The following is a 52,810-nucleotide window of genomic DNA, read 5'->3' on the forward strand; positions in this document are numbered from 1 at the left end:
TTTCGGGCGTCGTACAGGCCGGAGTTGGCTTTCAACGACTCGGCGCTGACGTCGGCGCCACTATCGGTGAGCACCGCGTTGTCGATGTCACTGACATTCGACGTGGCCGCGATCAGCTCCTGCTTGATCTCCTCGCGTGCCTCGGTGTCCTTGCGGTGCTTACGATTTCGGTGCACGGCGAACCAAAGCAGGCCGGCCATGGCCGCGGCGATGCCGGAAATGACCAGCATCACCTTCAGCCAGGCCCACTCGTCGTGCTTTTCGTGCGCGACGGGAGAGGTGGTCGGCGGTCCGACCGGGGCCGCGTTGGCGCTCGCCAGCTTGCCGACGAAGGCACTCGTGGCGCCGTACGGGTCGTTGCGGTGATCCTTTGCCGACTGATTCATGAATCGATCGACGCTGTCCGCAATGGCCTTGGGCACGTTGTAGGCACGCACGTGGTAGCCGCGCGAGTCGATGACCAGTATGACGCCGCTGAATGCGGCGTTGCGGCTCAGCATGGCGCTGTGTACGGCATCGGCCGTGGTCACACCGCTCTGGGCGGGCGACACCGCCGCCACCCAGACAGGTGGTCCTGCGCTCCACGTCCACGAGCTGGTGAGAATCTGCTGATTGAGCTTGTCGGGGTTCTGCAGCGGCGGTCTGGCCCCGGGATCAACCACCACATGCGTCTGGGCGTCGAACCTGTTCACCAGCTGGTCTGTGTAGGTGTCGGCCGAGACGGACGGCGCGAGCAGCATGGCCAGCGCCACGGTCAACGGAGCCAGGACAAGGCTACGGAAGCGTAAAGTCACATCTCTCCTGCCACGAGTCGTTATGCCGATCCTTGCGGCGGACCGCGAGAACGTCCAATTGCGCCCTCAGCGTGAGCGCCCACCCTAGCCCGTTTCGGGCGGATCCGCTGTAGGGGCAGGTGGCGTTGGGCGACGACGGCGGCTGGCTTGCCGCCGGCTCAGTGCCGGATTACCCGGCGCTAGATCTTGACCGTCAGCGGCCAGACGTTCCAGATCTCGTCGCAGTACTCGGTGATGGCGCGATCCGACGAGAATTTCCCGCTGCGTGCGGTATTGAGGATCGACATCTTCGTCCACGATTCCCTGTCCTGCCACGCGGCGCTGACCCGCTCCTGGCAGTCCAGGTAGGACGCATAATCGGCGCATACCAGGAACGGGTCGTCATAGCGCAGGTTGTCCACCACGGGCCGGAATACCTCGGTGTCCCCACGCGAGAACGTCCCGCCGGCAATCAAATCCAGCACCGCGCGCAGTTCGTCGTTGCCGTCGATGTAGTCGGCCGGCCGGTACCCGGTGGCCTTCACCGCCCCGACCTGCTGCTCCGTCAGACCGAACACGAAGAAGTTCTCCGGCCCCACCTCGTCGCGCATCTCGACGTTCGCCCCGTCCAGGGTGCCGATGGTCAGCGCGCCGTTGATCATGAACTTCATGTTCCCGGTGCCCGACGCCTCCTTGCCCGCAGTGGAGATCTGTTCGGACAAATCGGCGGCCGGGTAGATGAGGTGGGCGTTCTGCACGTTGAAGTTCGGCACGAATGCCACCTTCAGGAACCGGTTCACGTCCGGGTCGGCGTTCACGGTTTCTGCGACCGCGTTGATCAGCTTGATGATCCGCTTGGCCAGGAAGTATCCGGGTGCGGCCTTACCGCCGAAGATGAAGGCGCGCTGCGGAATCGACAGGCCGGGATTCTGCTTGAGTCGGTGATACAGCGCGACGACGTGCAGGACGTTGAGGTGCTGGCGCTTGTATTCGTGGATGCGCTTGACCTGAACGTCGAACATCCAATCCGGGTTCAGCTCGACGCCGGTCACCGAGTGGATGTATTTGGCCAGGCGTGACTTGTTGTTCCGCTTGATGTCGCGCCACTCGCGCCGGAAGGCGTCGTCGTCGACGAACGGCTCGAGCCCGCGCAGGCGGCCCAGATCGGTCAACCAGCCGTCACCAACGGTGCGGTCCAGCAGCTCACGGAGCCCGGGGTTGGCCAACGCAAGGAAGCGGCGCGGTGTCACGCCATTCGTCTTGTTGCTGAACCGCTCCGGCCACATCTCGTAAAAGTCCTTGAGCACACTGCCTTTCAACAGCTCAGAGTGCAGCGCGGCGACACCGTTGACGGCGTGGCTGCCGACGGTGGCCAGGTGCGCCATCCGCACGCTCTTGCCGCCGTTCTCACCGATCAACGACATCCGGGCGACCCGGTCCTCGTCGCCGGGGAACCGGGCGCGCACCTCGTCGAGGAACCGGTGGTTGATCTCGTAGATGATCTCGAGGTGGCGCGGCAGCGACTCGGCGAACATCTCCAGCGGCCATCTCTCGAGCGCCTCGGGCAGCAGGGTGTGGTTGGTGTATCCGAACGTCGCGACGGTGATGTCCCACGCTTCGTCCCAGTCCAGCTCGCGTTCGTCGACCAGCAGCCGCATCAGCTCGGCGACCCCGATCGAGGGATGAGTGTCGTTGAGCTGCAACGCGAACCGCTGGGGAAGTTCTTTGACGGACACGTCGGCGAGATCGTCCATGATGTGCAGCACGTGCTGCAGCGAGCAGGACACGAAGAAATACTGCTGTAGCAGGCGCAGCCGCTTGCCGGCCTCGGGTTCGTCATTGGGATACAGCACCTTGGTGACCGTCTCGGACGTGACCTCGTCTTCGACCGCCTTGTAGTAGTCGCCGGTGTTGAAGGCCTCCAGCGCAAACGACTTGACGGCACGCGCGCTCCACAATGTCAGCACGTTGCAGGTGTTGACTCCGTAGCCCTGGATCGGCGTGTCGTAGGCGGTGCCTTTCAGCATCCGGCCCGGCACCCACCGAACCCGGTCGTGGCCGGCGTCATCGGTATAGTGCTCGGCGTAGCCGCCCCACTTGACCAGGAAGCTGACGTCGGGTTTGGCGATCTCCCAAGGGTTTCCGTTGTCCAGCCAGTTGTCGGTCTGCTCGACCTGCCAGCCGTCGTGGATTTCCTGGTCGAAGATGCCGAATTCGTAGCGGATGCCGTAGCCGATCGCCGGGCGCTCCAGCGTGGCCAGCGAGTCCAGGTAGCAGGCGGCGAGCCTGCCGAGGCCGCCGTTGCCCAGCCCGGGTTCCTCCTCGCAGGCCAGCACCGTGTCGAGGTTCTGGCCCATCGCCGCCAGCGCTTCGCGTGCTGCCCGCTCCATCTGAAGGTTCAGCAGATTGTTGCCCAGTTGCGGGCCCATCAGGAATTCGGCCGACAGATAGCAGGTCACCTTGCGTCCGAGGTCGAGCGAGGTCTGCGTCGAGGCCACCCTGCGGTCTTGCATGCGGTCCCGCACCGCCAGAGCGAGCGCTCGGTAGTAATGCTCGGGGCGCCGGGCCGCGGCCGGACGCCCGATCGAGTAGCGCAGGTGGTCGTTGATCGCCCGCTGTAGCGCGGCCGCGCTCATCCCGGTGCGAGAGTGTTCGACCAAGTCGGCCCGGGTGGGGTTGCCCGGGGAGAGTCCGTCGGAGGGCGTCTGATCGACATCGGTCATGTGGGTCCTACTCGCTAGGGGTTGGCGGGCAGCACCGCCCCGGGGCGCTGCGATGCCCGGTGGCGACAGACCGTCAGTCTTGCAGCGATGTTTGCACATCAGCACCGCAATGGCGGTCGGAAACGTGAACGCGAGCCCACGGGACGGCGACGAAACGGCGGTGAGGCGTTGCGGTCAGTGCGCGCCGGTCAAATTCAGCGTGACCACCCCGGCGATGATCAGCCCGACGCCGACGACCTTCGTCACCGATATCGGCGAACCCAGGAACAGCACCGCGATCAGCACGATCAGGGCCGTACCGATCGCCGACCACAACGCGTAGGCGACGTCGGTCTGCATACCGCGCGAAATCGACACCGCCAGCAGCGCGAAGGAGACGGCATAACCGATCAGGCACACCACGGTCGGCCACAGTCGGGTGAAACCTTCGGTGCTCCTGAGCAGGCTGGTCGCTATCACCTCTGCGAAAATGGCGCCGAGGAGAAAGAGATAGGTCAAAACGCCTCCTTGCATACCGAGGTACACGTACGTATTTACCTGACACGGAGCCGATCGACGTCGTCTCACACACCGGCGAAGGGTTGCGCCCTATGACACTTGCCGCGCATCCATTGAACTTCGATGTCAGCGAGGTGGTCGGGGAGCCGGCGTCGCTGGCGGCGACGTATTACCCCGCGCGCGGTGGCGCAGAGACGGGCGCGTTATTGGTGTGTCTGCCCGGCGGTACCTACAGCCGCGAATACTGGGACCTCAACATCCCCGGGCATCACGGGTACAGCTTCGCGGACTTCGCCACCCAGAACGGCTTCGCCGTCGTAACGATCGATCCCTTGGGCACCGGCGAAAGCTCGCAGCCCGCATGCGATTTCGACTTCAGCGACATCGCCGCCGCGCTGGCGCGTGCCGTCCGCGCGCTGCCGGACACGATCGGCATCCACGCGCCACCGGTCGCGGTCGCGCATTCGCTGGGCGGGTACCTGGCCATCACTCAGCAAGCCCTCTTTCCCAGTTACGCCGGATTGGCCGTGCTGGGCTGCACCAATCAACACGTCGCGCCGCTGAACCTGGATGCGGCGTTCATGGCACGGTGCGCCACGCCGGAAGGCCGCGCCGAGCTTGCCTGCGAAATCCTGTCTGCTCTTGGGCAGCCGTATTTCGAGGGGCCACGCGAGCACCTGCAGAGCTGGTTTCACCTCGCCGACGTCCCCGCCGATGTCGTCGCCGCCGACTGCAGCACCGCCAAGTCGGTCGTACCCCGCGTGTTCGGCACGGCGATGATCCCGGGCATCGTCGCCGAGCAAGCGGCGCGGATAGAGGTCCCGGTACTCGTCGGCTACGGCGAGGTCGACGTCTCCCCGGATCCTCGCGCCGAGGCAGCCCTGTACCGGAGCTGTCCGGACATCACCACCGTGGTTGTGGCCGACAGCGCCCACTGCCACAACATGGCATCGAGCCGGCATCGGCTGTGGCGGCGCCTGCTCGCCTGGGCGGCGACCGTAACGTGTCCATCGTGATGAAAGGTCTCGACGCACGCCTGGCCCGTCACGCCCCCGCCGTGCTGAGCTTGTTTCGCCTCGTCTACGGTCTGCTCTTTGCCGCGTACGGTTCGAGAAGCCTTTTCAATTGGCCCGTGCGCTCGCCGGTTGTCGTCGAGGTCGGATCCTGGCCCGGTTGGTACGCCGGGTTGATCGAGATCGTCGCGGGCCTGCTCGTCGCCGCCGGGTTCTTCACCCGCGCCGCCGCGTTCGTCGCATCGGGGGAGATGGCGGTCGCCTACTTCTCGGTCCACCAACCGCAGGCGCTCTGGCCGGTCGCCGATCCGCCGGCCGGCAACGGCGGCGCCCTGGCGGTCCTGTTCTGCTTTGCGTTTTTCCTGCTGGTCTTCACCGGCGGCGGTGCGTACTCCCTGGACGCGCGACGCCGAACGGCAGGCCTTCGCCCACTTCGGCGGTGACGGGCGACTCGAGAAGCGCGACCGGAGGCTTCCCCTCGACCGGCGATAATGGCATTCTCTGATACGGAGAAGCCATTTCCGTATGGCCGGGCAGGCCGGGGAGGTCGACGATGAGCGCGCAGCGGTGCGACGGGATGGTGGCTCTCGTCACCGGAAGCAGCCGAGGCCTGGGCAGGGCGATCGCCACGCGGCTGGCCGAACGCGGAGCCACGGTGGCATTGACGGCCCGCACGATGGATCCCGATCCCAAGTACCAGGGGTCGCTGAGCCAGACCCGCGACGAGATAGTGGCCGCGGGTGGGAAAGCCATTGCGGTCCAGGCGGATCTGTCCCAATCCGAAGACCGGGAACGGCTTTTCGCCGAGGTGGTCAGCGCCGTGGGCGCGCCCGACATCCTGGTCAACAACGCCGCGGTGACGTTCCTGCGGCCCCTCGACGGGTTTCCCGAGCGGCGCGCCCGACTGATGATGGAGATGCACGTCCTCGGACCCCTGCATCTGTGTCAACTGGCGATACCCGCAATGCGCGAGCGCGGACGCGGCTGGATCTTGAACCTGACCTCGGTGGGCGGCGACCTGCCGCCCGGTCCGCCGTTCTCGGAGTTCGACCGGACCGCGGGCTTCGGCCTCTACGGCACGGCCAAAGCCGCGCTCAACCGGTTGACGAAAAGCCTTGCGGCCGAACTCTATGACGACGGAATCGCGGTCAACGCCGCCGCGCCGTCCAACCCCGTGGCCACACCCGGCGCCGGCACCCTCGATCTGGCCAAGACCGACACCGAGGACATCGCGCTGATCACCGAGACGGCGCTCCGATTGTGCACGGGCGATCCGAAGACGCTGACCGGACGCCTCGCGCACACCCAGCCGTTCCTCGCCGAGGTCGGCTGGACCGCGCCGGCGGGCTGAATGGCCGAGCTCGATCCCACCGAGCTGCGCCGGCGACTCGACGGCGTGGGCGTCGCCGATGTCGCTCCGCTGTCCGGGGGAGCCTCCAGTCTCACCTTCGCGGGCACCAGGGATGGTCAACGAGTGGTGATCAAGGTGGCTCCACCCGGCGTCGAACCGGTCGCGCATCGCGACGTGCTGCGCCAGGCCCGCATGTTGAAAGCCCTTGCGGGGAGCGGCGTTCCGGTGCCCGCAGTGCTGTGGGAGGACATAGGGGATCCGCCACACACTCCGCCGTTGTTTGTGATGGCGCATGTCGAAGGCGATTGTGTGGAACCGCTATTCGACGATTGCCCGCCGACCGGTGGCCTATCGCAGCGGTATCGGAATGCCTGCCGCGCCATGGCCGCGCTGCACAGACTCGCGCCAACGGACCTGGGGCTGGGCGATGAGCCCGTGGTCGATCCGGTCGCCGAAGTCCACCGGTGGTCCGACACGCTGCGGACCGTCGACCCGGCGCTGGCGCCCGGCTGGCCGAAAGTGCGCGACGCGCTGCTGGATTGCGCACCGAGTGCGATGAGGCCCGGCGTGGTGCACGGTGATTTCCGGCTGGGCAACCTGCTGGCGGCCGGATCGGTAGTCAACGCGATCATCGATTGGGAGATCTGGTCGATAGGCGATCCGCGCATCGATGCGGGCTGGTTCCTGATCAACTGCGACCCGGACACTTACCGGCGGGTTGCCGCGCCGGCCGGTGCGGTGCCGCCGATTGACGAGCTCGCCGAGCTGTACGAGTCTGAGTTAGGTTGCGAGGTCACCGATTTGGCGTGGTTCACGGCGCTGGCGTGCTACAAGTCGGCAGCGACGTGGTCGCTGATCGTCAAGCACAATCGCCGGCGAGCCTCGCCGCGAGCGGAATTGGAAGCCATGACGGCAATTTTGCCGGGACTGCTCGACCGTGCCCGGTCAATGCTGGCCTAGCCAGCGGGCGGACCATTCTTACTGGCAGCGGACCAACAGATTTTCGCAGATCATTCCGACGTCACCCGTGTCGTTCACGGGCTGGCCCTCATTGGACGGGTTCGTCCAGGTGGTCGGGAACGGGCTCCATACGTCGTCCATTCCCGGCGGCTGGGGGCGGGGATCGACGTTCGGGTCCGCGTAGGCAACGCCGGTGGAGCTCAGCAGGGCGATGACGGTGGACGCACAAACCAGCAATCCGCGAACGCGTATGCGAAGCGTCATCGCCGCCTCCTCGGTTTCTGGCCGGATTGTTGGCTTTGGAATTGAATTCTACAATTGTCTCGGATTTCACAACAGTTACAAAAACACAACAACTTCGGCCGGGCGCCCAGCAAATTTCTCTACTCGAATTGCGGGGTGCGTACGGTTTCGCCCGTGAGGCCCATAGCCGTGGTCGTTCGTCGCGCGATGGTGGCTGCCGCCTGCCTGGTGATTTCGTTGCCCACGGCGGCCACGACCGGTGCAGATCCCGAGGTCGCCCCTGCCGCTGCGGAAGCGGCGCCGGAGGCCGAGGGAGCAATGCCCTCGAATCCTCCGGTGATTCTCAAGACTCCCGACGGCTGGACCCTGGGCGTGGGCGCGCGGGACGAGCAGCAGGTTCCGGTGGCGCCGCTGACCACCGCGGTGTCGTCCCGCGAATATCTGGCCAGCGGGATATTCGTCGGCTCGCTGATAGGACCGGGGCAGCCCCAGGGCGTCCTCGAGGTGGGGTTCGAGATCGGTTGCGGAATCGACATGAGCACATCCGACGGCGTCACGATCGGGGGTACCGCCGGCGTCACCCCGGGCGTGACGGGCCCGGTGACCGGTGTGCCGTTCGACCTGCTGCCGTTGGTTCTTTTTCCCACCGCGGGTGTGCTCAACGTAGGCCTCAAGCCCGGCCTCGTGGTTGTGGTGCCGGTGGTCAAGAAGCAGTTCAGGGGACCAAATCCCTGGGTGATGGTCAGCAACTTCCACGTCAAGATCGACGGCTGCGTGGGCGAGTCGTTCATCCGTTCCTATGCGGTGCTGAATCGAGTGACCGACGAATCCGATGTGGTGCTGTCCTACGTCGGTGTCACCAAAAAGGTCTGATGGGCTCGCTGCTCAGCCGCGGGGGATGCCCGCCAGCTTGTCAGCAAACTTCGCCTCCGCGGCGGCGCGCAACCGCAGCAGGTGTTCGGAGGGAAACAGGTCGGGCGCGGGCGCACGGTCTTTCAGCAACAGCCGCGCCAGGGTGACCTTGTGTACTTCGGTCGGACCGTCGGCCAGCCCGAGCACGAACGACTCGACCAGGTACTGCACGAACGGCATCTCGTGGGTGGTGCCCAGCGACCCGTGCAGCTGAAGTGCCCGCGCCGACACGTCGTGCAGGACCTTCTGCATCATCGCCTTCACCGCCGAGATGTCGGCCCGAACGGCCTTGTAGTCGTTGAATTGGTCGATCTTCCAAGCCGTTTGGAGGGTCAGCAGGCGGAACGCCTCTATCTCCATCCACGAGTCGGCGACCATCTCCTGCACGAGTTGCTTGTTGGCCAGCACCTCACCCTGGGTGTAGCGCGACGCCGCCCGCTCGCAGATCATGTCGAAGATCCTGCGGACCAGGCCCACGGTGCGCATCGCGTGGTGAATCCGCCCGCCGCCCAACCGGGTTTGCGCGACGACGAAGGCCCCGCCGCGGGGGCCCAACATGTGATCGGCGGGCACGCGGACGTTTTCGTAGCGGACATAGCCCTCACGCCCGCCGCCGGTTGGCTGGTAGCCCAGCCCGACGTCGCGCAGCACATTGATGCCGGGGGTGTCGCCGGGAACGACGAACATCGAGTAACGCTCGTACGGCGGCGCCTCGGGATCGGTCATCGCCATCACGATGATGAACGAGGCTCTCGAGGCGAACGACGAAAACCACTTCTCCCCGTTGATGACCCAGTGATCACCGTCTTGCACGGCGGTGGTGCGGAATACCTTCGGGTCGGCCCCGCCCTGCGGCTCGGTCATCGAGAAACAGGAAATGATGCGGTTGTCCAGTAGTGGCTCGAGGTAGCGCTCCTTGAGTTCGGGTGTGCCGTAGTGGGCCAGGATTTCGCTGTTGCCGGAATCGGGAGCCTGTGAGCCGAAGACGATCGGCGCGCATTCCGAGCGACCAAGGATCTCGTTGAGCAGCGCCAACTTCACCTGTCCATAGCCCGGACCACCCAGGTGCGGGCCCAGGTGGGTCGCCCACAGCCCGCGCTCTTTCACGATCTTCTGCAGCGGGGGGATCAGCGCCTGCCGCACCGGGTCATCGAGATCGTGGGATTCCTTGACAATCAGGTCGATCGGCTCGCACTCTTCGCGCACGAAGCCTTCGACCCACTGCAGTTGTTCTGTCCACTCCGGGTCGGTGGAGAAGTCCCACGACATAGGTCGTCCTCTCTGGCTCGGTCATTGTGAGCCGCTTTGGGCCACCACGCCGGCGTCCTCGAGCGCGGTGATGGCGTTGGCGTCCAGGCCGAGCTCACGCAGCACGGTGCGGGTGTGGTCACCCGGAAGCGATGGAGATGCGGGCGTGGCCGGACGGGTTCGGGAGAAACGGGGCGCCGGTGCGGGCTGGGTGATGCCGTCAAGCTCGACGAATGTCTGGCGCGCGACGTTGTGCGGATGTCGCGGCGCCTCGGCCAGCGAAAGCACCGGTGTCGCGCAGCATCCCGGTGTGTCGAGGAGGCGCTCCCACTGCGCGCGGGACTTCTCGGCGAAGCGGGCGGCCAGTGCGGTCCGGTGGGCGGCCCACGCCGTGGGGTCGGTGTCGTCGTGGGGCACATCCACGCCGAGCCGATCGCACAGTTCGGCGTAGAACTTCGGCTCCATGGCGCCGACGGCGATGTGGCCCCCGTCGGCCGTGGCGTATGTTCCGTAGAAGTGCGCGGCGCCGTCGAGCAGGTTGTCCTGACGGCGGTCACGCCATGTGCCGGCGGGGAGCATGCCGAAATACGGTGCCAGCAAAGCGGCGACGCCGTCGACCATCGCCACGTCGAGGACCTGACCCGTGCCAGACTCGCGGGCCTCGAGGATCGCGCTCAGCAGTCCCACCGCCAACAGCATTCCGCCACCGCCATAATCGCCGACGAGATTCAGGGGTGGGACCGGTGAGTCGGCGGTGCCGATGGCGTGCAAGGCACCCGTGAGCGCAAGATAATTGATGTCGTGCCCGGCGTGGCCGGCCAGGGGTCCGTCCTGTCCGTAGCCCGTCATGCGGGCATAAACCAGGCGAGGATTGTTTTGCCGCAACGCATCCGGACCGATGCCCAGGCGTTCGGCCACCCCGGGCCGGTACACGTCCACAAAGGCATCCGCGCCGGCGGCCAGACGGTGCACAAGGTCCCGGCCGCGCGGATCCTTCACATCGGCTGCCAGTGACCGCTGGCTGCGGCGGACCGTGTGGTCGACGGGCAGCGGGCCGTCGACACCCCCCAGGGCATCGACCCGGATGACTTCGGCGCCCAAGTCGCCCAACAGCATTCCGCAAAACGGCGCGGGCCCCAATCCGCCCATCATGATGATGCGCACGCCTCGCAGGGGGCCGGTCATGAAGACCACTTCTTGCGGCGCTCGGCCGCGTTGTCGGTCGCGTGGGAAATCACTTGATTGCGGTTTTCCAGTTCCATCGCCGCCGCCAGACTCGCGGCGTCGGTGTTGACCTGAAGGGCGCGCTTGGTCAGTTGCGCGCCGAGCGGAGCATGGCTTGCGATCAGCGACGCCAACTCCACCGCGCGATCGGTCAGCCGATCCGGCTCGACGACCTCACTGACCAGGCCGCGACGGTCGGCCTCGGTGGCCGACACGGTGCGGCCGGTGAGCATCCAGTCGGCCGCCACACTGGTGCCGACGATGCGCGGCAGGTGGTAACTCATGCCCATCTCGGCTCCCGAGAGCCCGAGCAGGATGGCAGCATTACCGAAAGATGCCGCCGCCGAACAGATTCGGATATCGACCGCCAGGCACAGCGCGAGTCCGGCCCCCACGCAGGGGCCGTTGACCGCGGCGATGACGGGCTGCGGCAACGCGTGCACCGCTTCGGCGAGCGCGGCCATCCTTTCCTGAAAGCGCATCCGGTCCAGCGCGGGCGCGCTCGCCTCGAGCATCGACGGCCCGAAGTCGCGCATGTCGATGCCGGCACAGAAGCCGCGTCCCGCACCGGTCAGCACCACGGCGTGCACCGCAGGGTCGAGGGCCATATCGTCGAGCACGTCGCGTAATTCGGTCTGCATCGCCTCGTTGATGGCGTTGAGCCGCTGTGGTCGATTCAGCCGCAAAATGGCGACGCCGTCGCCGGGGCGTTCGAGCTCCAGGGTTTCCGGCATGGTCACACCCGCTCGATGATGGTTGCCGTGCCCATTCCGCCGCCAGTGCACATGGTGACCAGACCCGTTGTCAGGTCACGACGTTCGAGCTCGTCCAGAACGGTGCCGATGAGCATTGCGCCGGTGGCGCCGATGGGGTGTCCGAGCGCGATCGCGCCGCCGTTGACATTGACCACCTCGGGATCGATGTCGAGATCGCGCATCGTCTTGAGTGGGACGGCGGCGAAGGCCTCGTTGATCTCCCACAGATCGATGTCGGCCACGGTCATGCCCGCGCGCTCCAGGCATCGCTGAGCCGCGGGTCCGGGCGCGGTGAGCATGATGATCGGCTCGCTGCCGATGGCCGCGGTGGCCCTTACCTGCGCACGCGGCGCCACGCGATGGGTGTGCATCCAGTTCGAGGAGGCCAGCGCCACGGCGGCGGCCCCGTCGACCACCCCGGAGGAATTACCGGCATGGTGCACGTGATCGATGCGGTCGATGCCGGGGTAGCGCTCGAGACAAATCTCGTCGAACGTGCGTTGCTCACCGTCTGCGCACGCGGCGCCCATCGCGGCGAAGGCCGGTTTGAGACGGGCCAGCGACTCGGTGGTGGTGCCGGGGCGGGGATGCTCGTCGCGCTCTAGGCAACCGTGCGGTGTCGCCACGTCGACCAGGGAACGTTCGAAGCACCCCCCCTCGATGGCCGCGCTGGCGCGGCTCTGGCTTTGTGCGGCGTAGGCGTCCACGGTCTCGCGGCTGAATCCTTCCAGGGTGGCGATGAGGTCTGCCGAAATACCTTGCGGGACTGTCGGATACAACGCGCGAAGATCGGGGTTGTTGCCGTCGATGGTCGGGACGCCCGCCGTGACGTCCCAACGCGACATCGACTCGACGCCACCGGCGATCACCAGATTTTCGCTGCCCGCGGCGATGGCCGAGGCCGCAACGGTCACGGCCTGCTGGCCCGACCCGCAGAATCGGCTCAGCGTCATCCCGGGCACGCTCTCGGGCCAGCCGGCCAGCAGCACCGACAGGCGGGCGATGTCGTCGCCATGGTCTCCGGCCAGAATGCCGTTGCCGGCGATCACGTCATCGACGTCGGTCGCATCGAACCCGATCCGCTCGGCCAGCGCGGTGAGGCACCGGGCCAGCAGGGCTTGGGGGTGCACGCCGTGCAGCCCGCCGTCGGGACGGCCGCGGCCGCGGGGCGTGCGGACCGCGTCGAGAATCCAGGCGTCGATGATGGACTCCGATCGTTATGGTTCGGGCGGGACCGGCACAGGTCACCAGCGATCGTAATCCGTCTCTCGGTAGCGGAGAACTGCCTTCTCCAAATTGGCGAAGCTGTTCTCATCGGCGCTGCGGCGCGCCGGGCCGTGCTTCCTTGGTCACATCCGCCCCGCCAGTCCCTGGCGGAGTCCGTAGGAGTGTTTGCCCGCCTTGCAGCGACAACGCCGCGGCGGCGCGGTCGCATCGGGAGTTGTCGCTGCAAGGCGGGCACGCGACACTGTCCTTGCGCGGAGCAACCGAAGTGGCAAAGGTGACGCCCACGTGTGGCGCCGGGCCACGATCTGGCTGTGAAACCTGTTGTCAGACAGGGTGATTCGGCCGACGCCGATCTCGGATCAAGCTCAAGCGCCGGCACGCCGGCACGAGTTCCCCGTATGCCGCCGGTAAACAGCGCAGCCGGCGCATAACCGGGCGCTCAGCGGGTAGCCGGGCGCCATGACCAAGATCGGATACTTTCTCACTTGCGAACAGTTCGGCCCCAAGGAACTCATCGACCAGGCCAAGCGCGCCGAGGATGCCGGATTCGACGCGCTGTGGATCTCGGACCACTATCACCCCTGGAATGACGAGCAGGGTCAGAGCCCATTCGTGTGGGGAGTGATCGGTGCGCTGTCGGAGGCGACGTCGCTGCCGGTCAGCACTGCCGTCACCTGCCCGACCATCCGAATACACCCGGCGATCATCGCGCAGGCGGCGGCCACCGCGGCCGTGCAGCTCGACGGGCGCTTCGTGCTCGGGGTGGGCAGCGGTGAGGCCCTCAACGAACACATTCTGGGCGATCCCTGGCCGTCCGCCGGTGTGCGCCTCGAGATGCTGGAGGAGGCGATCGACGTCATCCGCAAGCTGCACAAGGGCGGTGAGGTGAGCCACCACGGCAAGCACTACGAGGTGCAGGAAGCACAGGTCTACACCCGGCCGGAGCGGCCGGTGCCGATCTATGTCTCGGCGTTCGGCCCGCAGGCCGTGGAACTCGCCGCCCGCATCGGGGACGGATACAGCATCGCCATGCCCGACGGCGACCTGGTCAAACAATTCCGGGAGGCCGGTGGCGGTGACAAGCCGGTGCAGGGTGGTACCAAGGTCTGCTGGGACTCCGACGCCGACGCCGCGCGCAAGGCGGCGCACCGGTTGTGGGCCAACGAGGGCCTGCCGGGCCAGACCTCCCAAATCCTGCCGCGCCCCAAGGATTTCGCCGCCCTGCAGTCGCTGGTGCCACCGGAGACGGTCGCGCAGAGTGTGGCCTGTGGTGCGGACCCCGACAAGCACATCGCACAGGTCCGCGAGTACATCGACGCCGACGTCGACGAGATCTACGTGCAGCAGATCGGTCCCGACATGGACGGGTTCTTCGCGGCATGGCAGCGTGACGTACTACCCCAGGTGCGCGGCTAGGGCTCAGCCGAAGTCGGTGCCGCTGGTCAGCTCTGCCCATTTTTCGATCTCGGCGACCCGGGCGTCCGCGGTGTAGCGATAGGCGGCCAGCGCGTCCGGGCCGAGCAACAAAAACGCCGGCGGCTCAGGCGATTCGACGGCCGCGATGATGGCGTTCCCCGCCCTGGCGGGGTCGCCCGGCTGGTTGCCATGCATGGTGTCGTTCTCCTTGCGGCGCCGCCCGGCGGTGGCGGCGTAGTCCTCGATGACGGTGGCCGACTGGATCAGCGAGCGTCCGGCGAAGTCGGTGCGAAACGCACCGGGTTCGACGACGGTCACCGAAATGCCCAGCGGGACAAGCTCACCGCGAAGGGCTCCGCTCATGCCTTCGATCGCGGCCTTGGCCGCCGCGTAGTAGCCGGACCCCACCGGGGTCAGCTGGGCGCCGATCGAGGAGACGTTCACGATCGCGCCGCTGCGGCGGGCCCGCATACCGGGGAGTACGGCCTTGATCATGGCGACGGTGCCGAAGAAATGCGTGTCGAACAACGCACGGACGTCGGCGTCGTCACCTTCCTCCACCGCGGCGCGATAGCCGTAGCCGGCGTTGTTGACCAGCACGTCGATGCGGTCGAACCGTTCGAGCGCCTGCTGCACGGCCGAGGCCACCTGCGCGGGATCGGTGACATCGAGGGTTGCGGCGAGCACCCGCTCGGGTGCGGCCTCGGCCAGGTCGGCAACCGCGCCGGCGTCACGCGCGGTGACGACGGCATTGTGGCCGGCGCCGATGACCGCCTGGGCCAGCGCGCGGCCGAGCCCGGTCGAGCACCCGGTGATGAGCCATGTGGACATGAGACGTCCCCTTCACCTTGGTCAGTCGGTCAACGCCCGGCCCACGATCTGCGAATCCGGCTCGCCCACCACCTCATCGTCCTTGTCGTCGTAGTCGGAGTTGGCGAGCACATAGCGCATCGCGTTGATCCGGGCGCGCTTCTTGTCGTTGCTTCGCACCACGATCCACGGAGCGATGTCGGTGTCGGTGGCGTCGAACATCGCTTCCTTCGCGGCGGTGTAGTCATCCCATCTGTTCACCGATTCGATGTCCATCGGGGAGAATTTCCACTGCCGCACCGGGTCCACCAACCGGACGGCGAACCGGGTGCGTTGTTCGGCCGGCGACACGGAAAACCAGAACTTCGTCAGGACGATGCCGTTGTCGACCAGCATTCTTTCGAACGGCGGTGCCTGCTCCATGAATTCGGCGTACTGCTCCGGGGTGCAGAACCCCATCACCTTCTCAACGCCGGCGCGGTTGTACCACGAACGGTCGAACAGCACCATCTCGCCGCCCGAGGGCAGATGGCTGATGTAGCGCTGGAAATACCATTGCGTCTTCTCTTGCTCGCTCGGCTTCTCCAGCGCCACGACCCGCGCGCTGCGTGGGTTCAGGTGCTCCATGAATCGCTGGATGGTTCCGCCTTTTCCGGCCGCGTCGCGCCCCTCGAACAGGATCACGTGCCGGCCGCCGATGCGCTTGTTGTGCTTCTGCAATTTCAACAGCTCGATTTGCAGTCTCCGCTTCAGCCGCTCGTACTCGTCGTGCGGCATCCGATGGTCGTAGGGGTATCGCTCGCGCCAGGTTTCGACGTGTTTGCCCTCCCGGTCAAGCAGGACCGGGTCGTCGTCGTCCCGGTCGTCGACGGTGTAGCCGTGTTCCGGGGTCGACAGAGTGTCCAGATCTATGTCGGTCATAGTTCGACGCTATCGCTCCTATGGCGGATCCCATCAACCTTCGAACGCCGGGCCGTCGAATCGATCACGGGTGATGAACTCCGCGACCGGCCTGCGGCGCAGCTTCCTCAGCTGCCGCACCGGTTTTCCCAGCGGAACCACCGCGGCCACCGCGTGCAGGTCCGGGATGCCCAGCAGTCGGCGAACTTGGTCTTCGGCCGCGATGGCCATCGTCGTGATGGTGCCGCCGTAGCCCTCGCTGCGCGCGGCCAGCAAGATGTTCCAAATCAGCGGGTAGACCGATGCTCCACCGGCGATACCGACGCGGTCCAGATCCTGATCGATGGCGGCGACAACGGTCAGATCCACCGAAACGACAAGGACCACAGGCGCTTTGGCGATGGGTGCCATGAACGTGTCGGGAACATCGGTGGTCTCGATGACCTCTTGCGGCACGGCGCTGGGATGCACTGAATTCCACGGGTTTTCCTGTGCCTGCAATTGGGCGAAATAGCGGTGAGCGGCGGGCCTGCCGAACTCGGCCAGCCGCCGGCGGACCGTTTCGTCGCGCACCACGGTGATGTGGGCGCCTTGCCGGTTGCCACCGCTGGGAGCGAACCGGGCGTTGTCGAAGATGCGCCCCAGCACATCGTCGGGCAGCGGATCGTCGGTGAATTCGCGTGCCGCGAAAGTTGTTCGCATCACGTCGTATAACTGCATGGCGGGCTGGCTCATCAACTCGCCGACGCGCACCGCTCCAGGCGGAAGGTGCGTTCGAACCCGGCCGGCTGCGTCGTCAGGGTCACTTCCACCGCACCGCTGGGGGCGATGACGTAGCGCTCCTCGACATCGGGCCCGTCCTTCCAGCGACCGACCGGCTGGCGCCCGAGGTCGTCCCGGTCGTGCAGGGCCGGGTCGAAGGGAAACAGCACCGGGTCATAAGGCGTGACGTCGCCGTCGGGCCTGCCGTTGACCAGACGACTGCATTCCACGAACCGGAAGTGCCCGATGTTGTGTGCCGCTCGATATCTCCGTTTCACCACCAGCGGGGATTGCCCGTCGGCCGGAAGGGAAACGTCCTTGCACACGATCGGGTCGAAGACAACCCCGGCGCCGGCCTCGGCCTCCCGGAAAACCCCGAAATTCCTCGAGAAGCGTTCGGACAGCGCAAAACCGGATTCCTTGTCGAGGAAGACCGCAAGGCCGATGGCCGTGGCGGCGAAGGGATGCGGCGAGCGCTTCACCCGCTTCTCGCCGAAGGCGCTGCGCAGCATCCGCGACACCAGTGGGAACCCGCCGGCCCCGCCGACGACGTAGATGCCCGCCACCTCCGACCAGTCGACGTCCTTGCGGCCTCGCGCGGGGTCGTGCAGTACCCGGTCGAGCAGCGCCGTCGTCTCGTCGACCAGCGGTGCGCACACCGCGTAGACGTCGTCGATGGGGCAGGAGAAGGGGGGCCGATCGACCGGGGACAGGTCCACCAGGAAGCGGCGCGTCTGCGGCCCGACGGCCTCCTTGCGGGCGGCGCACTCTTCGGCCAGCAGGTCGCGCTGGGCGGTGTCGAGGCCGGGCAGGTTCGCGCCGGCCAGCACGAGCTCGACGATCGCCTCGTCGAAGTCGTCGCCGCCGAGGCGCTGGATGCCCTCGCTGATGACGACCTCGTTCGCGTGCCCGGTCATCTTCAGCAGCGACGCGTCGAACGTGCCGCCGCCGAGGTCGTAGATGAGGACGTATTCGCGTTTGGCGGTGATGGTCGACCGGTACCGGTGGGCGTATTCCAGGCTGGCGGCGGAAGGCTCGTTGAGCAGTGCGACGACATGGAAACCGGCGGCCACGTAGGCATCCAGGGTCAGCAGGCGCTGTGCGCTCGAGGCATTGGCCGGCACGCTGATCGCGGCTTCGATGGCTTCGCCCGGGGCCAGCGTGGCGTTCGAGTGGCGTTGCAGATCGGTTTTCAGCTGGGCCAGGAAGCCGGTGAGCAGGTCCGCCAGGCGATAGTCACGGCCGGCCAGGGTGACTTCGGTCTGCGGCCCGGCATCGTTGAGCAAGCGTTTGAACGAGCGCAGCACCGACCATTCCGGGTCGTGGCGCACGGCGGCGGCCTGTGCGCCGAAGCGCAGCTCGCCTGCCGCGTTGGCGGCAATGATCGACGGCCACGCATCCGCGCCCTCGAAGGAGACGACGGGATAGTTGCCTCGGTCGACGGCCGCCACGACGGTGTGGGTGGTTCCGAAGTCGATGCCGACTCTCATCGCGCAAGTTTAGGACCGCGGCGCGGCCTTGGGCACAACCTTTTTGCCCGGCGCGTCCCACCTGCGTTGCAACTCGCGCTCGGCGGCGGTGGGGATCAGGCCCGAGGGTGCGAAGAACTTCGACGGCACCGGGTCGTCCTCGGTCAACGGTCGCCCGGGACCGCGAATTGCCCCGAGCGCGACCACGACTCCGGCGATCACCACGATGACGACGGCCACCGCGAACAGCACGGACAGCGTGCCCTGGATGAAGGTGTTGCGAAGGACGTCGTCGAGCTGATGCGCGTTCTTGGCCGATCCGAACGCCGTCTTGCCCGCTTGCTTGGCCGCCAGGTACTTCGAGTGCTGGCTCCAGTAGCCGACGGCCGGATCCGGGGAGAAGATCTTCTGCCACGACGCGGTCAGCGTGACCACCAGATCCCACAACAGCGGTATCCCGGGAATCCACGCCCACTTCAGTAGGCCCTTCTTGATGACGATCACCGTGATGACGGTCAGCGCGATCGCCGCGAGCAGCTGGTTGGCGATGCCGAACAGAGGGAACAGGGTGTTGATACCGCCCAGCGGATCGGTCACGCCCATCAGCAGGATGCTGCCCCAGGCCGCGGCCACTGCCAGGCTGCAGAGCCAGACGCCCGGGCGCCAGCTCGGGTTTCGCAGCTTGGCCAGCGGGCCGCCCAGGTTGCCGAGGGTGTCGGAGAGCATGAACCGCGCGACGCGGGTGCCGGCGTCGACGGCGGTGAGGATGAACAGCGCCTCGAACATGATCGCGAAGTGGTACCAGAACGCCTTGAGGCCGGCACCGCCGAACACCCGGTAGAGCACCTCCGACATGCCGACCGCCAGCGTCGGCGCCCCGCCGGTGCGCGACACGATCGACTTCTCGCCGACCTCTGCGGCGGCAGCGGTGAGCTGGTCCGCGGTCGCCGGGTCGCCGCGCAACCCGAGCCCGTTGACGTAGTGCGCGGCGGTGGCCGCGGTGCCGCCGGTCTGGGCGGCCGGAGCGTTGAGCGCGAAATACACATGCTGGTCGAGGATCACCGCGCTGATCAGCGCCATCATCGCGACGAACGACTCGGTCAGCATGCCGCCGTAGCCGATCAGCCGCATCTGGCTTTCCTTCTCCAGCAGCTTGGGCGTCGTCCCCGACGAGATCAGCGCATGAAATCCGGACAGGGCTCCGCAGGCGATGGTGATGAACAGGAACGGGAACAGCGCGCCCGGGAACACGGGCCCGTCGCCGCGGGACGCGAACTGCGACACCGCGGGCGCCTGCATGACCGGTCGCGCGATGCAGATGCCGATCGCGAGCATCGCGATGGCGCCGACCTTCATGAACGTCGACAGGTAGTCACGCGGCGCCAGGAGCAACCACACCGGCAGCACCGACGCCACGAAACCGTAGCCGATGATCAGCCACGACACCGTGACCGCCGACAGGTTCAACCACGATGCACCCCAAGAGGTTTCACCGACCCAGGCGCCGGACCCCACGGCGAGCAGCAGCAGCGCGATGCCGATCAGCGAGACCTCGGCGACCCGGCCGGGCCGCAGGAACCGCAGGTAGCAGCCCATGAAAAGGGCGATGGGAATCGTCATGGCGATGGAGAACACGCCCCAGGGGCTCTGGGCAAGTCCCCGCACCACCACCAGGGCGAGCACCGCGATGATGATCACCATGATGACGAACGCGCCGAGCAGTGCGGCCACGCCGCCGGTGGCGCCGAGTTCGTCGCGGGCCATCTGGCCCAGCGACCGCCCGCGGCGTCGGGTGGAGATCCACAAGACCAGGTAGTCCTGCACGGCGCCGGCGAACACCGCCCCGATGACGATCCAGATGCTGCAGGGCAGGTAGCCCATCTGGGTGGCCAGCACCGGACCGACGAGCGGTCCGGCCCCGGCGATGGCGGCGAAGTGATGGCCGAACAGCACCCGCCGGTCGGTCGGCACGTAGTCGGTGCCGTCGTCGAGAACTTCGGCGGGCGTGGCGTGATCGTCGCGCGGGCGGACGATCTTCAATTCGATCAGCCGGGCATAGAACCGGAATCCGATGAGGTAGGTGCAGATCGCCGCGACGACAAACCACACCGCGTTAACCGTCTCGCCCCGCGTGAACGCGATGATCGCCCAGGCGACGGCGCCGAGGACCGCGACGATAGCGAACACGATCTTGTGCCGCAGGGTGATGGGCGAACGGTCGATGATGGCGACGGGGGGCAGATCTTCGTCGGTGTGGATGTAGCTGACGTCGTTGTCGTGCTCTGTGACTGCCACGGCGGAAACCCTACGCGCGCAAAACGAACGGCGCCTGTCCAGGAACCCCCGTTCAGTACAGCGCGCGCACGGCGTCGATGGTGTCGGCCTCGGCGGGGCTCTTGTCGTCGCGATACCGCACCACGCGGGCGAACCGCAGCGCCAGTCCGCCTCGGTAGCGCGACGACTTCTGCACGCCATCCAGCGCGATCTCGACCACCTGCTCGGGCCGCACCTGCACGACGTAACCTTCGGTCCCGCCGACGGCGAGTTCGCTGAACCGGGTGGTCTGCCACTGAAGCATGGCGTCGGTCATGCCCTTGAAAGTCTTTCCCACCATGATGAATTCGCCGGTGGCCGGATCGCGCGCGCCCAGGTGGATATTGGAGAGTTTGCCGCGACGGCGCCCCGATCCCCACTCCACGGCGAGCACCACCAGATCCAGGGTGTGCACCGGCTTGACCTTCAGCCAGCCCGCACCGCGGCGACCCGCCTGGTACGGCGCGCCGGGCGCCTTGGCCATCACGCCCTCGTGGCCGGCGGCCAGCGTCGCGTCCAGGAAGGCGCCCGCCGCCGCGGGGTCAGCCGTGAGCAGCCGGTCTACCCGCTGCGCCGGTGGCACCAATGCGTCCAGTGCGGCCAGCCGGTCGGCGGTCGGGGCATCGAGCAGGTCGACGCCGTCACAGTGCAGAATGTCGAAGAAGAACACCGAAAGTCGCTGCGCGGCAAGGGCTGCGGCGATGTCGACGGAGCGGCCGAACCGGGAGGCGGTGACCTGGAAGCGCTGCGGCCGGTTGTCCGGCCGCAGCGCGATGGCCTCACCGTCGGCGATCAGGTTGTCGACCGGCAGTGCCAGCGTCGCCTCGACCACCTCGGGCAGTCGGGCGGTGACATCGTCGAGGCTTCTGGTGTAGACGGTTACCTCGTCACCGCCGCGGTGAATCTGCACCCGCGCGCCGTCCAGCTTGGCTTCGAAAATTGTTGCGCCGCCGTGGCGTTCGATCGCGTCGGCCACACTCGTCGCGGTCTGCGCCAGCATCGGGCCAACCGGGCGACCGACCCGCAGGGTGAACGCCTCCAGGGCCGAGGCCTCACCGGACAAGGGACCGGACAGGGCGGCCGCCGCCACCGCCGGCAGGTCCCCGCCCAGCATCGCGGCGCGCTGCACCGCGGCCGCCGGGATCCCGGCGGCCTTGGCCACGGCGTCGGACATGATCCCGGCCAGTGCGCCTTGGCGCAGTTCGCCGCCGAGCAGCCGCAGCAGAAAGGTCTGTTCGGTGTCGGTGGCGGCGGCGAACAAGGCACTCAAAAGCGCGGCGCGGCGCCCCTGGGCGCCCTTGCCCGACACGGCGCCGATCTCGGAGAAGGTGGCGTCCACGCCGGTGACGGTCAGCGCGGCGTGCGAGGCCGCCGGCGGGCGCGAGCGCAATGCCGCCCAACCCACGCCGATCTGGCGTTGCCGCAACTCACCGGAAAGCCACGACACGACGATGGCGACCAGCGCGGCGTCGGGCGCGGCGCGGCGCAGGAGGTCAGCGATGTGGGCGACCTTGGTCAGCCGCGACGACGTGTTCCCGACGTCGGCTGACGTCGAGGCCACCTCGAGAAGGAGCACGGTTGTCAGCTTGGCATGGCTCGGTGACAAGGGTGTTGAGCGGACACGCTAGCGTGCCTACGTAACGTTACAGATCACACGGATTCTGACAAGCCACAAAGGGAGGCCCGGATGGAGATCAACGGTAAGAAGGCCGTCGTCATCGGCGGTGCATCGGGAATGGGTCGCGCCAGCGCGGAACTGTTCGCCGCACGCGGCGCCGACGTCGTCGTGCTCGATCGTGAGGGTTCCGACGGTAAAGCCGTTGCCGACGGCTTTGGCGGCACGTTCTACCCGGTCGACGTCACCGATTTCAGCGGCACCGAAGAGACACTGCAGACCGCGGTGGACCAGCTCGGCGGCCTGCACGTCATCGTGACGACTGCGGGCGGCGGGATCGCCAAGCGAACGATGACCAAGTCCGGTCCGCACGACCTCGAATCCTTCCAATCCGTCATCGATCTCAACCTCATCGCGACCTTCAACATCAGCCGGCTCGCGGCCGCGCACATGGCCAAGAACGAACCCGAGGACGACGAGCGTGGCGTCATCATCAATACCGCGTCGATCGCGGCCTTCGAGGGCCAGATCGGGCAGGTCGCCTACACCGCCGCCAAGGCCGGCATCGCGGGTATGTGCCTGACCATGGCGCGTGACCTGGGCTCCCTGGGCATCCGCGTGCTGGCGATTGCGCCAAGCCTGTTCGCCACGGGGTTGACCCAGGGCATTCCCGACGAGTTCGCGACGCAGCTGACCAAAGACGCGGCCTTCCCCAAGCGTCTGGGCCGCCCCGAGGAGTACGCGAAGCTGGCCGCCGCCATCGTGGACAACCCGATGCTCAACGGCCAGTGCCTGCGCCTGGACGCCGGACAGCGGTTCGCGCCCAAGTAATAGACGCCCCCGTCGGGGCCCTCTCCGCATTAAGTACACTCTTTAGGCAGCCGCCCCGCTTCCCCTCGAAGCGGGGCAGGCCACCCAGCTTCCGCCCCGACGATGCGGACCGCGCGGCGGTCCGCGGGGCGATCAACCCGGCTGGCATGCGGCGCGAGGAGGGCCCCGATGGGTATCGCAATAACCGACGACCATCGTGAACTTGCCGGGGTAGCCCGCGGGTTTTTGACCTCGCAGAAGGCGCGCTGGGCGGCGCGATCGCTGCTCGACGCCTCGGACGAGCCCCGCCCCGGGTTCTGGCAGAACCTGGTCGAGCTGGGCTGGCTCGGCCTGCACGTCGACGAAGAGTTCGGCGGCTCAGGCTTCGGGCTGCCCGAACTCGTCGTGGTGATCGAAGAGCTCGGCCGCGCGGTGGCGCCGGGGCCTTTCGTCCCCACCGTGATCGCGTCGGCCGTGATCGCCAAAGACGGTACCGCCGAACAGAAGTCGCGGCTGCTGGCCGGTCTGATCGACGGAACCGTCACCGCGGGCATCGGGTTGGACAGCCAGGTGCGGGTCAAGGGCGGTGTGGCCGAGGGTGAGGCCGGAATCGTCTTGGGCGCCGGGCTTGCCGAGCTGCTGCTGATCGCCGCGGGCGACGATGTGCTGGTGCTCGAGCGCGGACGCGACGGTGTCTCGGTCGAGGTGCCGGAGAACTTCGATCCGACGCGGCGGTCCGGACGCGTTCGCCTGCACAACGTCCACATCTCCGACGACGACATCCTGACGGGGGCGCGCCAATCGGCGCTGGCCCGGGCCCGCACGTTGCTGGCCGCCGAGGCGGTGGGCGGGGCGTCGGACTGCGTCGACACCGCCGTCGACTACGCCAAGGTGCGCCGGCAATTCGGGCGTACCATCGCCACCTTCCAGGCGGTCAAGCATCACTGCGCGAACATGCTGGTCGGCGCGGAGTCCGGGATCGCCGCCGTCTGGGACGCATCCCGCGCGGCGTCCGAGGACGAGGAGCAATTCCGCCTGATCGCCGCCGTGGCCGCGGCGCTGGCCTTCCCCGCCTACGTCCGCAACGCCGAACTCAACATCCAGGTGCACGGCGGCATCGGCTTCACCTGGGAGCACGATGCGCACCTGCACCTGCGCCGGGCGGTGGTGAGCGCGGCGCTGTTCGGCGGCGACGCACCGGCCGCCGACGTCTTCGAGCGCACCGCGGCGGGCGCGGTCCGCGAGAACAGCCTCGACCTGCCGCCGGAAGCCGAAGAACTGCGCACCAGCATCCGCGCCGACGCCACCGAGATCGCCGCCCTGGGCAAAGAGGCCCAGCGCGACAAGCTGATCGAGACCGGCTACGTGATGCCGCACTGGCCCAAGCCGTGGGGACGGGCGGCCGACGCGGTGGCGCAGCTGGTGATCGAGGAGGAGTTCCGCGCGGCAGGCATCAAACGTCCCGACTACGGGATCACCGGCTGGGTGATCCTGACCCTGATCCAGCACGGAACGCCTTGGCAGATCGAACGATTCGTGGCGAAGGCGCTGCGCAAGGACGAGATCTGGTGTCAGCTGTTCTCCGAGCCCGACGCCGGCTCGGACGCCGCATCCATCAAGACGCGCGCCACCCGGGTGGACGGCGGCTGGAAGATCAACGGCCAGAAGGTGTGGACCAGCGGGGCGCACTACTGCGCGCGCGGCCTGGCCACCGTGCGCACCGACCCCGACGCTCCGAAGCACGCCGGCATCACCACCGTGATCGTCGACATGAAAGCGCCCGAGGTCGAGGTGCGCCCGCTGCGGCAGATCACCGGCGGCTCGGACTTCAACGAGGTGTTCTTCAACGACCTGTTCGTCCCCGACGAAGACGTGGTCGGGACGCCCAACTCCGGGTGGACCGTCGCGCGCGCAACGCTGGGCAACGAGCGGGTCAGCATCGGTGGCAGCGGATCATTCTACGAGGGGCTCGCGGACCAACTGGTGCAGCTCACCGAGCAGCGCCCGGATCGGTTGGCGGGCGGGCGTATTCGCGTCGGGTCATACCTCGCCGAGGAAACCGCGCTGCGGCTGCTGAACCTGCGGCGCGCCGCGCGCAGCGTCGAAGGGGCGGGCCCCGGCCCGGAGGGCAACGTCACCAAGCTGAAGCTGGCCGAGCACATGGTGGAAGGCGCCGCGATCATGGCGGCGCTGCTGGGACCCGAGGTCGCACTGACCGACGGTGCGGGCGCCCTGGCCGGCCGGCTGATGATGGGAGCCCGCGGCATGGCGATCGCCGGTGGGACGTCGGAAGTGACGCGCAACCAGATCGCCGAGCGGATCCTCGGCATGCCCCGCGACCCGCTGATCAACTAGCCGTAGGGATCAGGCGGGCGCGAACTGCGCCGCGCCGCCGCTGCCGCGCTCCGCGCGCAGATCGACGGTCATGCCGCAGCTCACCGAATCCGGTTCGCAGTCAACGATATTGGCGGCGACCCGCAGGCCGCTTTGTTCGGCGAGCTCGACGATGGCGATGACGTACGGGGTGGGGATCTCGGGGTTGTACGGGTGATGGTTGACCGTGTAGGTGAATACGGTGCCCCGCCCGGAAACTTCGCGCGCCACCAGCGAGCCCCCGCACTCGCGGCATTCGCCGCTGGCCGGATGCACCCAGCGCACGCAGTCGTCGCAGTACTCGATGAGCAGCGGCCCGTCTGACACGACGAATACAGTACACTCAATTGATTCGATGCGGTGTGGTCTGACGGGCGGTGTGCATGACGCATTTCGAAAAGGACGCGATCTTGTCCGGCATCGGGATCTCACGGATCGGCCGCCGCACCGGCATTGCGGGCCTGGAGCTGACCATGGAGGCGGTGCGCGCCGCCATCGAGGATGCCGGAGTGGCCCCGACCGACATCGACGGCATCGCCACGCTGGGTGACACGCCCGCCGCGGACGTCAACGCCGGATTGCGCATCGATGCCGCGGACTGTGGATCGGGCTTCGGTACCGGCGGCCTGCTCTCGCCCGTGATGTCGGCATGCCGCGCGGTCGCCGAACGCCGTGCCCGCCACGTCGTGGTGTACCGGACGATACAAATGCTCGGCGGCACGGTTCCGGTCAAGCAGGACAAGGACGCGCCGGCCCCGGCGCTGGCGCGGATGTTCGAGACACCCGAAGGCGAGCCGAAGCCCGCCGTCGGTGCGATGGACGACGTCAACGATCTGGTTGCCGCGCACGCCTATTCCGCCGCTAACTGGCTGGCGCTCAACTGCCGCCGTCACATGGAGCTGTACGGGACCACCAAAGAACAGCTGGGCTGGATTGCGCTCAACGGCAGGCGCAACGCGGCGTTGAATCCCCGTGCGGTGTACCGGGATCCGATGACGATGGCCGACTACCTGGGCGCGCGGCTGGTGTCCACCCCACTCGGGCTGCTGGACTGCGACGTCCCGATCGACGGCTCGATCGCGGTGGTGGTGTCGCACGCGGAGTACGCCGCCGACTGCCCGCACCGCGCGGTGCAGGTGGAGGCGATCGGAGGGTCCGACGGCGCCGGTGGCTGGTTTCACCGCGACGACTACCCGAAGATGGCGATGTCGGATGCGGCCGCGCAGATGTGGTCGCGCACGGAGTTGAAGCCGGCCGACCTCCAAGTCGCCGAGCTCTACGACGGATTCACCTATCTCACCCTGGCCTGGCTGGAAGCGCTCGGGGTCTGCGGCGACGGCGAGGCCGGACCGTTCGTCGAGGGCGGGGCGCGCATCGCCCGCGACGGTCGGCTGCCAGTGAACACCTACGGCGGCCAACTTTCGGCGGGCCGCATGCACGGCTACTGGGCGCTGCACGAAGGGTGTCTGCAGTTGCGCGGCGACGCGGGGGAGCGGCAGGTATCGCGTCGCCCCGAGGTCGGCGTCGTCTCCGTCGGCGGTGGGCCGGTCGCCGGGTGCATGCTGCTGACCTGTTGAGCAACAACGCGATTGAGCCCGGATGACTGAGGAGCCAAGGACCGGCCATGCGAACAAGCTCGCTTCGATCCTCGCCCGCGACATCGAAGCCGATATCGTCCGCCGTGGCTGGGCGGTGGGCGAATCGCTGGGCTCCGAACAAGCGCTGCAGCAGCGCTTTGGGGTGAGCCGGTCGGTGCTGCGGGAGGCCGTTCGCCTGGTCGAACACCATCAGGTTGCCCGGATGCGGCGCGGCCCCAACGGCGGGTTGTACATCTGCGAGCCCGACGCCGGGCCCGCCACTCGAGCCGTCGTCATCTATCTCCAATACCTGGGCACGACGCTGGGCGACTTGCTCAACGCGCGTTTGGTGCTCGAGCCGTTGGCGGCCTCCCTGGCCGCCGAGCACATCGACGAGGCCGGGATCGCGCGACTGCGGGCGGTGTTGCATGCCGAGGAGCAGTGGAGGCCCGGTTTACCGGGCCCGCGCGACGAGTTCCACATCGCGCTGGCCGAACAATCCAAAAACCCTGTGCTGCAACTGTTCATCAATGTCCTGATGCGGCTCACCACGCGCTACGCCTTGGCGTCGCGGACGGATTCTGCGACCGAGGCCATCGAGGCGGTCGACCATTTGCACGCGCACCACTCCGCGATCGTCGCCGCCGTCACGGCCGGAGATTCAGCGCGCGCCAAGACGCTGTCCGAGCGACACGTCGAGGCGGTGACCGGCTGGCTGCAGCAGCATCACGCCGGCGGCGGGAGCCGGGGGCGTAGGACGCGCCGGCGGCTCGATTCCGAGGCGCCCCGGGGAAAACTGGCCGAAATGCTGGCCGCCACCATCGGTGACGACATCGCCGCCAGCGGTTGGCAGGTGGGTTCGGTGTTCGGCACCGAGACGGCCCTACTGGAGCGTTACCGGGTGAGCCGCGCGGTGCTCCGCGAGGCGGTGCGGCTGCTCGAATACCACTCGATAGCCCAGATGCGCCGCGGCCCCGGCGGCGGACTCGTCATCGCCCAACCCGCGGCACAGGCGAGCATCGACACGATCGCCCTGTACCTGCAATACCGCGACCCGAGCCGCGAAGACCTGCGATGCGTCCGCGACGCGATCGAGATCGACAACGTCGCCAAGGTCGTCAAGCGGCTCGGCGAATCCGAGGTGGCGAGATTTCTGGCCACCCATCGGTCCGGGCTACCGGAAAACTCCCGACAGACGGCCGACGACGTGCGGCAGGCCATCGTGGAGGAGTTCGACTTTCACGTCGGCCTCGCGCAACTCGCCGGCAACGCGTTGCTGGATCTGTTCCTCAGGATCATCGTCGAGTTGTTCCGCCGGCATTGGTCGAGCACCGGACAGGCGCTCCCGACCTGGTCGGACGTGCTTGCGGTGCACCACGCTCACCTGCGGATCGTCGAGGCGGTCGATGCCGCCGACGAGAGCGTCGCCTGTTATCGCCTCCGCCGCCATCTCGACGCGGCCGCCTCCTGGTGGCTGTAAACGCGCCGGCGACGCCCATCAAAACGGTCCGCCAATGAGGTGAACCTAAATGTGATGCCTTGCGCGGTATAGCGAAGGCCCGTCTGGGGTACTGACAGGGGAGGAGAGGCGACAGCCGATCCAGGGGGTTGGCGTAAGTGATTGAAAGCGAGAGCGCTGAAGTGACGGCGGGTAACGAAGCCAGACAATACGGTTTCGTCCATTCCGCATTGATATATCACTCTCGGCAGGAGTTTTTGGACTCGGTAAGTCGCTTCGTCGGTGACGGTTTGGAGCTGGACGAGGCGGTGCTGCTTGCCGTGCCGCCCGAGACGCTGGTGCTGCTGCACGACGAGCTGTACGCCGGCGATCAGCTGCCCGCCGATGTGCGCATGGTCGACATCACCGAGGTGGCACGCAACCCGAGCCGGTTCATGGCCATGGAGGGTGCGTTCATCGACGAGCACCCGGATCAACGAGTGCGGATCGTCAGCCAACTCGCGTGGCCCGGCCGCAGCGAGGAGGAGTTCGTCGCCTGCATCGAGCACGAGGCACTCGTCAACGAGGCCATGGATGCCTACCCGGCGACCAGTCTGTGCCTGTACGACGCGAGCCAGCTCGACGGTGACGTACTGGCCGACGCGCGCGCGACACATCCGTTGCTGTGGGAATCCGGTGTGCTGCAGCGCAGCCCGGCCTACGCCCCCGGCGACGTCCTGGAACGGTGCAATCAGCCGTTGGCCGCCAATCCCGGGGCCGTCACCTACATGGTCCGCAAGTCGGCGGATCTTCGGCCGGCCCGATCCTTTGCCCAGGACTACGCGGGCTGGATGGGGGTGTCCCAGGAAAGCATGGAAGATCTGCAGTTGGTCGCCACCGAGTTGGCCACCAACAGCCTGATGTACACCGGGGGCGCCTGCCGGTTGGCCTTCTGGAAAGACGACGGACATCTGGTCTGCGAGGCGCGCGACTCCGGACGGTTCGACGACCCACTGGTGGGCCGCCTGGACCCGGGGCCCTGCGGTCCGGCGAGTCGCGGCCTATATCTGGTTAACGCCCTTTCGGACTTGGTGCGCACCCACACCACCCGGACCGGTACGACGATTCAGGCATATCTGCGATTCGAGCCCGCTGTCGGGCCGGCCGGCTAGGACGCGCGGCCTCGGAAATGGCGACCGCTGAGACCACAGGTCCCAGCGGGTCGCGTGTCCTGTTCGAATTCAGAGGCCGCCCAGCGCGCCGGTGATCCCGCCCACCACGCCGCCGATCGTGCCGCCGACCGTGCCGCCCACCGTCCCGCCGGTGGTGCCGCCCAGCGTGCCGCCGGTGGTGGCCCCGGTCGTCCCCGTCACCAAGCATCCGGTCGGCGCGAACAACACCACGACAAACCCCGCGGCGGCCGCGGTGACTTTAAGGGCCTTCTTCGCCTTCGTTGAATTCATCATCACATCCTTTTGTTTGGAAGGGGCGTAGCCCCGCATACAAAACGCTCGACTAATCGGATGTTATAACGATTATTCAACACACGTAAAGAGCCAATTTGCAACTGATATTCGGCTCATTGGCGGCTTTCGCGGGCACATCAAATGCGCAGTGTGACAACGTCATTGAAGCGATAGCTAGGCGCGAGAGGTCGCGCCGGTGCCCGACACGCATGATGAATTTCTCGGCCGAATCGCAGCAGCGATCAAGGCCTCATCAATGCGCGTAATTGCGCTATCTAGGCCCCGCCGAACGCGGGTTAGCGAGGAAATAGCGTCCCGCCGAGGCCGGCGGTCCCGGCGGGACGCTTGTTAATCGGTTACAGAATGCCGCCTAGGATGCTGCCAATTCCGCCCCCAGTGCCGGCGCCGCCGCCGGTTCCGCCGATGAGGCCTGAGCCCCCGGCTCCGCCGACAGTCGCACATCCCGTCGGTAGCACTAACACCGCGGCCACCCCGAGGGCCGCTCCGGCAGCTTTGAGGGTTTTCTTGGTGCTCTTCGCCTTCATGGTCGTGCCTTTCATCTGAGGGGTAGTTGCACAGCCGTCTAATTGACTGCTGCTCGGCGACATACCCCCTGTTAAACACGCGTAAACCAAACTTTTAGGATTGTTTTCTGTATTTTTTTGTACGGTTCGCTCGTAGTCCGGAAGGCGGTTGCAGCTGCGGCGCGCGGAGTCTAATGTCAACGCTCGTGCGTCTTTTCGAGCTCGGAGTAGTAGCTAGCACCCGCAGCGGGGTCTGATCCTGACCGACCCCCCGCCGTGGGTCGGAAGCTACTGCCGTCGGTCGCTCCTGCTGACCAGAGAAGACCGGCACCATGACTTTTCCCGAGCGCAATCCGCTCCACCATGTCAATCCCGCCAGTGTGTGGTTCGGCGAACGCTTCGGCGTCGCGTTGCCCCGCGGTCTGCGCGAACCGGCCAACGCCATGGCCTGGGAGAGCTTCGCCGCGATCTACGGCCGCAACGCCGGCCCGCTGCGGCTGGGCCACTGGGAGTGCACCGACGCCGATCGCGTCGCGACTCGACTGGGCCCGCAGGCCCGCAACTTCCGGGCGGTGATTGCCGTGGGCGATCGCATCAGCACCCTCACGGCCGCCGCCGGCGGCCCGATCGCGGCCCTGACCGCGATGCTGCATGAGCGCGGGTGGACGGTCGAGATCGCGGGATTTCACCAGATGAGATCGGCAACCGGCATCGCCACGTTCATCCTCGGCCGCGACGGCGCCCGCACCGAGTGGGCGATGGGCTGGTCGGACGATCCGACGCAGTCGGCGCTGCGCGCGGTGATCGCCTGCGCCAACCGGCTGTGGGCTGGCGAGTGAGGCGGAGGTGCCCGGCCACTGAAACTCGGGCCCTGCCTCGACGGCGGCAACTGTGGCCGCCGTCGAGGAACGCTCAGAGTGGGCGCAGCACGATCGGCATGCCGTCCATCGGAATCGGCATGCCCCCGTAGTCCCAGTGCGGCTGGTAGCCCGGCCGGCTCAGTTCGACGCGGTAGCGGCGTAGGAGCCGGTGCACGACGGTCTTGACCTCGAGCTGACCGAACACCATGCCGATGCACTTGTGCGCACCACCGCCGAACGGCGCGAACGCATATCGGTGCTTCTTGTGCTCCGAGCGCGGTTCGGCGAACCGGTCCGGGTCGAATTTGTCTGGCTCCGTCCACAATTCGGACAGCCGATGGTTCATGCCGGGCCAGATGGTGATGTTGGTTCCGGCCGGGATGTAGTGGCCCAGCAGCTCGGTGTCCCGCACCGCCATCCGCATGTTGAACGGCAGCGGCGTCACCATGCGCAGCGACTCGTTCATGATGAGTTCGAGCGTTTCCAGCTTTTCCAGCGACTCGATGTCCAACGGTCCGTCGCCGAGCCGAGCCGACTCCTCGCGTGCCCGCTCCTGCCACTCCGGGTTGGCGGCCATGTTGTAGACCATCGTGGTGGTCGTCGAGGTGGAGGTGTCGTGGGCGGCCATCATCAAGAAGATCATGTGGTTGACGATGTCCTCGTCGGTGAAGCTGTTGCCGTCGTCGTCCTCGGTGTGGCACAGCACCGTGAGCATGTCGTTGCCGGTGGCGTTGCGGCGCTCCTTGACCCGCTCGGCGAAATAGTCCTCGAGCAACTTGCGTGCCCGCAGGCCGCGCCACCACTTGAACGGCGGAATCGGCTGCCGGATGATCGCGCCACCGGCGCGCGTCGTCGTAGTGAACGCCTGATTGACCTTGGTGACCAGATCATGGTCGGACCCCGGCTCGTGCCCCATGAACACCAGCGACGCGATGTCCAGGGTCAGCTCCTTCATCGCCGGGTGGAACAGGAACCGCGCGTCGTCGGTCGGCCAGTTGGCGACGATGTCGGTGGCGACCCGATCGATGTGCTCGACGTAGCCGGTCAGCCGGCTGCGGGTGAACGCTTCCTGCATGATCCGGCGGTGGTACATGTGCTCGTCGAAGTCCAGCATCATCAGGCCGCGGTTGAAGAACGGCCCGATCACCGGGTGCCAGCCCTTCTGTGAGAAGTCCTTGTTCCGGTTGGAGAACACGGCCTGGGTGGCGTCCGGTCCCAGCGCGGTGACCGCCGGCATGATCGGCGAATCCAGATAAATCAGTGGGCCGTGGTTTCGATAGAGGTGCAATGCATACTCCGGGCCGCCACGGAACAGCTCGATGATGTGGCCCAGAATCGGCAACCCCGCATCGCCCAGCACTGGTTTGAGGTCGCTGCCGGCCGGCGGTTCCGCCAGGACTACCGTCTCCCACTCACGCGCGAGGAGGCGCTTCTCGATCGCCCCCATACCCGGGATGGTGTTCAGCGTCGGGGTGAATCGGCGCCGCGCCTGGTCCAGCAGGTATTGCGGGGTGCTGATGGTGGCGGTCATAGACGCTCCTTTGCGTGCCCTCAAGGGTGACAGCGGTCACTGATTCCTAACCTTCGCTGAAAAACTTGACGGCTGTCAAGTTTGCTTTTTGCGCGGCGTGGTGCAAGGTCAGGGAGTGACCAGCCACCCCGCCACTCCCGAGCCGGGCGCACGACGGCGTGGCGACAAGCAACGCCAGGCGATCGTGCAGGCGGTGCGCGAACTGCTCCAAGAAAAGCCATTTGCCGAGTTGTCGGTCAGTACCATCAGCCTGCGGGCCGGGGTGGCCCGATCCGGCTTCTACTTCTATTTCGATTCCAAGTACGCGGTGCTGGCACAGCTCATGGCCGAGGCCACCGAAGAACTCGAAGAACTGACGGAGTACTTCGCGCCACGACAGCCGGGGGAGTCGCCCGAGGAGTTTGCCAAGCGGATGGTCGGCAGTGCCGCGGCGGTCTACGCGCACAACGACCCATTGATGACCGCCTGCAACGAGGCCCGTCACACCGACGTCGAGATCCGCGATCTGCTCGACCAGCAGTTCGAGGTGGTGCTGAGTCAGATCGTCGGGATCGTCGAGGCGGAGATGAAGGCCGGGACCGCCAATCCGATCAGCGACGACCTGCCGACGCTGATCCGCACCCTGGCCGGCACCACCGCGCTGATGTTGACCGGCGACCCGGTCCTGACCGGATCCGACAGCGATCGGGACCGCCGGGTGCGCGTGCTCGAGCGGCTGTGGCTGCACGCGCTGTGGGCGGGCCGCCCCTAGGGCGGTAGTACCGCCGGTATCGTCACCGCCATGGCGCACAGGGGATCCGGGCGGTCTTTCGGGGGAAAACGGTGCCTTGTCACCGGAGCGGCCAGCGGCATCGGCCGCGCCACCGCACTACGGCTGGCCGCGCAGGGCGCCGAGCTTTTTCTGACCGACCGCGACCGCGACGGTCTGGAACAGACCGTCGCCGACGCGCGCGCACTGGGTGCCCAGGTCCCCGAGCATCGGGCGCTCGACGTCGCCGACTATGACCAGGTCGCCGCGTTCGCCGCCGATATCCACGCCACACATCCGAGCATGGACCTCGTCCTCAACATCGCCGGCGTATCGGCCTGGGGCACCGTCGACCGGCTCAGCCACGAGCAGTGGAGCAAGATGATCGCCATCAACCTGATGGGACCGATCCACGTCATCGAGACGTTCGTCCCGCCGATGGTGGCGGCCAAGCGCGGCGGCCATCTGGTCAACGTGTCCTCGGCGGCCGGGCTGGTGGCCCTGCCGTGGCATGCCGCCTACAGCGCCAGCAAGTATGGATTGCGTGGCCTGTCGGAGGTGCTGCGCTTCGACCTGGCCCGGCACCGGATCGGGGTGTCGGTTGTGGTGCCGGGCGCGGTGAACACCCCACTGGTGAACACCGTGGAGATCGCGGGCGTGGACCGTGAGGACCCCAGCGTCGCGCGGTGGGTGAGGCGGTTCGCCGGGCATGCAGTGTCGCCGGAAAAGGCCGCCGACAAAATCTTGGCCGGGGTGGCCAAGAACCGATACCTGATCTACACGTCGGTCGACATCCGCGCGTTGTATGCCTTCAAAAGGCTTGCGTGGTGGCCCTATAGCGTGGCGATGCGCCAGGTGAACGTGATCTTCACCCGGGCGCTGCGGCCCGGCCCGCCCAGCCCGGCGCCGCTAGTCCGGCATGACCAGCTCAAGACGCACCCCGAGCAACCGGACCGGCCTGTCGAGATCGAATAGGTCGAGAACGCGAAGGGCCGCTGCCACGATGACGTCGCGATCGGTGCTGGGTGCGTCGAGCTTGCGAATCTTGGTGCGCGTGTAGAAGGTTGCGGTTCGGACAGTGACCGCCACCCGGGCGACGACCCGGCCGGCCGCCAGCACATCCGTCAGCGCCTGTTCGGCCAAATTTGTTATGGCGGAATACATTTCGGAGCGATCGGTGAGATCGCGCGGAAAGGTGGTGACGCGGCTGCGCGAGCGCGGCACCCACGGCTCGGCGCTGACGTGGCTGTCGCCGCCGCCCTTGGCCAACAGCAGCAGCCACAGGCCGGTGCGCGCGCCGAACGTGGCCGTCAGCAGCTCCGCGTCGCAGTGGGCCAGTTGCCGCACCGTCGTAATCTCAAGATCCGCGAGCTTTTTCGCCGTCTTGGGGCCCACGCTCCATAGCGCGTCGACCGGACGGTCGGCCATCAGTGGCATCCAGTTCGCATCGGTGAGCACAAAAATGCCGTCCGGTTTCGCGAAGCCGGTGGCGACCTTGGCCCGCTGCTTGTTGTCGCTGATGCCGACCGAGCAGGACAGCCCGGTTTCCGAGGAGATGACGCTGCGGATCTGCTGCGCGACCTGGCTCGGGTCCTGCGCGCTCACCGCGACGTAGGCCTCGTCCCAGCCCCACACCTCGACCGGATGTCCCAGATCGCGCAGCACCCCCATCACCTGATCGGACGCCGCGTCGTAGGCGGCCGGGTCCGAGGGCAGGAACCTCGCCGCGGGACAGCGGCGGGCCGCGGCGCGCAGCGGCATGCCCGCACGCACACCGAACTCCCGGGCCTCATACGAGGCGCAGGTGACGACCTTGCGCGGTTCGTTCGGATCGCCGCTACCGCCGACAATGACTGGCAGCCCGGCCAATTCGGGGCGGCGACGCAACTCGACCGATGCCAGAAACTGATCGAGGTCCACATGCAAGACCCAATCGGGCGCCGCCGCGGGCACGGTGTTCACCGCCCGCAGAGCTTGCGCGCCAGGCTTTCCCATGCGTCGCCCAACGTCGCCAGGGTGTGTCCGCCGTCGTGCAGGCGATGCTCCACATAGTCCGCGTCCAGCAGTGCCAGCAGCGCGTCGGTCTGGACACCGAGGTTGCCCGTCGTGCGCGCCGTGGCCAGTAATACCCGGACGTGCGTGCGCAGGACGGTGGCCGGCGGCCCGTAGCGGGTGTGCGGATCGCGGTTGGCCGCCGACAGCAGCGCGTGGTGGGTGTGGGCGAAACGGATGCGCTCGCGTCCAAAGGCCACGAGCCGCTCCAGCGGCGGGGCATCGGGTCCCAAGGGCGGCGGCCCGAACAGGAAGGCCTGTTGGATGGCCCGCTCGTCCTCGTCGAGCAAGACCAGCATCAGGCCGGCCCGGCTGCCGAACCGGCGGAACAGCGTGCCCTTGCCGACCCCGGCGGCCGCGGCGACATCGTCCATGGTGACGGCATCGGCACCCCGCTCGGCGACCAGCCTGCGAGCCGCATCCAGCAACAGCGCGCGGTTGCGGGCGGCGTCGCCACGTTCCGGCGCAGGCACTTGCGGGATGCACATGGGCAACTCATCCAGCCGCTCGACACCGCTCACTCCTGCACTTTAACGCTGCCGGAATAAATCGGACCATAGTCCGGTTAGCTCGTGCGAGGATGTACACAACGACCGAAGGGAATTCAGCGCGTGGCAATCAGAATCTTGGCGTTAGTGGGAAGCCTGCGGGCGGCGTCGATCAACCGCCAGATCGCCGAATTGGCGGCTGCGGTCGCCCCCGACGACGTGACCGTAACGATCTTCGAAGGGCTCGGTGAGCTGCCGTTCTATAACGAGGAGATCGACGACGCGATGAACACGGGCGCGCCGCCGCTGGCCCCGGTGGCCGCGCTTCGCGCCGCGGCGGCCGGCGCGGACGCCGCCCTGGTGGTCACTCCCGAGTACAACGGCAGCTACCCGGCGGTCGTCAAGAACGCGATCGACTGGCTGTCCCGCCCGTTCGGTGATGGTGCGCTGAAAGGCAAGCCGCTGGCGGTCATCGGCGGATCCTTCGGCCAGTATGGCGGGGTGTGGGCGCACGACGACACCCGCAAGTCCTTCGGGATCGCGGGCGCGCGGGTCGTCGAGGCGATCAAACTGTCGGTGCCGTTCAAGACCCTGGAGGGCAAGGCGCCCGCCGAGCACGCCGAGCTGTCGGCGAACGTGCGTGATGTGGTGGGCAAGCTGGCCGCCGAAGTCGGCTGATTGGCGGAAGTCCACAAGGCGCTCGCCGGGCGACCAGCGAGGTTGCCACAACCGAATAGCAGAAGCCGCCAGCTGACGTCTGGCGGCTTTGCTAGCTGCGGACGTGCCCGCCGCCGCGGGCGGAGATGTCGGTGGTCGCTGCTATACCAATGCGTAGGGGCGCCCACACCTCGGCATGTGATCTGCGACACGCCGATAGGGTGTCCAGATTTTTTCGCGACAGCGCTCACGACCAGGGAATTTCAAAATTGTTATTCAGAACATCTTGTATCTCGACATCTTGTCAGCCACTAGGTGTAGTGTTTCGAGCACCGGCAGATCCCAGGACCGCCAAGCCAGCCAGGCTCGGTGAACCCCCCGAAATCGGCACCCACGGGTCGTTTGACCTTGACCGCCGCACGACGGGAATCAGGGGTCCTGACGGATCGCTGAACCTAGCAAAGACGCAGTCCAAAAGTAGTTGCCAGTCCATTGGGTCCCCCTCTTCCGCAAAGGAGCGGCATTCTATGAGCATCACCGTGTACACCAAGCCGGCATGTGTGCAGTGCAGCGCCACCTACAAGGCGCTGGACAAGCAGGGCATCGCCTACGAGAAGGTCGACATCTCGCTGGACTCCGAGGCGCGTGACTACGTGATGGCCCTGGGATATCTGCAGGCTCCCGTGGTGGTGGCCGGGAATGACCACTGGTCGGGTTTTCGGCCCGACCGCATCAAGGCGCTCTCCGCCGCGGAACTGAGCGCGTAAGGCGAGACGTCAGGTAAGGAGGTTGCGGTGCAGTCGCGCAACCTGGTCTATTTCTCCTCGGTGTCGGAGAACACCCACCGCTTCGTGGAGAAGCTGGGGATCCCCGCCACGCGGATACCACTGCATGGCCGCATCGAGGTAGACCAGCCCTACGTCCTGGTCCTGCCCACCTACGGCGGCGGCCGGGCCACTCCCGACCTCAACGCCGGCGGTTACGTCCCCAAGCAGGTCATCGCCTTTTTGAACAATGAGCACAACCGGTCGTTGATCCGCGGCGTCATCGCCGCGGGCAACAACAACTTCGGTGCCGAATTCGCGTACGCGGGCAACGTGATCGCGCGCAAGTGCGGCGTTCCGTACCTCTACCGCTTCGAACTAATGGGAACCCAGGACGACGTGGATGCCGTCCGCGCGGGCTTAGCTAATTTTTGGAAGGAACAGACGTGTCACCAACCGTCGCTGCAGAGCCTGTAACCACCGGAGCCCACGCGTTGCCGGGGGAGACGGACTATCACGCGCTCAACGCGATGCTGAACCTGTACGACGCGGACGGAAAGATTCAGTTCGACAAGGACCGTGAGGCCGCACATCAGTACTTCCTGCAGCACGTCAACCAGAACACGGTGTTCTTCCACAATCAGGACGAGAAGCTCGACTACCTGCTCAAGGAGAACTATTACGAGCGCGAGGTTCTCGACCAGTACAGCCGCAACTTCGTCAAGACGCTGCTGGACCGCGCCTACGCCAAGAAGTTCCGGTTCCCGACCTTCCTGGGCGCGTTCAAGTACTACACCTCCTACACGCTGAAGACGTTCGACGGGAAGCGTTACCTGGAGCGCTTCGAGGACCGCGTGGTCATGGTGGCGTTGACGCTGGCCTCCGGCGACACCGTCCTGGCCGAAAAGCTCGTCGACGAGATCATCGACGGCCGATTCCAGCCGGCCACACCGACGTTCCTGAACTCGGGCAAGAAGCAGCGCGGCGAACCGGTCAGCTGCTTTCTGCTGCGCATCGAAGACAACATGGAGTCGATCGGGCGATCGATCAACTCCGCGCTGCAGCTGTCCAAGCGTGGCGGGGGAGTTGCGTTGCTGCTGAGCAACATTCGTGAGCACGGCGCCCCGATCAAGAACATCGAGAACCAGTCCTCGGGTGTCATCCCCATCATGAAGCTGCTCGAGGACTCGTTCTCCTACGCCAACCAGCTCGGGGCGCGGCAGGGCGCGGGCGCGGTGTACCTGCACGCGCATCACCCGGACATCTACCGCTTCCTGGACACCAAGCGCGAGAACGCCGACGAGAAGATCCGGATCAAGACGCTGAGCCTGGGCGTGGTGATTCCCGACATCACCTTCGAGCTGGCCAAGAAGAACGAGGACATGTACCTGTTCTCGCCGTATGACGTCGAGCGGGTCTACGGTCTGCCGTTCGCCGACATCTCGGTCACCGAGAAGTACTACGAGATGGTCGACGACGCCCGCATCCGCAAGACCAAGATCAAGGCGCGCGAGTTCTTCCAGACGCTGGCCGAGCTGCAGTTCGAGTCCGGCTACCCGTACATCATGTACGAGGACACGGTGAACCGGGCCAACCCGATCGACGGCAAGATCACCCACTCGAACCTGTGCTCGGAGATCCTGCAGGTGTCCACGCCGTCGGTGTTCAACGATGACTTGTCGTATGCCAAAGTGGGCAAGGACATTTCGTGCAACTTGGGGTCGCTGAACATCGCCAAGACGATGGACTCGCCCGACTTCGCGCAGACCATCGAGGTCGCGATCCGCGCGCTGACGGCGGTGAGCGATCAGACGCACATCACCTCGGTGCCCTCAATCGAGCAGGGCAACAACGAGTCCCACGCAATCGGGCTCGGCCAGATGAACCTGCACGGCTACCTGGCCCGCGAGCGCATCCACTACGGCTCCGAAGAAGGCATCGACTTCACCAACATCTACTTCTACACCGTGCTCTACCACGCGCTGCGCGCGTCGAATCGCATTGCGATCGAACGGGGAAGCAGTTTCGGCGGTTTCGAGAAGTCGAAGTACGCCTCGGGTGAATTCTTCGACAAGTACACCGAGCAGGTGTGGGAGCCGGCCACCCCGCGGGTCCGGGAGATCTTCGCCGAGGCTGGCATTCGCATTCCGACGCAAGAGGATTGGCAGCGGCTCAAGGAGTCGGTGCAGCAGCACGGCATCTACAACCAGAACCTGCAGGCCGTCCCGCCGACGGGGTCGATCAGCTACATCAACCACTCGACCAGCTCGATCCACCCGGTGGCGAGCAAGGTCGAGATCCGCAAGGAAGGCAAGATCGGCCGGGTCTATTACCCGGCGCCGTATCTGACCAACGACAACCTGGAGTACTACCAGGACGCCTACGAGATCGGTTACGAGAAGATCATCGACACCTACGCCGCGGCCACCCAGCACGTGGACCAGGGGCTGTCGCTGACGCTGTTCTTCAAGGACACCGCCACCACCCGCGACGTGAACAAGGCGCAGATCTACGCCTGGCGCAAGGGAATCAAGACGCTGTACTACATCCGGTTGCGTCAGATGGCTTTGGAGGGAACAGAGGTCGAGGGCTGCGTGTCCTGCATGCTCTAAACTTCGCGCTGATCGGGCAGTCTGCCCAGGTCAGAAGCCGCGACGAGGTAAAGTGCTTGACGTGGTGAGAATTCCCCGACCGCACCCCAGCGTCAAGGCGGGGGCCAAGGTCGACGCGCGCAGCGAACGCTGGCGTGAGCACCGCAAGAAAGTGCGCAGCGAAATCGTCGACGCGGCGTTCCGCGCCATCGACCGCCTCGGACCCGAGCTGTCCGTGCGAGAAATCGCCGAGGAGGCCGGCACCGCCAAACCGAAGATCTACCGGCATTTCCACGACAAGTCCGACCTGTTCCAGGCGATCGGGGAGCGGCTGCGCGACATGCTGTGGACGGCGATCTTCCCGTCCATCGACCTGAAAACCGATTCGGCCCGCGAGGTGATCCGGCGCAGCGTCGAGGAGTACGTCATCCTGGTCGACAAGCACCCCAACGTGCTGCGGGTGTTCATCCAGGGGCGGTCGGCGGCCACCCCGCAGTCGACGGTCACCATCCTCAACGAGGGCCGCGAAATCACCCTGGCCATGGCCGACCTGTTCGACAACGAGCTGCGCGAGATGGACTTGGATCACGCGGCGGTCGAACTGGCGGCGCACGCGGCCTTCGGCTCGGCGGCATCGGCCACCCAGTGGTGGCTGGGTCCCGAGCCGGAGAGCCCCCGGTTGATGTCGCGTGAGCAGTTCGTCGCGCACCTGAGCACCATCATGATGGCGGTGATCGTCGGCACCGCCGAGACGCTGGGCCTCACGATGGATCCGGACCTGCCGATTCATGACGTGGTGACCGGTAGGCCGGCCGTAGGCTGAGCGCAGCGCGGCGTTGACAACCGCCGCGGCCATCGATAACACTCGTCCAAACCGATACCCTGGGTACTGGGTATCTGCGTCAGCCGGGGGCCGCCGCCGAAGACGCCGGCTCACGCCGACCCGAGACAGGCCTGGATAGAAGGACCGATCGACCGTGACCGATGTCGTGACACAAACCGAGACCATCCCGGGGCCCAAAGCCTCGAAGCCCGTGCACACACGCGCCGTCATCATCGGAACGGGGTTCTCCGGGCTGGGCATGGCGATCGCCCTGCAGAAGCAGGGCATCGGCTTCGTCATCCTGGAAAAGGCCGGCGACATCGGCGGCACCTGGCGCGACAACAGCTACCCCGGGTGCGCCTGCGACATCCCGTCGCATCTCTACTCGTTCTCATTCGAGCCCAAACCCGACTGGAAGAACCCGTTCTCCTTTCAGCCCGAGATCTGGGACTACCTCAAAGGCGTCGCCGAAAAGTACGGGCTGCGCCGCTACGTCGAATTCAACTCGCTGGTGGACCGTGCCCACTGGGACGATGACGAGAACCGCTGGCACGTGTTCACCGCCGACGGGCGCGAATACGTCGCCCAGTTCCTGATCTCGGGTGCCGGCGCCCTGCACATCCCGTCCATGCCCGACATCGAGGGCCGCGACGAATTCGGTGGCGCCGCTTTCCATTCCGCGCAGTGGGATCACAGCGTCGACCTGACCGGCAAGCGGGTGGCCGTGATCGGGACCGGCGCCAGTGCGATCCAGATCGTGCCGGAGATCGTCGGGCAGGTCGCCGAACTTCAGCTCTACCAACGCACTCCGCCCTGGGTGGTGCCCCGCTCCAACCCCGAGATCCCGCCAGCGGTGCGCCGGGCCATGGAGAACGTGCCCGGCCTGCGCGCGCTGGTCCGTCTCGCGATCTACTGGGGCCAGGAAGCGCTGGCCTTCGGCATGACAAAGCGGCCGAACCTGCTCAAGTTCATCGAGGCATACTGCAAGTACAACATTCGGCGGGCGGTCAAGGACCGGGAGCTGCGGCGCAAGCTGATCCCGAACTATCGCATCGGCTGCAAGCGAATCCTGAACTCCTCCACCTATTACGGCGCGGTCGCCGACCCGAAGACCGAACTGGTCACCGACCACATTTCGCGGATCACCACCGACGGCATCGTCACCGTCGACGGCACCCACCGGCAGGCGGACGTGATCGTGTACGCCACCGGCTTCCACGTCACCGACTCCTATACCTACGTCCAGATCAAGGGACTGCACGGCGAGGACCTGGTGGACCGGTGGAACCGTGAGGGCATTGGCGCACACCGCGGGATCACCGTCGCCGACGTGCCCAACCTGTTCTTCCTGCTGGGCCCCAACACCGGGCTGGGACACAACTCGGTGGTGTTCATGATCGAATCCCAAATCCGTTACGTCGCAGACGCGATCGCGACCTGCGACAAGCTGGGCGCCCAGGCGCTGGCGCCCACCCGCGCCGCCCAGGACAAGTTCAACGACGAGCTGCAGCGCAGGCTGGGCCCGTCAGTGTGGAACAGCGGTGGCTGCAGCAGCTGGTATCTGGACGAGCACGGGAAGAACACCGTGCTCTGGGGCGGCTACACCTGGGAGTACTGGCGGGCGACCCGCGCGGTCAAGCCGGACGAATACCAGTTCTACGGCGTGAACACAGGCAGGCACGCCGCCGCCTAGGTGCCGAGCGAAGTTGTTGCGGCGCTGCGTTGTTCGCTTGACTGCGACTTTTTGGCGAAGGATCGCAGGTTCTGCCTCACGATGCGGTCCAGGACCCGGTCGGACACCACGCGGTTGATCCGCACCAGGATCGCGGCGTCGCGTCCGATGGTGTAGCGAGTGCGGGGACGCGATGCGGTCGCGGCCTTGGCGATCACTTTCGCGGCATGTGCGGCCGAAACGCCATCCTCGCCGAATGACCGGGCTTGTGCCGTGACGGCCGCGATGAGATCGCCGTAGCGGGCGAGGTGGGCATCGGTCAGGTTCGCCATGAGTCCCTCGGCGGTGGTGATTCCGCGCTCGGCCATTTCGGTTTTGACCGCACCGGGTTCGACGACGACCACCTTGATGCCGAGCTCGGCGACCTCACGCCGCAACGCGTCACTGGCGGCTTCCAGGGCGAACTTCGAACCGGCATATGCGCCATAGGTCGGCAGCACCACCTTGCCGCCCACCGAGCTGATATTGACGACGGTGCCCGCGCTGAGCAGTAGGGCCGGCAACAGCGCCTGGGTCATCGCGATGTGGCCGAACAGATTTACCTCGAACTGCCGGCGCCACTGGTCCATCGGCAGCGTTTCGACCGGAGAATTGACCGCGATCCCGGCGTTGTTGACCAGTGCGCGCAGGGGACGGTGCAGCGGATCGCGCGCGACGCGGTCGGCGATCGCGGCCACGTCCGATTCCATCGTGATGTCCAGGATGTGCGGCTCGATACCCTCTGCGCGCAGCGCGTCGGCGTCCACCTCGCGACGCACACCGGCCAGCACGTGAAAACCCTTGTGGGCCAGTTCCCGCGCGCTGGCTGCGCCAATGCCCGTCGAGGCGCCGGTCACCACGATCAGCTCATTACGGGCGGCGCGATTCGACGACATCATGGGTGGTCTCCGATCGAGTGGGTTAGTTTGAGTTGACGTTGTCATCTCAAACTAAACAGTTGAGTTGACATTGTCAACCCAAGGACCGGCTTATGCTCTGCGGGTGACGACCCGATCCGAGAGTGCGGCGGCCACGCGCCGTTCGTTGGTCGAGGCGGCGGGAGTGTTGCTCGACCTCGGGGGCGTCGAGGCGGTCACGCTGCGCGAGGTGGGTGCCCGCAGCGGTGTGTCGCGCTCGGCGGCGTATCGCCACTTTGCCGACAAGGAGTCTCTGCTGGCCGAGCTGGCCACCAACGCGTTGCGCGAATTAGGTGACGCACTCGAGGCATTGGCCGGTAGCGAAGACTCGCCCGAGGAATGTTTGCGATCGGCTCTGCTGTCGCTGATCGCCATCGGCCGCACCCGTCCGCATCTTTATCGCCTGATGTTCACCCCGCCGGCGGGCGACCCGACCGCAGCGATGCGGGTAGCCGAACGGACGCAGGGGCTGTTTCTGGAGATGGTGGGTCGTATCACCGGTCCGCAGCAAGCCCCGCGCTATGGGGCGCTCATTTTGACGAGCGCGCACGGCATCACGGGTTTGGATTTGAGTGGCCACATGGATCTGGATAAGTGGCACACCAGCGCCGAGGAACTCGTCGACACGCTCATCTCGGTGTTGCCAAAAGCTGGATAAAAGCCCGCGCGGCCGCGTCCACGCCGGCCTCGTCATCGGTCGCGACGAGATCCAGCAGCAGGCCGCGTGCGACGGCCAGTCCCAGCCGTGCCAGGGCGGAGTCGACCGGCTCCGAGGTGACCGCCTCGACTTCGGCCAGCCATCCCTGGACCGCGCCGGGAATCATTCGGGCAAAAGGCTTTTCGCCCTGGGCCGCGCGGGCGTAGCACTCGAAGAACAGGCGCTCGAATTCGCGCAGTTCGGGTCGGCGAAGATCCGCCCACATCGCGGCAAAGCTACGGGCCGGATCGGAAGGCAGTTCGGCCAGCAGCCCCATCTGGCGGCGCTCGACTTCCTCGACGATCGCCAGGAGCAGATCTTCTCGAGAACCGAAGTGGTGCAACAGCATCCGGTGACTGGTGCCGACCGCGGCGGCCACGTCGCGCAGTGACCGGTCGCCGATGCCGCCGGTGGCGAACTCGGCGACGAGCGCATTGAGGAGCTGCCGGCGCCGCTCGGTGTCAGGAGTGCGCGCCATCGGCGCGGCTGAGTTGCTCGGTTCGGGCCTTGAGGCCTTGGGCCTCGAGTTGCAGGAAGCGCTTGGTCTTCTTGGCCATCAGCCGCCCGACGAGGGCGCCGAGTACACCGCGCTGGTCGAGTCGCTGGCGCACCAGCGTGCGGCCGCCGGGCCGGGCGATGACATCGTGGCGAGCGGTCGCCCGCGCTCCGGGGGAGCGCTGGACCCAGGTCCACGACGCGCCGGGGTCGAGCTCGGTGACTGCCCAGACCAGCTTCGACATGCCGGGCTGCTTGATGGCGAAGCGTCTGCCGGCGGCAAGGCTCGAACCATCAAGGCCGACAAGGGAGGTCACCGAGGGGGTCCAGTCGGGCCAGTGCTCGACGTCGGTGAAGACGTCCCAGACGAGTTGTGGCGGTGCGTCGATCTCGACACTGTCTTCGGTCAGCATGTACCAAATGGTACATCGCGATCGCGCATACTGGGAATGGACGTAAATCAGGGTCATCCGGGCAGGTTCGCGACACGTAAACACCACGTCTTGTGTTGCGCATCGTTGTCGCACCCCAGGGGTAGTGTCTGGAGCCTGAGATCCATCCGGCGAAACGGTGTGTGAAGTGGGGTTCTGGTGAGCGAAAACATGAAGCTGATCGACCGCGTTTCGGCGATCAACTGGAACCGGCTGCAAGACGATAAGGACGCGGAGGTCTGGGACCGGCTGACCGGCAACTTCTGGCTGCCGGAGAAGGTGCCGGTGTCCAACGACCTGCCATCGTGGGGCACCCTGACCGCCCACGAAAAGCAGATGACCATGCGGGTATTCACCGGCCTGACGCTGCTGGACACCATCCAGGGCACGGTCGGGGCGGTCAGCCTGATTCCCGACGCGCTCACCCCGCACGAGGAAGCGGTCTACACCAACATCGCCTTCATGGAGTCGGTGCACGCCCGCAGCTACAGCAACATCTTCTCCACGCTGTGCTCGACCGCCGAGATCGACGACGCCTTCCGCTGGTCGGAGGAGAACCCCAACCTGCAGCGCAAGGCAGAGATCGTCATGCAGTACTACAAGGGCGACGAGCCGCTCAAGCGCAAGGTCGCCTCCACGCTGCTGGAGAGCTTCCTGTTCTACTCCGGCTTCTACCTGCCCATGTACTGGTCGAGCCGGGCCAAGCTGACCAACACCGCCGACATGATCCGGCTGATCATCCGCGACGAGGCCGTGCACGGTTACTACATCGGCTACAAATACCAGCGCGGCCTGGCGCTGGTCGACGACGTGCGCAAGCAGGAGCTCAAGGACTACACCTACGAGCTGCTCTTCGAGCTCTACGACAACGAGGTGGAGTACACCCAGGACCTCTACGACGAGGTCGGGCTGACCGAGGACGTCAAGAAGTTCCTGCGCTACAACGCCAACAAAGCGCTGATGAACCTCGGCTACGAGGCGCTGTTCCCGCGCGACGAGACCGACGTGAACCCGGCCATCCTGTCCGCGCTCTCGCCGAACGCCGACGAGAACCACGACTTCTTCTCCGGCTCGGGCTCCTCGTACGTGATCGGCAAGGCCGTCAACACCGAAGACGAGGACTGGGACTTCTAGCAGGGCGATGAGCTGAGCGATTCATGAACGGCGCGTGAATTGTCGCCAGGGCATGACAGTCCGGTGGCGCGCGCGATACCGCTGCCCTGACACTGTTGAGGTGACGAATACCGCCGCCTCTCACACCGCCAATTTCTGCCGTTCGGTACTTCGCTGGCTGCGCGCCGGCTATCCCGAGGGTGTCCCCGGACCCGACCGGGTGCCCCTGCTCGCGCTATTGCGCAGCACGCCGCTGACCGAGGAGCAAATCGCCGAGGTGGTGCGCGAAATCACCAAGGACGGATCCCCGGCGATCGCTGACGGTGTGATCGACCGCGACGAGATCGCCCACTTCATCTCCGACATGACCCACTACGACGCCGGGCCCGAGAACGTCATCCGGGTGGCCGCCACGCTGGCCGCCGTCGGATGGCCGCTGGCGGGCATCGACGTCAGCGAGGTCATTCCCGGTGACGAGTGGGGTGAGGCCGCCGAAATCGCCGCGCGCAGTGCGGCATCCGAGAGCACCCCGGGCGTCGCGCTGTAGGGCGCCTACAGCTTCGAGATGTCGATGACGAAGCGGTAGCGCACGTCGCTGGCCAGGACGCGCTCGTAGGCCTCGTTGATGTAGTCGGGCTCGATCAGCTCGATTTCCGGCGTCACATTGTGCTCGGCGCAGAAGTCGAGCATCTCCTGGGTCTCGGCGATGCCCCCGATGTTCGACCCGGACAGACTGCGGCGCGCCAGCGCCAGCGAGAACGCGCCCACCTCCATCGGGTGCTCGGGGATCCCCAATTCGACGAGCGTGCCGTCGACGTCGAGCAGGCTCAGGTAGTCATCGAGGTTCAGGTTCGCCGAGACCGTGTTCAGGATCAGGTCGAAGCTGTTGCGCAAGGTCTTGAAGGTCTCGCGCTCAGCGGTGGCGTAGTAATGCTTGGCGCCCAGCCGCAGTCCGTCTTCCATCTTCTTCAGCGACTGCGACAGCACCGTCACCTCGGCGCCCATCGCCGCGCCGAGCTTGACGCCCATGTGGCCCAGCCCGCCCAGGCCAATGATCGCCAGGCGAGTGCCCTGGCCGGCCTTCCAGTGCCGCAGGGGCGAGAACAGCGTGATGCCCGCGCACAGCAGCGGCGCCGCCTTGTCCAGCGGTAGCGAGTCGGGGATGCGCAAGACGAAGTTCTCGTCGACGACGATCGCCTGGCTGTAGCCGCCCTGCGTGATCGTGCCGTCTTTGTCGGTGGCGTTGTAGGTGAAGGTCGTGCCCCGACTGCAGTACTGCTCGAGGCCGGCCTTGCAACTGCTGCACTGACCGCAGGAGTTCACCATGCAGCCCACCCCGACGTGGTCGCCGACCTTGTGCCTGGTGACCGCGGAGCCCACGGCGCTCACGACACCGGCGATCTCGTGGCCCACGACCAGCGGGTAATTCGGTGTGCCCCATTCGCCTTTGGCCGTGTGGATGTCGGAGTGACAGATCCCGGCGAACTTGATGTCGATCGCCACGTCGTGGGGGCCAGGCTCACGCCGCTCGATGGTGGTCTTGGTCAGCGGTGCCGTCGGCGAGGTGGCGGCGTACGCCGAAACTGTGCTCATGAAAATCCCTCTTCGAGTCGATACGTCTGCAAGAAGTTTAGCTAAGGTAAAAGTCCTTCCGCCAATGGGCGGGGCGAATATCACCCTATGACGATGTATGCGTACCGGCTGACCGTCGTCAGTTGATGGGGGCGTTCACCAGGCGCAGGTCGTCGACGATGCCGCGGGCCGCGATCAGGCCCTCCCCGGTTTGCCATATCTCGTCGTTGACGATGTAGACCCGGTTGTCGCGATTGGCGGACAGCTTGCGCCATGGGTTGCTGTCCAGGATCGTGGCGGCCCGATCGGCGTCGGCCGGGGTGGTGCAGGAGAGATAGACCACGTCGGCGTCGGCGATCGAAAGGTCCGGGTTCTTCGCCAGGTCCGCGTCGCTGGCACCGATCTCGATGTAGGGCTTGTCGGTGAACCGCTGGGAGGCGGGCCGGTCCACGCCCACCGCCCCGAGCACGCTGGCCGGGAAGTTGTTGGCCCCGTACACCCGGATCGTGCCGGCCGTCAGCTGCACAACCGACGCCTGAAAGTGGGACGCGTCATGGCGCGCGCCGATGTCGGTCGCCCGCTGCGAAAAGCCGCTGACCAATGCGTCCACCGCGGCGCCGCGGCCGGTGGCGGCGCCGACGGCGCGCAGGTTGTCCTGCCAGGCCGCGCCCGGTGCGGCCGTGAACACCGCCGCGGCGATCGCGGTCAGCTGCGGATACAACGTGGGCGTCAACCCTTGCGACCCCAGGATCAGATCCGGGTGGGCGGCCGCGATCGCCTTCACGTCCGGGTGGGAGCGGCTGCCGACACCGGGTAGGCCGTGCACCGCGCCGCCCAGATAGGCGGGCTGACTCGTGGATCCGTCCGGCAGCGCCGCGCCGACCACGCGTGATTGCAAACCCAGCGCGCACAACGTGTCGAGCTGGTCGCCGGAGAGCACCACGATGCGCTGCGGATCCGCGGGCACCTGCACGACGTTCGGGTCGACGCCCGCGGCGTTGTGGACTTGCCGTTTCGACGAACCCGGATCGGCCGCGGCGGCATCCCGCGCGCACGACTCGTCGGGCCGGCGGTCGTTTCCGAGCACTCCGGCGCCCGCGATCTGGGTGGTGGGAGTCACCAGGGAACGGGTCGACGTCTGGCCGGCGGGTTTGTCGGACCCGCAGCCGCTGCAGGCCAGGGCGACCGCCGCCATCACCGCCGTCACCGGGGCCAGCCGGGCGGGTCTGATCACGCCGAACAACACGCGTCAGACGCTAACATCCGGCCAGTTCGGTGACGCCGCGCCGACGGACACGCCGCACCGCTGAGCCATTTACGACAGTTTGTAGGACCAGCCCTGACGTCGCCATCATCGACGGCTAAGATTCGTCTCAATACTGATTTTTCGGCCAGGGTCCGATCTGGATGTTTGGAGAAGCTGTTGACAGCCGAAGCGCCCCCTTTGGGAGAACTCGAGGCCGTTCGTCCGTACCCGGACCGGATGGGCCCCAAAGGGAACCTCGTCTACAAACTGATCACCACCACCGATCACAAGTTGATCGGCATTATGTACGTCGTCACTTGTTTCGCCTTCTTCTTCATAGGCGGGCTGATGGCGTTGCTGATGCGCACCGAGCTGGCCGCGCCTGGGCTGCAGTTCTTGTCGAATGAGCAGTTCAACCAGCTGTTCACCATGCACGGCACGATCATGCTGCTGTTGTATGCCACACCGGTGGTGTTCGGTTTCGCCAACTTGGTGCTGCCGCTGCAGATCGGCGCGCCCGATGTGGCGTTCCCGCGGCTGAACGCCTTCTCGTATTGGTTGTTCCTGTTCGGCGGGTTGATCGTATTGTCCGGCTTCATCGTCCCGGGCGGGGCCGCCGATTTCGGCTGGACCGCCTACACGCCGCTGTCTGATGCGGTGCACTCGCCCGGCGCCGGGGGGGACCTGTGGATCACCGGCCTGATCGTGGCCGGTTTGGGCACCATCCTGGGTGGGGTCAACATGATCACCACCGTGGTGTGCATGCGCGCGCCGGGTATGACGATGTTCCGGATGCCGATCTTCACCTGGAACATCCTGGTGACCTCGATCCTGATCCTGGTCGCGTTCCCGATCCTGACCGCGGCGCTGTTCGGGCTGGCCGCCGACCGACATCTGGGCGCCCATGTCTATGACGCCGCCAATGGCGGAGTCTTGTTGTGGCAACACCTGTTCTGGTTCTTCGGCCATCCCGAGGTCTACATCGTCGCTTTGCCGTTCTTCGGGATCGTCACCGAGATCATCCCGGTGTTCTCCCGCAAGCCGATCTTTGGCTACACCACCCTGGTGTATGCGACGCTGTCGATCGCCGCGCTGTCGGTCGCGGTGTGGGCGCACCACATGTTTGCCACCGGAGCCGTTCTGCTGCCGTTCTTTTCGTTCATGACGTATCTGATCGCGGTGCCCACCGGGATCAAGTTCTTCAACTGGATCGGCACGATGTGGAAGGGGCAGATCACCTTTGAGACGCCGATGCTGTTTTGCGTCGGCTTCCTCATCACCTTCTTGCTGGGTGGTTTGACCGGCGTGATGCTGGCCAGCCCGCCGCTGGACTTCCACGTCACCGACAGCTACTTCGTGGTCGCGCACTTCCACTACGTGCTGTTCGGCACCATCGTGTTCGCCACGTTCGCCGGGGTGTACTTCTGGTTCCCGAAGATGACGGGCCGGCTGCTCGACGACCGGTTGGGCAAGTTGCACTTCTGGTTGACGTTCATCGGGTTTCACACCACCTTCTTGGTGCAGCACTGGCTGGGCGACCTGGGCATGCCGCGCCGCTACGCGGACTACCTGCCCAGCGACGGCTTCCAGCCCTACAACGTCGCCTCGACGGTGGGCGCCTTCATCCTGGGCGCGTCGATGTTCCCCTTCGTCTGGAACGTCTTCAAGAGCTGGCGTTACGGCGAGGTCGTCACGGTCGACGACCCGTGGGGCTACGGCAACTCGCTGGAGTGGGCGACCAGCTGCCCGCCGCCGCGGCACAACTTCACCGAGCTGCCCCGAATCCGTTCGGAGCGGCCGGCATTCGAGTTGCACTACCCACACATGGTGGAGCGGCTGCGCGCCGAGGCGCATGTGGGCCGCGCGCACGGGCCCTCGGATAAGGACGTCACCAGACTGGACGACGTCCAGGTTCGCAGCTGATGGCCTGACGGGCGGCTGTCGGGAGTGAACTCACCACCCAAGGTGTCGGTGCTGATCACCGTCACCGGCGTGGATCAGCCGGGCGTGACGGCGAGCCTGTTCGATGCGCTGTCACGGCACGGGGTCGAGCTGCTCAACGTCGAACAGGTGGTCATCCGGCATCGTCTGACGCTGGGCGTGCTGGTGTGCTGCCCGGCCGACGTCGCCGACGGCGCGCAGTTGCGCACTGACGTCGAATCGGCCATCCACAAGGTGGGCCTCGATGTCAGCATCGAGCGCAGCGACGACGTGCCGATCATGCGGGAACCCTCGACCCACACCATTTTCGTGCTGGGCCGGCCCATCACCGCCGGTGCGTTCGGCGCGGTGGCCCGCGAGGTGGCGGGGCTGGGCGTCAACATCGACCTGATCCGCGGCGTCTCCGACTATCCGGTGATCGGACTGGAGCTGCGGGTCTCGGTGCCGCCGGGGGCGGACGGCGCGCTGCGGACCGTACTGAACCGGGTGTCGGGCGAGGAACAGGTCGATGTGGCGGTCGAGGACTACAGCCTGGAACGACGGGCCAAGCGGCTCATCGTGTTCGACGTCGACTCGACGCTGGTGCAGGGCGAGGTCATCGAGATGCTGGCGGCCCGGGCGGGTGCTGAGGGTAAGGTCGCCGCGATCACCGACGCCGCGATGCGCGGCGAGCTGGACTTCGCGCAGTCGCTGGAGCAACGGGTGGCGACGCTGGCGGGCCTGCCCGCCAGCGTGATCGACGAGGTCGCCGGTGCGCTGGAACTGATGCCCGGTGCCCGCACCACGCTGCGGACGCTGCGGCGCCTGGGATATGCCTGCGGTGTGGTGTCCGGGGGATTCCGCCGGATCATCGAGCCGCTGGCCGAGGAGCTGATGCTGGACTACGTCGCGGCCAACGAGCTGGAGATCGTTGACGGCACGCTCACCGGGCGCGTGATCGGGCCGATCGTCGACCGGGCCGGAAAGGCCGCGGCGCTAAGGGAATTCGCAAACCAAGTCGGGGTGCCGATGGCGCAGACCGTCGCCGTGGGCGACGGCGCCAACGACATCGACATGTTGGCCGCGGCCGGCTTGGGGATCGCGTTCAACGCCAAGCCGGCGCTGCGTGAGGTCGCCGATGCGTCGCTGAGCCATCCGTATCTGGACACGGTGCTGTTCCTATTGGGTGTGACCCGCGGTGAAATCGAGGCCGCCGACGCGGTCGACGGCGAGGTCCGCCGGGTGGAGATCCCGCCCAACTCGTAGCGACCCGACAGGTATTTCAGGGTCGCGGTACGGCACGATGGTCGGGTGCCCGAAAACGGAAGCGAGTCAGCCGACCCCGATCTGCTGCTCGACTTCAGGCAGGTGTCACTGCAGCGCGGTGGCAACGTCTTGGTCGGGCCGGTGGATTGGGCGGTCGAACTCGATGAACGCTGGGTGATCGTCGGGCCTAACGGGGCCGGCAAGACCTCGCTGCTGCGGATCGCCGCGGCGGCCGAACATCCCTCGTCCGGCATCGCTTTCGTGCTCGGCGAGCGGCTGGGCCGGGTCGACGTGACCGAGTTGCGATCCCGCCATCTGCCCAGCACCGCGTAGCCGGCCGACACCACGAGATCGCGTACCACCTCGTCGGTGGGTATCCGCTGCGCCAAAGCCGAGGAGCTGAGCCCGATCCGGGATCGCAACTCGGTCACGTCGACCCGGCCCAGCCGCTCGCCGAGCACGAAAGCGATGCCGGACGAGGGATGTTCGGCCGCCGCGGCGATCCGCAGCAGCGAGGTCTTGCCGGCC

General features: G+C 66.5%; 48 protein-coding genes and 2 pseudogenes. 26 read left to right on the forward strand and 24 right to left on the reverse strand.

Annotation, left to right across the window (positions count from 1 at the left end; translation table 11 throughout):
- The 3 genes and pseudogenes from A5782_RS20200 to A5782_RS20210 form a co-directional block, all read right to left on the reverse strand.
- Window positions 1–794 (reverse strand): annotated as a pseudogene (locus tag A5782_RS20200) (hypothetical protein); the annotation flags it as partial.
- 179 nt (window positions 795–973) lie between these two features.
- Window positions 974–3,409, reverse strand: a complete 2,436-nt coding sequence (locus A5782_RS20205) for a glycogen/starch/alpha-glucan phosphorylase (RefSeq protein ID WP_067103913.1) — start codon at window positions 3,407–3,409, stop codon at window positions 974–976.
- Window positions 3,410–3,670: 261 nt separating this feature from the next.
- On the reverse strand, window positions 3,671–3,994 hold the full coding sequence (locus tag A5782_RS20210; RefSeq protein ID WP_082943035.1) for a multidrug efflux SMR transporter: 324 nt from the start codon (window positions 3,992–3,994) through the stop codon (window positions 3,671–3,673).
- 92 nt (window positions 3,995–4,086) lie between these two features.
- On the opposite strand from A5782_RS20210, the gene A5782_RS20215 reads away from it, so the two are divergent.
- From A5782_RS20215 to A5782_RS20230, 4 genes are all read left to right on the forward strand, one after another.
- Window positions 4,087–5,010: an alpha/beta hydrolase gene (locus A5782_RS20215; protein ID WP_067103870.1), complete on the forward strand. Its 924-nt coding sequence runs from the start codon at window positions 4,087–4,089 to the stop codon at window positions 5,008–5,010.
- The gene (locus A5782_RS20220; RefSeq protein WP_067103915.1) at window positions 5,007–5,450 is read left to right on the forward strand and encodes a DoxX family protein; all 444 of its coding nucleotides are present in this window, start codon (window positions 5,007–5,009) and stop codon (window positions 5,448–5,450) included. Before A5782_RS20215 ends, A5782_RS20220 begins: the two co-directional genes overlap by 4 nt.
- Window positions 5,451–5,560: 110 nt before the next feature.
- Entirely contained in the window at window positions 5,561–6,358 is a 798-nt protein-coding gene (locus A5782_RS20225) for an SDR family NAD(P)-dependent oxidoreductase (RefSeq protein WP_067103871.1), read from the forward strand.
- Window positions 6,359–7,318 (forward strand): phosphotransferase family protein, encoded by a 960-nt coding sequence (locus tag A5782_RS20230; RefSeq protein ID WP_067103872.1) that lies wholly within the window; start codon window positions 6,359–6,361, stop codon window positions 7,316–7,318.
- Window positions 7,319–7,336: 18 nt separating this feature from the next.
- Here the strand turns inward: A5782_RS20230 and A5782_RS20235 are convergent, their stop codons facing one another.
- The gene (locus A5782_RS20235) at window positions 7,337–7,582 is read right to left on the reverse strand and encodes a hypothetical protein (protein ID WP_067103873.1); all 246 of its coding nucleotides are present in this window, start codon (window positions 7,580–7,582) and stop codon (window positions 7,337–7,339) included.
- Window positions 7,583–7,750: 168 nt separating this feature from the next.
- Here A5782_RS20235 and A5782_RS20240 point away from each other — a divergent pair, with 168 nt between their 5' ends.
- Window positions 7,751–8,434 carry an MspA family porin gene (locus A5782_RS20240; protein WP_082943032.1) on the forward strand — a complete coding sequence of 228 codons (684 nt, stop codon included), beginning with the start codon at window positions 7,751–7,753 and terminating at the stop codon, window positions 8,432–8,434.
- A 12-nt stretch (window positions 8,435–8,446) separates the two neighbouring features.
- On the opposite strand, the gene A5782_RS20245 is transcribed toward A5782_RS20240, so the two are convergent.
- Genes A5782_RS20245 through A5782_RS20260 form a run of 4 tightly spaced genes read right to left on the reverse strand, consistent with a single transcriptional unit; the run spans window position 8,447 to window position 12,905 of the window.
- On the reverse strand, window positions 8,447–9,742 hold the full coding sequence (locus tag A5782_RS20245; RefSeq protein WP_067103875.1) for an acyl-CoA dehydrogenase family protein: 1,296 nt from the start codon (window positions 9,740–9,742) through the stop codon (window positions 8,447–8,449).
- 21 nt (window positions 9,743–9,763) lie between these two features.
- A complete protein-coding gene (locus A5782_RS20250) occupies window positions 9,764–10,906 on the reverse strand; it encodes a CaiB/BaiF CoA-transferase family protein (protein ID WP_067103876.1) in 1,143 nt (380 codons plus the stop codon).
- Entirely contained in the window at window positions 10,903–11,685 is a 783-nt protein-coding gene (locus A5782_RS20255) for an enoyl-CoA hydratase/isomerase family protein (protein ID WP_197694288.1), read from the reverse strand. Before A5782_RS20255 ends, A5782_RS20250 begins: the two co-directional genes overlap by 4 nt.
- Window positions 11,682–12,905, reverse strand: coding sequence for an acetyl-CoA C-acetyltransferase (locus A5782_RS20260; protein WP_197694290.1), 1,224 nt, complete (start codon window positions 12,903–12,905; stop codon window positions 11,682–11,684). Before A5782_RS20260 ends, A5782_RS20255 begins: the two co-directional genes overlap by 4 nt.
- A gap of 481 nt (window positions 12,906–13,386) precedes the next feature.
- On the opposite strand from A5782_RS20260, the gene A5782_RS20265 reads away from it, so the two are divergent.
- Complete coding sequence (locus tag A5782_RS20265) at window positions 13,387–14,343, forward strand: LLM class F420-dependent oxidoreductase (RefSeq protein WP_067103879.1); 957 nt, start codon at window positions 13,387–13,389, stop codon at window positions 14,341–14,343.
- Window positions 14,344–14,346: 3 nt separating this feature from the next.
- Here the strand turns inward: A5782_RS20265 and A5782_RS20270 are convergent, their stop codons facing one another.
- Genes A5782_RS20270 through A5782_RS20295 form a run of 6 tightly spaced genes read right to left on the reverse strand, consistent with a single transcriptional unit; the run spans window position 14,347 to window position 22,173 of the window.
- Complete coding sequence (locus A5782_RS20270) at window positions 14,347–15,174, reverse strand: oxidoreductase (protein WP_067103880.1); 828 nt, start codon at window positions 15,172–15,174, stop codon at window positions 14,347–14,349.
- Window positions 15,175–15,195: 21 nt separating this feature from the next.
- Window positions 15,196–16,074: a polyphosphate kinase 2 gene (ppk2, locus tag A5782_RS20275; RefSeq protein WP_067103881.1), complete on the reverse strand. Its 879-nt coding sequence runs from the start codon at window positions 16,072–16,074 to the stop codon at window positions 15,196–15,198.
- A 33-nt stretch (window positions 16,075–16,107) separates the two neighbouring features.
- Window positions 16,108–16,773: a nitroreductase family protein gene (locus tag A5782_RS20280; protein WP_197694291.1), complete on the reverse strand. Its 666-nt coding sequence runs from the start codon at window positions 16,771–16,773 to the stop codon at window positions 16,108–16,110.
- Window positions 16,774–16,787: 14 nt separating this feature from the next.
- Entirely contained in the window at window positions 16,788–18,305 is a 1,518-nt protein-coding gene (locus A5782_RS20285; protein ID WP_067103883.1) for an Hsp70 family protein, read from the reverse strand.
- A 9-nt stretch (window positions 18,306–18,314) separates the two neighbouring features.
- On the reverse strand, window positions 18,315–20,579 hold the full coding sequence (locus A5782_RS20290; RefSeq protein ID WP_067103884.1) for a carbon starvation CstA family protein: 2,265 nt from the start codon (window positions 20,577–20,579) through the stop codon (window positions 18,315–18,317).
- 52 nt (window positions 20,580–20,631) lie between these two features.
- Window positions 20,632–22,173 carry an ATP-dependent DNA ligase gene (locus A5782_RS20295; RefSeq protein ID WP_067103916.1) on the reverse strand — a complete coding sequence of 514 codons (1,542 nt, stop codon included), beginning with the start codon at window positions 22,171–22,173 and terminating at the stop codon, window positions 20,632–20,634.
- A gap of 111 nt (window positions 22,174–22,284) precedes the next feature.
- Here A5782_RS20295 and A5782_RS20300 point away from each other — a divergent pair, with 111 nt between their 5' ends.
- A complete protein-coding gene (locus A5782_RS20300) occupies window positions 22,285–23,043 on the forward strand; it encodes an SDR family NAD(P)-dependent oxidoreductase (RefSeq protein ID WP_067103885.1) in 759 nt (252 codons plus the stop codon).
- 168 nt (window positions 23,044–23,211) lie between these two features.
- On the forward strand, window positions 23,212–25,377 hold the full coding sequence (locus tag A5782_RS20305; RefSeq protein ID WP_067103886.1) for an acyl-CoA dehydrogenase: 2,166 nt from the start codon (window positions 23,212–23,214) through the stop codon (window positions 25,375–25,377).
- A 9-nt stretch (window positions 25,378–25,386) separates the two neighbouring features.
- On the opposite strand, the gene A5782_RS20310 is transcribed toward A5782_RS20305, so the two are convergent.
- A complete protein-coding gene (locus A5782_RS20310) occupies window positions 25,387–25,722 on the reverse strand; it encodes a Zn-ribbon domain-containing OB-fold protein (RefSeq protein WP_067103887.1) in 336 nt (111 codons plus the stop codon).
- 56 nt (window positions 25,723–25,778) lie between these two features.
- On the opposite strand from A5782_RS20310, the gene A5782_RS20315 reads away from it, so the two are divergent.
- The 3 genes from A5782_RS20315 to A5782_RS20325 all read left to right on the forward strand — a co-directional run bounded on the left by A5782_RS20315 (window position 25,779) and on the right by A5782_RS20325 (window position 29,582).
- On the forward strand, window positions 25,779–26,972 hold the full coding sequence (locus tag A5782_RS20315; RefSeq protein ID WP_067103888.1) for a thiolase family protein: 1,194 nt from the start codon (window positions 25,779–25,781) through the stop codon (window positions 26,970–26,972).
- Window positions 26,973–26,994: 22 nt separating this feature from the next.
- Window positions 26,995–28,452 carry a FadR/GntR family transcriptional regulator gene (locus tag A5782_RS20320; RefSeq protein WP_067103889.1) on the forward strand — a complete coding sequence of 486 codons (1,458 nt, stop codon included), beginning with the start codon at window positions 26,995–26,997 and terminating at the stop codon, window positions 28,450–28,452.
- Between the two features lie 137 nt (window positions 28,453–28,589).
- Window positions 28,590–29,582, forward strand: a complete 993-nt coding sequence (locus A5782_RS20325) for a sensor histidine kinase (RefSeq protein ID WP_067103890.1) — start codon at window positions 28,590–28,592, stop codon at window positions 29,580–29,582.
- Window positions 29,583–29,651: 69 nt separating this feature from the next.
- On the opposite strand, the gene A5782_RS20330 is transcribed toward A5782_RS20325, so the two are convergent.
- Entirely contained in the window at window positions 29,652–29,873 is a 222-nt protein-coding gene (locus tag A5782_RS20330; RefSeq protein ID WP_067103917.1) for a hypothetical protein, read from the reverse strand.
- Between the two features lie 859 nt (window positions 29,874–30,732).
- Between A5782_RS20330 and A5782_RS20340 the strand changes: the two genes are divergently transcribed.
- Window positions 30,733–31,239 carry a homocitrate synthase gene (locus tag A5782_RS20340; RefSeq protein WP_067103891.1) on the forward strand — a complete coding sequence of 169 codons (507 nt, stop codon included), beginning with the start codon at window positions 30,733–30,735 and terminating at the stop codon, window positions 31,237–31,239.
- 73 nt (window positions 31,240–31,312) lie between these two features.
- Here A5782_RS20340 and A5782_RS20345 read toward each other — a convergent pair whose 3' ends face one another.
- Window positions 31,313–32,791, reverse strand: a complete 1,479-nt coding sequence (locus A5782_RS20345; RefSeq protein ID WP_067103892.1) for a cytochrome P450 — start codon at window positions 32,789–32,791, stop codon at window positions 31,313–31,315.
- Between the two features lie 115 nt (window positions 32,792–32,906).
- Between A5782_RS20345 and A5782_RS20350 the strand changes: the two genes are divergently transcribed.
- On the forward strand, window positions 32,907–33,542 hold the full coding sequence (locus A5782_RS20350) for a TetR/AcrR family transcriptional regulator (protein ID WP_067103893.1): 636 nt from the start codon (window positions 32,907–32,909) through the stop codon (window positions 33,540–33,542).
- A 30-nt stretch (window positions 33,543–33,572) separates the two neighbouring features.
- A complete protein-coding gene (locus tag A5782_RS20355; protein ID WP_067103894.1) occupies window positions 33,573–34,514 on the forward strand; it encodes an SDR family oxidoreductase in 942 nt (313 codons plus the stop codon).
- Here the strand turns inward: A5782_RS20355 and A5782_RS20360 are convergent.
- Together A5782_RS20360 and A5782_RS20365 are read right to left on the reverse strand one after the other, a co-directional pair.
- A complete protein-coding gene (locus A5782_RS20360; RefSeq protein ID WP_156624032.1) occupies window positions 34,449–35,492 on the reverse strand; it encodes a DNA polymerase IV in 1,044 nt (347 codons plus the stop codon). The two genes, A5782_RS20355 and A5782_RS20360, sit on opposite strands and share 66 nt — an antisense overlap.
- Window positions 35,493–35,497: 5 nt before the next feature.
- Complete coding sequence (locus A5782_RS20365) at window positions 35,498–36,112, reverse strand: TetR/AcrR family transcriptional regulator (RefSeq protein ID WP_067103896.1); 615 nt, start codon at window positions 36,110–36,112, stop codon at window positions 35,498–35,500.
- Between the two features lie 90 nt (window positions 36,113–36,202).
- On the opposite strand from A5782_RS20365, the gene A5782_RS20370 reads away from it, so the two are divergent.
- The 6 genes from A5782_RS20370 to A5782_RS20395 all read left to right on the forward strand — a co-directional run bounded on the left by A5782_RS20370 (window position 36,203) and on the right by A5782_RS20395 (window position 42,607).
- Window positions 36,203–36,757, forward strand: a complete 555-nt coding sequence (locus A5782_RS20370) for an NAD(P)H-dependent oxidoreductase (RefSeq protein ID WP_067103897.1) — start codon at window positions 36,203–36,205, stop codon at window positions 36,755–36,757.
- Between the two features lie 506 nt (window positions 36,758–37,263).
- On the forward strand, window positions 37,264–37,503 hold the full coding sequence (locus A5782_RS20375) for a redoxin NrdH (RefSeq protein WP_067103898.1): 240 nt from the start codon (window positions 37,264–37,266) through the stop codon (window positions 37,501–37,503).
- A 27-nt stretch (window positions 37,504–37,530) separates the two neighbouring features.
- Window positions 37,531–37,977, forward strand: a complete 447-nt coding sequence (gene nrdI, locus A5782_RS20380; RefSeq protein WP_067103899.1) for a class Ib ribonucleoside-diphosphate reductase assembly flavoprotein NrdI — start codon at window positions 37,531–37,533, stop codon at window positions 37,975–37,977.
- Window positions 37,947–40,112 (forward strand): class 1b ribonucleoside-diphosphate reductase subunit alpha, encoded by a 2,166-nt coding sequence (gene nrdE / locus A5782_RS20385; RefSeq protein ID WP_067103900.1) that lies wholly within the window; start codon window positions 37,947–37,949, stop codon window positions 40,110–40,112. Before nrdI ends, nrdE begins: the two co-directional genes overlap by 31 nt.
- Window positions 40,113–40,173: 61 nt before the next feature.
- The gene (locus A5782_RS20390; RefSeq protein WP_067103901.1) at window positions 40,174–40,914 is read left to right on the forward strand and encodes a TetR/AcrR family transcriptional regulator; all 741 of its coding nucleotides are present in this window, start codon (window positions 40,174–40,176) and stop codon (window positions 40,912–40,914) included.
- 154 nt (window positions 40,915–41,068) lie between these two features.
- Window positions 41,069–42,607 (forward strand): NAD(P)/FAD-dependent oxidoreductase, encoded by a 1,539-nt coding sequence (locus tag A5782_RS20395; RefSeq protein ID WP_067103902.1) that lies wholly within the window; start codon window positions 41,069–41,071, stop codon window positions 42,605–42,607.
- On the opposite strand, the gene A5782_RS20400 is transcribed toward A5782_RS20395, so the two are convergent.
- Entirely contained in the window at window positions 42,604–43,524 is a 921-nt protein-coding gene (locus A5782_RS20400) for an SDR family NAD(P)-dependent oxidoreductase (RefSeq protein ID WP_067103903.1), read from the reverse strand. The genes A5782_RS20395 and A5782_RS20400 overlap by 4 nt on opposite strands.
- A 103-nt stretch (window positions 43,525–43,627) precedes the next feature.
- On the opposite strand from A5782_RS20400, the gene A5782_RS20405 reads away from it, so the two are divergent.
- Window positions 43,628–44,200 carry a TetR/AcrR family transcriptional regulator gene (locus A5782_RS20405; RefSeq protein ID WP_067103904.1) on the forward strand — a complete coding sequence of 191 codons (573 nt, stop codon included), beginning with the start codon at window positions 43,628–43,630 and terminating at the stop codon, window positions 44,198–44,200.
- On the opposite strand, the gene A5782_RS20410 is transcribed toward A5782_RS20405, so the two are convergent.
- Together A5782_RS20410 and A5782_RS20415 are read right to left on the reverse strand one after the other, a co-directional pair.
- On the reverse strand, window positions 44,172–44,717 hold the full coding sequence (locus A5782_RS20410) for a TetR/AcrR family transcriptional regulator (protein ID WP_067103905.1): 546 nt from the start codon (window positions 44,715–44,717) through the stop codon (window positions 44,172–44,174). The two genes, A5782_RS20405 and A5782_RS20410, sit on opposite strands and share 29 nt — an antisense overlap.
- Window positions 44,701–45,147 carry an SRPBCC family protein gene (locus A5782_RS20415; RefSeq protein WP_067103906.1) on the reverse strand — a complete coding sequence of 149 codons (447 nt, stop codon included), beginning with the start codon at window positions 45,145–45,147 and terminating at the stop codon, window positions 44,701–44,703. The genes A5782_RS20410 and A5782_RS20415 overlap by 17 nt, the downstream gene beginning before the upstream one ends.
- Window positions 45,148–45,324: 177 nt before the next feature.
- On the opposite strand from A5782_RS20415, the gene nrdF reads away from it, so the two are divergent.
- Both nrdF and A5782_RS20425 read left to right on the forward strand, forming a co-directional pair.
- Window positions 45,325–46,299 carry a class 1b ribonucleoside-diphosphate reductase subunit beta gene (nrdF, locus tag A5782_RS20420; RefSeq protein ID WP_197694289.1) on the forward strand — a complete coding sequence of 325 codons (975 nt, stop codon included), beginning with the start codon at window positions 45,325–45,327 and terminating at the stop codon, window positions 46,297–46,299.
- 100 nt (window positions 46,300–46,399) lie between these two features.
- Window positions 46,400–46,825: a DUF3349 domain-containing protein gene (locus A5782_RS20425; RefSeq protein ID WP_067103908.1), complete on the forward strand. Its 426-nt coding sequence runs from the start codon at window positions 46,400–46,402 to the stop codon at window positions 46,823–46,825.
- Between the two features lie 5 nt (window positions 46,826–46,830).
- Here A5782_RS20425 and A5782_RS20430 read toward each other — a convergent pair whose 3' ends face one another.
- Together A5782_RS20430 and A5782_RS20435 are read right to left on the reverse strand one after the other, a co-directional pair.
- Window positions 46,831–47,871, reverse strand: coding sequence for an NAD(P)-dependent alcohol dehydrogenase (locus A5782_RS20430; RefSeq protein WP_067103909.1), 1,041 nt, complete (start codon window positions 47,869–47,871; stop codon window positions 46,831–46,833).
- Between the two features lie 118 nt (window positions 47,872–47,989).
- On the reverse strand, window positions 47,990–49,045 hold the full coding sequence (locus A5782_RS20435) for an iron-siderophore ABC transporter substrate-binding protein (protein ID WP_156624033.1): 1,056 nt from the start codon (window positions 49,043–49,045) through the stop codon (window positions 47,990–47,992).
- 228 nt (window positions 49,046–49,273) lie between these two features.
- Here A5782_RS20435 and ctaD point away from each other — a divergent pair, with 228 nt between their 5' ends.
- From ctaD to A5782_RS20450, 3 genes and pseudogenes are all read left to right on the forward strand, one after another.
- Window positions 49,274–51,019 carry a cytochrome c oxidase subunit I gene (ctaD, locus tag A5782_RS20440; protein WP_067103919.1) on the forward strand — a complete coding sequence of 582 codons (1,746 nt, stop codon included), beginning with the start codon at window positions 49,274–49,276 and terminating at the stop codon, window positions 51,017–51,019.
- 24 nt (window positions 51,020–51,043) lie between these two features.
- Complete coding sequence (gene serB, locus A5782_RS20445) at window positions 51,044–52,282, forward strand: phosphoserine phosphatase SerB (RefSeq protein ID WP_067103911.1); 1,239 nt, start codon at window positions 51,044–51,046, stop codon at window positions 52,280–52,282.
- A gap of 45 nt (window positions 52,283–52,327) precedes the next feature.
- Window positions 52,328–52,594, forward strand: a pseudogene (locus A5782_RS20450) (ATP-binding cassette domain-containing protein); the annotation flags it as partial.
- Window positions 52,595–52,810: the final 216 nt, after the last annotated feature.

This window comes from Mycobacterium sp. 852002-40037_SCH5390672, assembly GCF_001665875.1.
GTDB lineage: Bacteria > Actinomycetota > Actinomycetes > Mycobacteriales > Mycobacteriaceae > Mycobacterium.

Coding starts and splice junctions, on each gene's coding strand:
- A5782_RS20285 (WP_067103883.1), bottom strand. CDS start 18,305: ATGAGAGTCGGCATCGACTTCGGAACCACCCACACCGTCGTGGCGGCC.
- A5782_RS20315 (WP_067103888.1), top strand. CDS start 25,779: ATGACGCATTTCGAAAAGGACGCGATCTTGTCCGGCATCGGGATCTCA.
- A5782_RS20215 (WP_067103870.1), top strand. CDS start 4,087: ATGACACTTGCCGCGCATCCATTGAACTTCGATGTCAGCGAGGTGGTC.
- A5782_RS20340 (WP_067103891.1), top strand. CDS start 30,733: ATGACTTTTCCCGAGCGCAATCCGCTCCACCATGTCAATCCCGCCAGT.
- A5782_RS20400 (WP_067103903.1), bottom strand. CDS start 43,524: ATGATGTCGTCGAATCGCGCCGCCCGTAATGAGCTGATCGTGGTGACC.
- A5782_RS20270 (WP_067103880.1), bottom strand. CDS start 15,174: ATGTCCACATGGCTCATCACCGGGTGCTCGACCGGGCTCGGCCGCGCG.
- A5782_RS20330 (WP_067103917.1), bottom strand. CDS start 29,873: ATGAATTCAACGAAGGCGAAGAAGGCCCTTAAAGTCACCGCGGCCGCC.
- A5782_RS20305 (WP_067103886.1), top strand. CDS start 23,212: ATGGGTATCGCAATAACCGACGACCATCGTGAACTTGCCGGGGTAGCC.
- A5782_RS20375 (WP_067103898.1), top strand. CDS start 37,264: ATGAGCATCACCGTGTACACCAAGCCGGCATGTGTGCAGTGCAGCGCC.
- A5782_RS20230 (WP_067103872.1), top strand. CDS start 6,359: ATGGCCGAGCTCGATCCCACCGAGCTGCGCCGGCGACTCGACGGCGTG.
- A5782_RS20435 (WP_156624033.1), bottom strand. CDS start 49,045: ATGGCGGCGGTCGCCCTGGCCTGCAGCGGCTGCGGGTCCGACAAACCC.
- A5782_RS20345 (WP_067103892.1), bottom strand. CDS start 32,791: ATGACCGCCACCATCAGCACCCCGCAATACCTGCTGGACCAGGCGCGG.
- A5782_RS20235 (WP_067103873.1), bottom strand. CDS start 7,582: ATGACGCTTCGCATACGCGTTCGCGGATTGCTGGTTTGTGCGTCCACC.
- A5782_RS20415 (WP_067103906.1), bottom strand. CDS start 45,147: ATGCTGACCGAAGACAGTGTCGAGATCGACGCACCGCCACAACTCGTC.
- A5782_RS20265 (WP_067103879.1), top strand. CDS start 13,387: ATGACCAAGATCGGATACTTTCTCACTTGCGAACAGTTCGGCCCCAAG.
- A5782_RS20250 (WP_067103876.1), bottom strand. CDS start 10,906: ATGACCGGCCCCCTGCGAGGCGTGCGCATCATCATGATGGGCGGATTG.
- A5782_RS20355 (WP_067103894.1), top strand. CDS start 33,573: ATGGCGCACAGGGGATCCGGGCGGTCTTTCGGGGGAAAACGGTGCCTT.
- A5782_RS20300 (WP_067103885.1), top strand. CDS start 22,285: ATGGAGATCAACGGTAAGAAGGCCGTCGTCATCGGCGGTGCATCGGGA.
- A5782_RS20245 (WP_067103875.1), bottom strand. CDS start 9,742: ATGTCGTGGGACTTCTCCACCGACCCGGAGTGGACAGAACAACTGCAG.
- A5782_RS20205 (WP_067103913.1), bottom strand. CDS start 3,409: ATGAGCGCGGCCGCGCTACAGCGGGCGATCAACGACCACCTGCGCTAC.
- A5782_RS20410 (WP_067103905.1), bottom strand. CDS start 44,717: ATGGCGCGCACTCCTGACACCGAGCGGCGCCGGCAGCTCCTCAATGCG.
- A5782_RS20320 (WP_067103889.1), top strand. CDS start 26,995: ATGACTGAGGAGCCAAGGACCGGCCATGCGAACAAGCTCGCTTCGATC.
- ppk2 (WP_067103881.1), bottom strand. CDS start 16,074: ATGACCGACATAGATCTGGACACTCTGTCGACCCCGGAACACGGCTAC.
- A5782_RS20430 (WP_067103909.1), bottom strand. CDS start 47,871: ATGAGCACAGTTTCGGCGTACGCCGCCACCTCGCCGACGGCACCGCTG.
- A5782_RS20280 (WP_197694291.1), bottom strand. CDS start 16,773: ATGCAGTTATACGACGTGATGCGAACAACTTTCGCGGCACGCGAATTC.
- A5782_RS20225 (WP_067103871.1), top strand. CDS start 5,561: ATGAGCGCGCAGCGGTGCGACGGGATGGTGGCTCTCGTCACCGGAAGC.